This window comes from Xenorhabdus sp. SGI 60, assembly GCF_056632175.1.
Genome location: NZ_CP196860.1, coordinates 2,641,647 through 2,699,317 on the forward strand (window position 1 = coordinate 2,641,647; position 57,671 = coordinate 2,699,317).

54 protein-coding genes, 3 pseudogenes and 1 other annotated feature (2 of these 58 cut by a window edge) are annotated in these 57,671 nt (G+C 43.5%); of the genes and pseudogenes, 36 read left to right on the forward strand and 21 right to left on the reverse strand.

Going from position 1 to position 57,671, the window contains the following annotated elements:
* From ACSJJG_RS12150 to artM, 5 genes are all read left to right on the forward strand, one after another.
* Window positions 1–885 carry the 3' portion of a LysO family transporter gene (locus tag ACSJJG_RS12150; RefSeq protein ID WP_481089510.1) on the forward strand. Its footprint begins 18 nt before the window's first position, so the window shows 885 of its 903 coding nt (coding positions 19–903); the start codon falls outside the window, past its left edge; its stop codon occupies window positions 883–885.
* Window positions 886–1,124: 239 nt separating this feature from the next.
* Window positions 1,125–1,853 carry an arginine ABC transporter ATP-binding protein ArtP gene (gene artP / locus ACSJJG_RS12155; protein ID WP_481089511.1) on the forward strand — a complete coding sequence of 243 codons (729 nt, stop codon included), beginning with the start codon at window positions 1,125–1,127 and terminating at the stop codon, window positions 1,851–1,853.
* A gap of 157 nt (window positions 1,854–2,010) precedes the next feature.
* Window positions 2,011–2,748: an arginine ABC transporter substrate-binding protein gene (gene artJ / locus ACSJJG_RS12160; RefSeq protein ID WP_481089512.1), complete on the forward strand. Its 738-nt coding sequence runs from the start codon at window positions 2,011–2,013 to the stop codon at window positions 2,746–2,748.
* A gap of 11 nt (window positions 2,749–2,759) precedes the next feature.
* Entirely contained in the window at window positions 2,760–3,476 is a 717-nt protein-coding gene (gene artQ, locus ACSJJG_RS12165) for an arginine ABC transporter permease ArtQ (protein ID WP_481089513.1), read from the forward strand.
* On the forward strand, window positions 3,476–4,144 hold the full coding sequence (artM, locus tag ACSJJG_RS12170; RefSeq protein WP_481090431.1) for an arginine ABC transporter permease ArtM: 669 nt from the start codon (window positions 3,476–3,478) through the stop codon (window positions 4,142–4,144). Before artQ ends, artM begins: the two co-directional genes overlap by 1 nt.
* Window positions 4,145–4,230: 86 nt before the next feature.
* Here the strand turns inward: artM and rlmC are convergent, their stop codons facing one another.
* The 3 genes from rlmC to ACSJJG_RS12185 all read right to left on the reverse strand — a co-directional run bounded on the left by rlmC (window position 4,231) and on the right by ACSJJG_RS12185 (window position 6,305).
* Window positions 4,231–5,364 (reverse strand): 23S rRNA (uracil(747)-C(5))-methyltransferase RlmC, encoded by a 1,134-nt coding sequence (gene rlmC, locus ACSJJG_RS12175; protein ID WP_481089514.1) that lies wholly within the window; start codon window positions 5,362–5,364, stop codon window positions 4,231–4,233.
* Between the two features lie 26 nt (window positions 5,365–5,390).
* Window positions 5,391–5,909: a type III secretion system chaperone family protein gene (locus tag ACSJJG_RS12180; protein ID WP_481089515.1), complete on the reverse strand. Its 519-nt coding sequence runs from the start codon at window positions 5,907–5,909 to the stop codon at window positions 5,391–5,393.
* Window positions 5,910–5,987: 78 nt separating this feature from the next.
* Entirely contained in the window at window positions 5,988–6,305 is a 318-nt protein-coding gene (locus ACSJJG_RS12185) for a YbjC family protein (protein ID WP_481089516.1), read from the reverse strand.
* A 208-nt stretch (window positions 6,306–6,513) separates the two neighbouring features.
* Here ACSJJG_RS12185 and ACSJJG_RS12190 point away from each other — a divergent pair, with 208 nt between their 5' ends.
* The 3 genes from ACSJJG_RS12190 to ACSJJG_RS12200 all read left to right on the forward strand — a co-directional run bounded on the left by ACSJJG_RS12190 (window position 6,514) and on the right by ACSJJG_RS12200 (window position 9,994).
* Window positions 6,514–6,777, forward strand: a complete 264-nt coding sequence (locus ACSJJG_RS12190) for a GrxA family glutaredoxin (protein WP_047767481.1) — start codon at window positions 6,514–6,516, stop codon at window positions 6,775–6,777.
* A gap of 471 nt (window positions 6,778–7,248) precedes the next feature.
* Window positions 7,249–7,857, forward strand: a complete 609-nt coding sequence (gene ybjG, locus ACSJJG_RS12195; RefSeq protein WP_481089517.1) for an undecaprenyl-diphosphate phosphatase — start codon at window positions 7,249–7,251, stop codon at window positions 7,855–7,857.
* Between the two features lie 829 nt (window positions 7,858–8,686).
* The gene (locus ACSJJG_RS12200) at window positions 8,687–9,994 is read left to right on the forward strand and encodes an HAAAP family serine/threonine permease (RefSeq protein WP_481089518.1); all 1,308 of its coding nucleotides are present in this window, start codon (window positions 8,687–8,689) and stop codon (window positions 9,992–9,994) included.
* A gap of 75 nt (window positions 9,995–10,069) precedes the next feature.
* On the opposite strand, the gene ACSJJG_RS12205 is transcribed toward ACSJJG_RS12200, so the two are convergent.
* Window positions 10,070–11,275, reverse strand: coding sequence for a serine hydrolase (locus ACSJJG_RS12205; protein ID WP_481090432.1), 1,206 nt, complete (start codon window positions 11,273–11,275; stop codon window positions 10,070–10,072).
* Window positions 11,276–11,431: 156 nt separating this feature from the next.
* Between ACSJJG_RS12205 and ACSJJG_RS12210 the strand changes: the two genes are divergently transcribed.
* The gene (locus tag ACSJJG_RS12210; RefSeq protein WP_481090433.1) at window positions 11,432–12,052 is read left to right on the forward strand and encodes a glutathione S-transferase family protein; all 621 of its coding nucleotides are present in this window, start codon (window positions 11,432–11,434) and stop codon (window positions 12,050–12,052) included.
* A 19-nt stretch (window positions 12,053–12,071) separates the two neighbouring features.
* Here the strand turns inward: ACSJJG_RS12210 and ACSJJG_RS12215 are convergent, their stop codons facing one another.
* Window positions 12,072–12,911 carry an SDR family oxidoreductase gene (locus ACSJJG_RS12215; protein WP_481089519.1) on the reverse strand — a complete coding sequence of 280 codons (840 nt, stop codon included), beginning with the start codon at window positions 12,909–12,911 and terminating at the stop codon, window positions 12,072–12,074.
* Window positions 12,912–13,241: 330 nt separating this feature from the next.
* Window positions 13,242–13,362: a sequence feature (His leader region), on the forward strand.
* 50 nt (window positions 13,363–13,412) lie between these two features.
* Between ACSJJG_RS12215 and hisG the strand changes: the two genes are divergently transcribed.
* From hisG to hisIE, 8 genes and pseudogenes are all read left to right on the forward strand, one after another.
* Window positions 13,413–14,312, forward strand: a complete 900-nt coding sequence (gene hisG, locus ACSJJG_RS12220) for an ATP phosphoribosyltransferase (protein WP_481089520.1) — start codon at window positions 13,413–13,415, stop codon at window positions 14,310–14,312.
* Window positions 14,313–14,314: 2 nt separating this feature from the next.
* Window positions 14,315–15,625: pseudogene (gene hisD, locus ACSJJG_RS12225) on the forward strand (histidinol dehydrogenase); the annotation flags it as partial.
* Window positions 15,626–16,744, forward strand: a complete 1,119-nt coding sequence (gene hisC / locus ACSJJG_RS12230; RefSeq protein ID WP_481090434.1) for a histidinol-phosphate transaminase — start codon at window positions 15,626–15,628, stop codon at window positions 16,742–16,744. It begins immediately after the preceding pseudogene.
* Window positions 16,741–17,808 (forward strand): bifunctional histidinol-phosphatase/imidazoleglycerol-phosphate dehydratase HisB, encoded by a 1,068-nt coding sequence (hisB, locus tag ACSJJG_RS12235; protein WP_481089521.1) that lies wholly within the window; start codon window positions 16,741–16,743, stop codon window positions 17,806–17,808. Before hisC ends, hisB begins: the two co-directional genes overlap by 4 nt.
* 23 nt (window positions 17,809–17,831) lie before the next feature.
* Complete coding sequence (gene hisH / locus ACSJJG_RS12240) at window positions 17,832–18,422, forward strand: imidazole glycerol phosphate synthase subunit HisH (RefSeq protein WP_481090435.1); 591 nt, start codon at window positions 17,832–17,834, stop codon at window positions 18,420–18,422.
* A 4-nt stretch (window positions 18,423–18,426) separates the two neighbouring features.
* Window positions 18,427–19,164, forward strand: a complete 738-nt coding sequence (gene hisA, locus ACSJJG_RS12245; RefSeq protein WP_481089522.1) for a 1-(5-phosphoribosyl)-5-[(5-phosphoribosylamino)methylideneamino]imidazole-4-carboxamide isomerase — start codon at window positions 18,427–18,429, stop codon at window positions 19,162–19,164.
* Window positions 19,146–19,922 (forward strand): imidazole glycerol phosphate synthase subunit HisF, encoded by a 777-nt coding sequence (hisF, locus tag ACSJJG_RS12250; RefSeq protein ID WP_481089523.1) that lies wholly within the window; start codon window positions 19,146–19,148, stop codon window positions 19,920–19,922. Before hisA ends, hisF begins: the two co-directional genes overlap by 19 nt.
* Entirely contained in the window at window positions 19,916–20,551 is a 636-nt protein-coding gene (gene hisIE / locus ACSJJG_RS12255) for a bifunctional phosphoribosyl-AMP cyclohydrolase/phosphoribosyl-ATP diphosphatase HisIE (protein WP_481089524.1), read from the forward strand. The genes hisF and hisIE overlap by 7 nt, the downstream gene beginning before the upstream one ends.
* A 74-nt stretch (window positions 20,552–20,625) precedes the next feature.
* Here the strand turns inward: hisIE and yiaY are convergent, their stop codons facing one another.
* Window positions 20,626–21,777 (reverse strand): L-threonine dehydrogenase, encoded by a 1,152-nt coding sequence (yiaY, locus tag ACSJJG_RS12260; protein WP_481089525.1) that lies wholly within the window; start codon window positions 21,775–21,777, stop codon window positions 20,626–20,628.
* Between the two features lie 206 nt (window positions 21,778–21,983).
* On the opposite strand from yiaY, the gene ACSJJG_RS12265 reads away from it, so the two are divergent.
* Complete coding sequence (locus ACSJJG_RS12265) at window positions 21,984–22,124, forward strand: hypothetical protein (RefSeq protein ID WP_481089526.1); 141 nt, start codon at window positions 21,984–21,986, stop codon at window positions 22,122–22,124.
* 97 nt (window positions 22,125–22,221) lie between these two features.
* On the opposite strand, the gene gndA is transcribed toward ACSJJG_RS12265, so the two are convergent.
* Window positions 22,222–23,628 (reverse strand): NADP-dependent phosphogluconate dehydrogenase, encoded by a 1,407-nt coding sequence (gene gndA, locus ACSJJG_RS12270; protein WP_481089527.1) that lies wholly within the window; start codon window positions 23,626–23,628, stop codon window positions 22,222–22,224.
* Between the two features lie 289 nt (window positions 23,629–23,917).
* Between gndA and ACSJJG_RS12275 the strand changes: the two genes are divergently transcribed.
* The 3 genes from ACSJJG_RS12275 to ACSJJG_RS12285 all read left to right on the forward strand — a co-directional run bounded on the left by ACSJJG_RS12275 (window position 23,918) and on the right by ACSJJG_RS12285 (window position 28,658).
* Window positions 23,918–25,498, forward strand: a complete 1,581-nt coding sequence (locus ACSJJG_RS12275; protein ID WP_481089528.1) for a TerC family protein — start codon at window positions 23,918–23,920, stop codon at window positions 25,496–25,498.
* A 203-nt stretch (window positions 25,499–25,701) separates the two neighbouring features.
* On the forward strand, window positions 25,702–27,042 hold the full coding sequence (locus tag ACSJJG_RS12280) for a phage tail protein (RefSeq protein WP_481089529.1): 1,341 nt from the start codon (window positions 25,702–25,704) through the stop codon (window positions 27,040–27,042).
* Between the two features lie 32 nt (window positions 27,043–27,074).
* Window positions 27,075–28,658, forward strand: coding sequence for a hypothetical protein (locus tag ACSJJG_RS12285; RefSeq protein ID WP_481089530.1), 1,584 nt, complete (start codon window positions 27,075–27,077; stop codon window positions 28,656–28,658).
* Window positions 28,659–28,715: 57 nt separating this feature from the next.
* Here ACSJJG_RS12285 and asmA read toward each other — a convergent pair whose 3' ends face one another.
* The 4 genes from asmA to apbC all read right to left on the reverse strand — a co-directional run bounded on the left by asmA (window position 28,716) and on the right by apbC (window position 33,388).
* Window positions 28,716–30,569, reverse strand: coding sequence for an outer membrane assembly protein AsmA (asmA, locus tag ACSJJG_RS12290; protein WP_481089531.1), 1,854 nt, complete (start codon window positions 30,567–30,569; stop codon window positions 28,716–28,718).
* 77 nt (window positions 30,570–30,646) lie between these two features.
* A complete protein-coding gene (gene dcd / locus ACSJJG_RS12295) occupies window positions 30,647–31,228 on the reverse strand; it encodes a dCTP deaminase (RefSeq protein WP_047766961.1) in 582 nt (193 codons plus the stop codon).
* A gap of 47 nt (window positions 31,229–31,275) precedes the next feature.
* Entirely contained in the window at window positions 31,276–31,917 is a 642-nt protein-coding gene (udk, locus tag ACSJJG_RS12300; RefSeq protein ID WP_481089532.1) for a uridine kinase, read from the reverse strand.
* Between the two features lie 358 nt (window positions 31,918–32,275).
* Window positions 32,276–33,388, reverse strand: a complete 1,113-nt coding sequence (gene apbC, locus ACSJJG_RS12305; protein WP_481089533.1) for an iron-sulfur cluster carrier protein ApbC — start codon at window positions 33,386–33,388, stop codon at window positions 32,276–32,278.
* A gap of 183 nt (window positions 33,389–33,571) precedes the next feature.
* Between apbC and metG the strand changes: the two genes are divergently transcribed.
* The 6 genes from metG to sanA all read left to right on the forward strand — a co-directional run bounded on the left by metG (window position 33,572) and on the right by sanA (window position 40,805).
* Window positions 33,572–35,599 (forward strand): methionine--tRNA ligase, encoded by a 2,028-nt coding sequence (gene metG / locus ACSJJG_RS12310; protein WP_481089534.1) that lies wholly within the window; start codon window positions 33,572–33,574, stop codon window positions 35,597–35,599.
* Between the two features lie 148 nt (window positions 35,600–35,747).
* Window positions 35,748–36,245, forward strand: a complete 498-nt coding sequence (locus ACSJJG_RS12315; protein WP_481089535.1) for a CidA/LrgA family protein — start codon at window positions 35,748–35,750, stop codon at window positions 36,243–36,245.
* Complete coding sequence (locus ACSJJG_RS12320) at window positions 36,239–36,934, forward strand: CidB/LrgB family autolysis modulator (RefSeq protein WP_481089536.1); 696 nt, start codon at window positions 36,239–36,241, stop codon at window positions 36,932–36,934. Before ACSJJG_RS12315 ends, ACSJJG_RS12320 begins: the two co-directional genes overlap by 7 nt.
* 193 nt (window positions 36,935–37,127) lie before the next feature.
* Window positions 37,128–38,012 (forward strand): cytidine deaminase, encoded by an 885-nt coding sequence (gene cdd, locus ACSJJG_RS12325; protein WP_481089537.1) that lies wholly within the window; start codon window positions 37,128–37,130, stop codon window positions 38,010–38,012.
* A 162-nt stretch (window positions 38,013–38,174) separates the two neighbouring features.
* Window positions 38,175–39,872, forward strand: coding sequence for an NAD-dependent malic enzyme (locus tag ACSJJG_RS12330; protein ID WP_481089538.1), 1,698 nt, complete (start codon window positions 38,175–38,177; stop codon window positions 39,870–39,872).
* Window positions 39,873–40,082: 210 nt separating this feature from the next.
* On the forward strand, window positions 40,083–40,805 hold the full coding sequence (gene sanA, locus ACSJJG_RS12335; protein ID WP_481089539.1) for an outer membrane permeability protein SanA: 723 nt from the start codon (window positions 40,083–40,085) through the stop codon (window positions 40,803–40,805).
* Window positions 40,806–40,885: 80 nt separating this feature from the next.
* On the opposite strand, the gene yeiB is transcribed toward sanA, so the two are convergent.
* The 3 genes from yeiB to ACSJJG_RS12350 form a co-directional block, all read right to left on the reverse strand.
* On the reverse strand, window positions 40,886–42,019 hold the full coding sequence (yeiB, locus tag ACSJJG_RS12340) for a DUF418 domain-containing protein YeiB (protein ID WP_481089540.1): 1,134 nt from the start codon (window positions 42,017–42,019) through the stop codon (window positions 40,886–40,888).
* 39 nt (window positions 42,020–42,058) lie between these two features.
* Window positions 42,059–42,727, reverse strand: coding sequence for a GTP cyclohydrolase I FolE (folE, locus tag ACSJJG_RS12345; RefSeq protein WP_481089541.1), 669 nt, complete (start codon window positions 42,725–42,727; stop codon window positions 42,059–42,061).
* A gap of 172 nt (window positions 42,728–42,899) precedes the next feature.
* Window positions 42,900–44,084 carry a YbfB/YjiJ family MFS transporter gene (locus ACSJJG_RS12350; RefSeq protein WP_481089542.1) on the reverse strand — a complete coding sequence of 395 codons (1,185 nt, stop codon included), beginning with the start codon at window positions 44,082–44,084 and terminating at the stop codon, window positions 42,900–42,902.
* A 208-nt stretch (window positions 44,085–44,292) separates the two neighbouring features.
* On the opposite strand from ACSJJG_RS12350, the gene moeA reads away from it, so the two are divergent.
* Together moeA and moeB are read left to right on the forward strand one after the other, a co-directional pair.
* A complete protein-coding gene (gene moeA, locus ACSJJG_RS12355; protein WP_481089543.1) occupies window positions 44,293–45,549 on the forward strand; it encodes a molybdopterin molybdotransferase MoeA in 1,257 nt (418 codons plus the stop codon).
* A gap of 68 nt (window positions 45,550–45,617) precedes the next feature.
* Entirely contained in the window at window positions 45,618–46,373 is a 756-nt protein-coding gene (moeB, locus tag ACSJJG_RS12360; protein WP_481089544.1) for a molybdopterin-synthase adenylyltransferase MoeB, read from the forward strand.
* Window positions 46,374–46,452: 79 nt separating this feature from the next.
* Here the strand turns inward: moeB and ACSJJG_RS12365 are convergent, their stop codons facing one another.
* On the reverse strand, window positions 46,453–48,048 hold the full coding sequence (locus ACSJJG_RS12365; RefSeq protein WP_481089545.1) for an ABC-F family ATPase: 1,596 nt from the start codon (window positions 48,046–48,048) through the stop codon (window positions 46,453–46,455).
* A 264-nt stretch (window positions 48,049–48,312) separates the two neighbouring features.
* Between ACSJJG_RS12365 and ACSJJG_RS12370 the strand changes: the two genes are divergently transcribed.
* Window positions 48,313–49,314, forward strand: coding sequence for a Gfo/Idh/MocA family protein (locus ACSJJG_RS12370; protein WP_481089546.1), 1,002 nt, complete (start codon window positions 48,313–48,315; stop codon window positions 49,312–49,314).
* Window positions 49,315–49,412: 98 nt separating this feature from the next.
* On the opposite strand, the gene ACSJJG_RS12375 is transcribed toward ACSJJG_RS12370, so the two are convergent.
* The gene (locus tag ACSJJG_RS12375; protein WP_481089547.1) at window positions 49,413–49,877 is read right to left on the reverse strand and encodes an N-acetyltransferase family protein; all 465 of its coding nucleotides are present in this window, start codon (window positions 49,875–49,877) and stop codon (window positions 49,413–49,415) included.
* Window positions 49,878–50,158: 281 nt separating this feature from the next.
* Here ACSJJG_RS12375 and rhtA point away from each other — a divergent pair, with 281 nt between their 5' ends.
* Complete coding sequence (rhtA, locus tag ACSJJG_RS12380) at window positions 50,159–51,049, forward strand: threonine/homoserine exporter RhtA (protein WP_481089548.1); 891 nt, start codon at window positions 50,159–50,161, stop codon at window positions 51,047–51,049.
* Between the two features lie 248 nt (window positions 51,050–51,297).
* On the opposite strand, the pseudogene ACSJJG_RS12385 reads toward rhtA, so the two are convergent.
* The 3 genes and pseudogenes from ACSJJG_RS12385 to tnpA all read right to left on the reverse strand — a co-directional run.
* Window positions 51,298–51,492 (reverse strand): annotated as a pseudogene (locus ACSJJG_RS12385) (IS66 family transposase); the annotation flags it as partial.
* Between the two features lie 11 nt (window positions 51,493–51,503).
* The gene (gene tnpB, locus ACSJJG_RS12390) at window positions 51,504–52,013 is read right to left on the reverse strand and encodes an IS66 family insertion sequence element accessory protein TnpB (RefSeq protein ID WP_481089549.1); all 510 of its coding nucleotides are present in this window, start codon (window positions 52,011–52,013) and stop codon (window positions 51,504–51,506) included.
* Window positions 51,967–52,191, reverse strand: a complete 225-nt coding sequence (gene tnpA, locus ACSJJG_RS12395) for an IS66 family insertion sequence element accessory protein TnpA (protein ID WP_481089550.1) — start codon at window positions 52,189–52,191, stop codon at window positions 51,967–51,969. The genes tnpB and tnpA overlap by 47 nt, the downstream gene beginning before the upstream one ends.
* Window positions 52,192–52,277: 86 nt before the next feature.
* Here tnpA and dps point away from each other — a divergent pair.
* Window positions 52,278–52,646: pseudogene (gene dps / locus ACSJJG_RS12400) on the forward strand (DNA starvation/stationary phase protection protein Dps); the annotation flags it as partial.
* A gap of 189 nt (window positions 52,647–52,835) precedes the next feature.
* A complete protein-coding gene (locus tag ACSJJG_RS12405) occupies window positions 52,836–53,060 on the forward strand; it encodes an alkylphosphonate utilization protein (protein WP_047766925.1) in 225 nt (74 codons plus the stop codon).
* A gap of 436 nt (window positions 53,061–53,496) precedes the next feature.
* On the opposite strand, the gene dinG is transcribed toward ACSJJG_RS12405, so the two are convergent.
* On the reverse strand, window positions 53,497–55,608 hold the full coding sequence (gene dinG / locus ACSJJG_RS12410) for an ATP-dependent DNA helicase DinG (RefSeq protein ID WP_481089551.1): 2,112 nt from the start codon (window positions 55,606–55,608) through the stop codon (window positions 53,497–53,499).
* Between the two features lie 291 nt (window positions 55,609–55,899).
* Here dinG and ACSJJG_RS12415 point away from each other — a divergent pair, with 291 nt between their 5' ends.
* From ACSJJG_RS12415 to ACSJJG_RS12425, 3 genes are read left to right on the forward strand one after another with little or no spacing between them, the layout of a single operon-like run.
* Window positions 55,900–56,055 (forward strand): hypothetical protein, encoded by a 156-nt coding sequence (locus ACSJJG_RS12415; protein WP_481089552.1) that lies wholly within the window; start codon window positions 55,900–55,902, stop codon window positions 56,053–56,055.
* Window positions 56,056–56,094: 39 nt separating this feature from the next.
* Window positions 56,095–56,934, forward strand: coding sequence for a 3-mercaptopyruvate sulfurtransferase (gene sseA, locus ACSJJG_RS12420; RefSeq protein ID WP_481089553.1), 840 nt, complete (start codon window positions 56,095–56,097; stop codon window positions 56,932–56,934).
* Window positions 56,935–56,977: 43 nt separating this feature from the next.
* The gene (locus tag ACSJJG_RS12425) at window positions 56,978–57,124 is read left to right on the forward strand and encodes a hypothetical protein (RefSeq protein WP_481089554.1); all 147 of its coding nucleotides are present in this window, start codon (window positions 56,978–56,980) and stop codon (window positions 57,122–57,124) included.
* 65 nt (window positions 57,125–57,189) lie between these two features.
* On the opposite strand, the gene ACSJJG_RS12430 is transcribed toward ACSJJG_RS12425, so the two are convergent.
* On the reverse strand, window positions 57,190–57,671 hold the 3' end of the coding sequence (locus ACSJJG_RS12430) for an RHS repeat-associated core domain-containing protein (RefSeq protein WP_481089555.1). The gene runs 655 nt beyond the window's last position; 482 of the gene's 1,137 nt are visible here — the last part of the coding sequence; its start codon lies off the right edge, out of view; it ends in the stop codon at window positions 57,190–57,192.

The following is a 57,671-nucleotide window of genomic DNA, read 5'->3' on the forward strand; positions in this document are numbered from 1 at the left end:
ATTATTCTCCTGCCTTTGGCTATAGGCTACCTTATTCATCTGAATGATAAATCGATGCTAACCTTCGTGCATAAGCTACTCAATGTCATGGTCTATATCATTCTCATTCTGATGGGTATCAGCCTTGCTATGCAGGAAAATTTGGGCAGTCATTTACTTTCTATCTTGCTGTATGCAACAACATTTTTTCTGTGCACCTTTATAATTAATATGCTGGCCCTCTTCCTCTTGGATAAACGAGATCCGTGGATTATTAATGCACATAAACAGGAAAAACCCCCTTCCAGATTACATATGGCGCTGGATTCCGTCAAATTATGTAGTGCATTAGTATTGGGGTTTCTTATTGGATTAACAGGCTGGTTAGGGGTTCATTTTTCTAGACAAGCCAGCGAAATTGCCTTGATTTTTTTACTATTTCTAGTTGGGATTCAACTGCGCAATAACGGTATGAGCCTAAAGCAAACCCTGCTGAATCGCCGTGGTACAATTATTGCCATAGTGGTTGCCATAAGTTCTCTGCTGGGTGGCGTATTGGCTGCATTTTTGTTGGAATTACCGATCAAAACTGGTCTTGCCATTGCATCAGGATACGGTTGGTATTCTCTTTCCGGCATTTTAATTTCCGACGCTTACGGGCCTGTGCTTGGTAGCACCGCATTTTTCAATGATTTAGCTCGTGAATTGGCGTCCATCATGCTTATTCCCATGTTAATAAATCGCTATCGTTCAACTGCATTGGGTTTAACCGGAGCAGCTTCAATTGACTTTACCTTACCAATCTTACAACGCTGTGGTGGTGTAAATATCGTGCCCGCCGCTATCGTTCATGGTTTTATATTGAGCCTACTGACGCCTTTGTTCATCGCATTGTTTTCTCAATAAATGGTTTACCCAATAAAAAACAATCCTGGCTTAGTGCAAAAACTGAACAAAAAAATGTTGATATAAAAATCAGACTAATTAGCTAATAAAAAAAGCAAAAAAAGATCTAAAAAATGCAGGCAATTTGATTAGTTAACTTACTAATTCGATTAAAATAACAATTTTATGCAGATGTTATTGCATAGTTATGCTCGCGGGATTAATATCGCATCAATCAATTAACTATTCATATTTTTCGCATGAGCATTCAATTAAAAAACATCAATTGTTTCTATGGCTCACAGCAGGCTCTGTTCGATATCGATTTTGTATGTGCATCGGGAGAAACTGTCGTGTTACTAGGGCCAAGTGGAGCGGGAAAGAGTTCTTTGCTTCGTGTCTTAAATTTACTGGAGCTGCCTCGTTCCGGGTTACTCAATGTGGCAACACACCAATTTGATTTCAAACAGCAACCGAACCACAAAGAAATTCTCGCATTGCGCCAAAAAGTTGGCATGGTTTTCCAACAATACAATTTGTGGCCACACTTGACCGTGATAGATAATTTGCTTGAAGCACCTTGCAGAGTATTGAAGCAATCTAAACAACAAGCACGGGAAAAAGCGACCAAACTCCTTTCCCGACTTCGTTTGGGCGAATTCACCAACCGTTTTCCACTGCACCTTTCCGGTGGGCAACAACAACGGGTTGCCATTGCACGTGCATTAATGATGGAACCTCAGGTTCTATTGTTTGATGAACCCACTGCTGCACTCGATCCTGAAATCACTTCTCAAGTTATTGACATTATTAAAGAGCTGGCAGAAACCGGTATCACTCAAGTTATAGTGACTCATGAAGTGGAATTTGCTCGCAAAACAGCAAGCCAAGTTGTATATATGGAACAAGGACACATTCTCGAAAAAGGTGATGCAACTCATTTTATGCATCCTCAAACAGAAGCCTTTGCTCACTATTTATCACACTGAAATACCATACTGGATCTATAAACTTGATAGATTTCAAGCTACGACTTTCCTGTAAGGTAGCAGATTGAAAGATGAAGTAGATATATCGATAATCGATTATAAAACAAACATCAAAGCAGTTATCAACCATTAAGTTCATAACCAACAGGATATTGCTATGAAGAAATTATTGTTTGCAGCCTTATTGAGTGTAGTGACCTTGTCAGCAACCGCAACTGAGAAAGCAACACTTCGTTTTGCGACGGAAGCGACCTACCCTCCATTTGAATTTATTGATGCAAATAATCAGATTCAAGGATTCGACGTCGATTTGGCGAATGCCATATGTGCAAAGCTTAGCGCAGAATGTACATTCACCAACCAGGCTTTCGATAGCCTCATTCCCAGCTTGAAATTCCGCCGTGTTGATATTTTGATGGCGGGTATCGACATCACACCGGATCGGAAAAAACAAGTTGATTTCACCCAAACCTACTATGATAACTCTGCCATTTTCGTTGCTATCAAAGGGAAGTTTGCTCAAGTTGCCGATCTCAAAGGTAAACCAATCGGTATCCAGAATGGGACTACACACCAGAAGTATTTGATGGAACAACATAAGGAGCTGAAAACCGTACCTTATGACAGCTACCAAAATGCAATGCTTGATTTAAAAAATGGCCGTATCGATGCGTTATTTGGTGATACTGCTGTCGTCAATGAATGGCTAAAAAAGAATAAAGAATTAAGCACAGTTGGCGATAAGGTGACAGACAAAAACTACTTTGGTATCGGTTTAGGCATTGCAGTTCGCAAAGGTAATACTGAGTTGCTGGACAAACTGAACAAAGCATTAACGGAAGTTAAACAAGACGGTACTTACGATACCATCTACAAAAAATGGTTTAAACAATAAACTCAATCCTAATGAATGAACTTCTCTCTTTAATCCATGCCGCCGGTGTCACCGTCGGCCTCGCCATTTCCTCGCTTATCGTCGGTTTAGTTCTGGCAATGTTTTTTGCTGCATGGGAATCCATTCGCTGGAAATCTATTGCTTTTTTAGGCTCCTGCTGGGTTACCTTGATCAGAGGATTGCCTGAAGTTTTAGTTGTTCTCTTCATCTATTTTGGCAGTTCCCAGCTTCTCATTACGCTGTCGGACGGTTTTGATATCAATCTCATTGTTTGGCACTTTAGAATACAGATGGAAATTGACAACTTTGATGTCAGCCCTTTTCTGTGCGGTGTTATTGCCCTGTCCCTGCTCTATTCTGCTTATGCTTCACAAACGCTGCGCGGAGCATTAAAAGCAGTTCCAATAGGGCAATGGGAAGCGGGCCAAGCGCTGGGGTTAAGCCAAAGCCGCATCTTTTTTCGCCTGATTATGCCTCAAATGTGGCGTCATGCCCTGCCAGGACTTGGTAATCAATGGCTGGTTTTATTAAAAGATACTGCCCTGGTTTCATTAATCAGCGTTAATGATCTGATGTTACAAACAAAAAGCATCGCTACCCGAACTCAGGAGCCGTTCACATGGTATATGATTGTTGCTGTGATCTATCTGATAATCACCCTGATCAGCCAATTTATTCTCAAACAGCTTGAAATACGCGCCACCCATTTTGAACGGAGTGCTTCATGATGTTTGAATATATCAAGGAAATTTTACCCGGCTTGCAAACCAGCCTCAGCTTGACTTTCTCAGCATTACTAGCTGCATTCATGCTATCCATTGTCTTGACCATGATTCTGACAATGAAACTGCCTGTACTTTCTCAATTGGTAAGAAGCTATATCACACTATTTACCGGAACCCCACTCCTCGTTCAGTTCTTCTTAATTTACTATGGGCCGGGGCAATTTCCATCGCTCAAAGAATATCCGTGGTTCTGGCAACTTATGTCAGAGCCGTGGCTATGTGCAATGGTTACACTTACATTGAATAGTGCAGCTTACTCAACCCTGCTATTTTACGGGGCGGTTAAAGCAATTCCTGCCGGACAATGGCAATCTTGCCAAGCCCTCGGTATGTCCAAGGTGCATTCTATGCGCATCTTGTTACCTTATGCTTTTAAGCGAGCACTTTCTTCCTATTCCAATGAAGTCGTGCTGATTTTCAAGAGCACTTCACTAGCCAGTACCATCACCTTATTAGACATCATGGGATATAGCCAGCTTCAATTTGGGCGTAGTTATGATGCAACAATATTTATTGCAGCGGGTATTATTTACCTCTGCATAAATGGCTTTTTGACACTGCTGATGCGTATAATTGAACAGCGAGCCTTATCATTTGAACATCGCAATTAATCCGCATTCATCCTTAATTATCTGATTTTACCCTTCCTGCCCGTGATAACATATCGTTATCACGGAGTAATCAAGATATAAGGTTGTTAATCTACATTAAGAACTAACAGTGCCAATGTTTCATAATGTTCGGTATGAGGAAACATATCGAATAACTGTACTTTTTCTATTCGATATTGTTTAAGCAAAGTGATATCTTTTGCCATCGTCTGAGCATTACAACTCGAATAGAGAACAAATTTAGGTGCCATCCGGCTAAGGTATTCACATAGCTCTTTACCAATACCTCTTCTGGGAGGGTTTACCAGTACTAACTCAGGTAGTTGTGATTTATCAAGGGCAAAATGAGTGGAATCCAATGCCTGGAAATCCACCTGCTCCAATCCCAGGCTTTTGGCAGACCTTTTCGCACAACTAATGGCTTCAGCACTGATCTCAATCCCTGTCAATCGGGTCTTTTTATCTGCACAATGCAGACCAAAACCGCCAGCACCGCAAAACAGATCCCACATACTGTTGATGTTTAATTCCCTAACCCAACGCCCCGCTGTTGCATACAGCGCTGAAGCAATATCTGGGTTTGTCTGGAAAAAACTACGCGGGCGGATGTACAGCGGAATACCGTTAAAAGTTTCCTGTAACATCTTACGTTCGGTAAAAATGATTTCCTTCTCACCTTCCAGAATCGCCATATGGGTTGGCTGAATATTAGCGGAAATCACAGTTGCTTGTGGCAATTGTTCCTTCAGCCAAGGCAAAGCCAGCTCTAATTGGGCCAGCTTTGTTTCCGAACGCAAGACAAAGCGCAGCATTATTTCGCCATTAGCACGACTTTCCGTCAGAAGAATATATTTTAATTCCCCTTTCCGACGTTCAACGTTGTACGGAACCAAACCCGCTTTGGCGATAAATGTTTTTATGACTGCAAATACCGTCTGAAAATATTTTGGATACAGCGGACAGTCACAAAGATCCACCGTTCTGCCATCACGATGCAACATACCAAGCAATGGACGCTCAACACTGCCACTGACTACCATCTTGGCTTTATTACGGAACTCACTTGTTTTGCTGGTTACTGGTGACAACCAATGTATACCAGGTCCTTCCTGTAAAAGTTGCTTTAAATGTTGTTGTTTATCAGATAATTGTTGTAAATAGGACTTATCGAGCCACTGGCAAGAGTGACAATACCCCGCGGTATACTGCGCACATTGCATCGTAAAAAAACCATATCAAAAAAATATTAGTGCAAAGTAAATGTTGATGTTTTCGTTGAAGTTAAGGATTCGTCATCTTCAATTTCCTCAACTTCCATCTCACTTTCCATATCATTATTGACATAGAGAAGATTATTGCTGTGAATTTCAAAAATCACATTCGCAATTTGTTCTTCTCCCTGCTGCATAAAATTGGAGAATTGTCTGAAAGTCATTCCAGCAGCAATAGGGAAGGCCTGACAAACAATCAACTTAGGTAAGTTTTCATCCTGAACATCGATAAATGCCTTCACAGTAAGAGAGCAAGCATTAATCTGACTCAAATTAGCAACCAATGGAATTATCGCAGTTGGCCTGACTTCGGCCAAAGCGGAAAGCAATACTACATCACCCAACAGATCGATCTTGGCATCAAACAAGCCATCAATATTCTGCATATGAGGCAAATGCAAGACTGTACCTGAATCATTCTCAAAATAAGAGATTTTGAGCTGTTCAAGCCACGTGCGCAAAATTGACAAATCGGGAATAACCATAGAATCCATCGAATTAACCTCATATGACCGAGAAGTTACACATGCTACCTAAGGGAACTTCCCAGCAAGCAGCCGCATGTACAATAATTAATCTATTTTGTTTTTTTCATCATCAGTGACAATCTGATGGTTTTTATCTGCTTTCTTATGATCAATTCCCAAAAAGGAAAGATTATAGACTGCACGCCAGATAATATGGATAGCTGCTGGTATCAAGCAACCGATACCCAATAAAATCATAGCAATGTGTGCTTCGGTCGTCATTAGTAAAGGTGATAGAAATATACTATCAGTTATTGACAAGTAAGCCAGAACCAACAGCCCCACGCCCAATATTTCCAATAAAATGACTAACTTAGGCATATCAGCCAATGAGCGCATCTCTTTTGATGGGTTCACTTTCATTCTTTAACCTGTTCCAGCCTAAAAATAGAATTTCTGTTACTCAATAGATCTCTGTTACTTGGTAAGTCTATCATATCTGAAACCCGCTTATTGGCAGGACTAATTACAACAAAAGGCAATTCCTGCTTTTTTTTGTTAATACTTACAGGCATAGTAACTCCAGATGACATTCTATGAAGTTCATGATCATTACCACTAAGGAGTTTGTATGTACACTGTCATTTTTGGCCGCCCTGGTTGTCCTTACTGCGTTCGCGCCAAAGAACTCGCTGAAAAACTAAAAAAAGTGCGCGACGACTTTGATTATCGCTATGTCGATATCTGGGCTGAAAACATCACCAAAAACGACTTATCAAAAACGGTGGGCAAACCTGTTGAGACGGTTCCCCAGATCTTCATTGACGAGAAACATATCGGTGGATGTACAGATTTTGAAGCTTATGCTAAAGACAATCTGGAACTGTACCAATAATCGACCCAAAGTTAGTTATAAAATCAGCCGTCAAAAAAAACCGCTATCGCCAGAAACCGTCCCTCTACTGGATAGCGGGTGCCTTAACCATATTGTCCTTCGAAAAAACTCCACCTTCTTGAAAAGATTTTGCGATTTTTTTCTCAAGGATGAGAACTTTCACATCATAATGCAGTCTTAATTATTGCCACTGCTTTTCTTTGATGTCCCCATATTGAGGAGCCCGATAGTCATCCACTTTGGTTAAAGACTATCGGGTTTTTTGTTAGTCAGGAGTGACTTGCAAGATAGCGATTATCTTTCATTATTATTGCAATCCCTATATTATTTATTCATGCAACATCAACAAACATTAAATAAAATTACAAATCAATGTAATTCGCTTTTTTATGTGAAATTATTATTGTTAACAATGAGTTGATAAAATAAAATCACCCTGTTTACGTAAATATCTCGCTTGTGAGGCTGACTTTGCTAGAACAACTTAACCACAATTTGTTTATTTTTATCAATGCAACCCCAGATTCACCACCAGCAATGATCTCGCTTGCTATCTTTATAGCGAAATATTGCGTATTTATTTACCCTGTCACATTGGTCATTTGCTGGCTTTGGGGAAAAGAAAACGCCATCACATCTCAACGCATCGTTGTCAGTAAATCTTGCATTGCTTTTGCCTTTGGCATAGCGACCTCCTATATCACCGGGATAACCGTTCCACATGCCCGGCCATTTGTCGAAGGTTTTGGCTATCATTTTCTCTACCATGCTCCTACAGAATCTTTTCCCAGTAACCACGGCACAGCCGTCTTTACTTTTGCTCTGGCATTTATATTTTGGCACCGCGTTTGGTCAGGTTTATCTCTGATGGTCATCGCCTGTGCCATTGCCTGGTCTCGTGTCTATGTGGGCGTTCACTGGCCAATCGATATGATTGGGGCATTTTTAGTCAGCCTGTTGGGGTGTGCTTTTTCCCAAATATTTTGGAGCCAATACGGAACGCATTTACAAAGCAAACTTACCCGACTCTACCAATTTTGCTGCGCATTTTTTATCAAAAAAGGGTGGGTAAAAAATTAATCAAATGTAAATATGCACTGGTCATATATCCTTATATGGCTGGTGTAACTGATATCCATAAAAAAAGCGTGGCATTATTTTGTTCAAGAAATCTTTTAACATTTATTCTTCTTTCATAGTAGCTTTAAATATCAGAACAAAATCCTTCGTTATATTTAACAATATCTAACTATAAAATGATTATTATTGCTTCATAAACACAGAGTTAAAGAACAAATTTCACACACAACAATTGATTATCCTTAAAACGCTTATTAAGGCATAATCAATACTAAACACATTTTCATTCAAAAATGGACACTCTATGCAATGAGGATAATTTTTTATTATCTATCATATTGTTATGATAAATAAGATTACAAATGGAGATATATCAAGATAAGAATATTGGCATTTTAAATTCAATTTCAGGTTATTCAAACACCAGACAAGAAAATATTATTAACATATGAATATCATTACTTAATAAACCGGATAAATATTAGAATTTAAAATAAAAATAATGATACATTCTTTAACAAAATTTGCATTTCATTTTACTTAATATTTAATCAACATTTCGATGAATATTTTTAACAATTTTCCTTTTCTATATAAATCTTGCAATTGCGAGAGTGATCACGGTACATTTCACTGAAAATAACTATATTTCCCCTGCCAAAAGTCTGGGGTTAAGTTTTTTGGATGTAGTAATAAAAACGTTTAGATAAACACCAACGCAATATCTGACAACTTATTATTCATATAAAAATCCAACTCGCACATTTAATTAATGTGCGGGTTTAGTAGTTTTTAAATTTTACTTTACCGCGTTATTTCGGAGATACTTATGGACACATCTCAAGCAGGTTCGATAGCATCCTCTGCGTCCAGCAAAAGCAATCACACTACCTGGCGTAAATCAGACACAGTATGGATGCTAGGATTATATGGCACAGCGATTGGTGCCGGCGTTTTGTTTCTTCCCATCAATGCAGGTATTGGTGGTTTAATTCCACTCATTATCATGGCAATTCTTGCTCTTCCCATGACATTTTTTGCACACCGTGGAATGTGCCGTTTTGTTTTATCTGGTAAAAGCAGTGGTGATGATATCACCGGCGTGGTAGAAGAACATTTTGGTAAAGTTGCAGGCTTTCTGATCACCGTCCTCTATTTTTTTGCTATTTATCCTATTCTGCTCGTGTACAGTGTTGCATTGACCAATACGGTAGAGAGCTTTCTTGTGCATCAACTACAGATAGAGGCTCCACCACGTGCATTGCTGGCATTAGTATTGCTTCTGGGTGTGATGAGCATCATCCGTTTCGGTGAGAAAGCCATTGTTAAGGCCATGAGTATATTGGTATTCCCATTCGTCACCGTTTTGATGCTGTTGGCCTTATACTTAATCCCTCACTGGAACACCACCATTTTTGATAGCCTGTCGCAGAATAGTATCATGTCTGCGACAAGCAATAATGGTCTGCTATTTACCCTGTGGCTGGCAATCCCTGTTATGGTTTTCTCTTTTAACCATTCCCCAATTATCTCAGCATTCGCAGTTGCAAAACGTGAAGAATATGGTGAGCACGCAGAGAAAAAATGCTCACGCATTCTAGCCTATGCTCATATCATGATGGTGCTGACAGTCATGTTCTTTGTTTTCAGTTGCGTACTGAGTTTGTCACCAGAAAATTTGGCAGAAGCAAAAGCACAAAATATCACTATTCTGTCCTACCTGGCTAACCACTTCCGTGTACCAACTATTGAATATATAGCGCCATTTATCGCATTTATTGCTATAACCAAGTCTTTCCTCGGCCACTATCTGGGCGCCCGCGAAGGCTTTAACGGTATTATGAACAAAGCAATGATTAACACGCGTGGCAAGACGATTCAGCATAAAACGCTGAATCGTATCACTAGCCTCTTTATGCTGCTCAGTGCCTGGCTCGTCGCTACACTTAACCCAAGCATCCTGAACATCATTGAGTCATTGGGTGGACCAGTTATTGCGATGATCCTGTTTATCATGCCAATGTATGCAATCAAAAAAGTTCCAGCGATGCGCAAATATGCAGGTAAACCAAGCAATATTTTTGTTATTGTGACCGGCTCAATTGCTATTTCAGCGGCAATTTACTCAGTCATGTAACCAGGCTTTCTTCGTTGGTAGCACCTAAAAAATGCCAGTCGATCTTTTGATGACTGGCATTTTTTCATCTAGATGTTACCCGAAGATCGAATTAAACCAACCACTGACCGTTTTTACAACGAAATCCCACATACGTCCCAAAAAACCGCTTTCTTCCACCGCTTCTTTAACGACTAATGGGCGCTGGTCAATCATCTTATCATTCAGCAAAAAGTTCACCGTACCCACCACTTGGTTCTGAGTTAATGGTGCCTCAAGCGAGGTATTATCCAGAGTAAAGCTCGCTTTCAAATTCCCTACTTGCCCACGGGGAACTATCACGGAAGCATCTTTTTCTACTCCCAATGCGACTTCTGGACGAGTCCCGTACCATACTTTCTCCGTTACCAAAGTATCACTGGCCTTCAACGGTGTCGCTGATTCATAAAAACGAAATCCCCATGACAAAAGTTTTTCACTGTCAGAAAAACGTACGCGATCACTAGGCGCACCCAATACCACTGAAATCAAACGCATTGGCCCTTCAGTTGCCGATGCAACAAGATTATAGCCAGCGCCACTGGTGTGTCCGGTTTTGATACCATCCACATTTATTTTTTCATTCCACAACAGACGATTGCGATTAGGCTGGCGGATGTTGTTAAAAGTGAACACTTTTTCTTTATTCAGGGCGTATTCTTCCGGCACATCACGGATCATGGCCTGACTTAAAAGCGCCATATCATGGGCAGTACTATACTGCCCTGCTGCATCCAGACCATGCACTGTCTTGAAATGAGTGTTCGTCAATTTTAGTGTTTCTGAGTACTTATTCATCAAATCAACGAAAGCATCCTGACTGCCTGCAACATAATCTGCAAGTGCAATACTGGCGTCATTACCGGATTGGATAACAACACCGCGGTTCAGATCAATCACCTTAACCCTGTCACCCGGTTTCAAAAACATTAGCGATGAACCCTTAAGTATTGGATTCCCTGTAGCCCAGGCATCTTTACCAACCGTTACCATATCTTCGGTGGAAATTTTCCCTGACTTGATCGCCTGTCCTACAACATAGCTGGTCATTATCTTCGTCAAGCTGGCAGGATCTAACCGCTCATCCGCGTTATTTGAGGCCAGGATTTTTCCACTGGCATAATCTATCAACACATAGGCTTTTGCATCAATTTCAGGCGTAGCGGGCAGTTCCATTGCATATACACTGATATTCGCCAACCCAAAAATACCCAAGCCGAAAGTAAAAGATTTAACCATCGGTATCTGCTGTCTTTTTTTCATCATCGCTCGCCCTTTTTCTCTGCTAAAACTCTATTAATATAGGATGTTATGAAAGAAGACTCCAACCCAATAACGTAAAGATTTTTCTGTTACTCAACAGGTTTTATTGTCATATTATCAATCATCAAAAAATGTACTGATCTTAAGGAGAAAATGATGCTGACAATTTGGGGCCGTAAAAATTCATCAAATGTGAAAAAAGTGCTTTGGTGCCTGGAAGAGCTAAATGTGCCGTATCAGCAAATTGATGTTGGTGGCAAATTTGGCAAACTCAACGATCCTGAATACCTGCGTATGAACCCCAATGCAGTTATTCCTTGTTTACAAGAAGACGATTTTATTTTATGGGAATCCAATGCAATTGTTCGTTACATTGCAGCAAAATTTGGTAAAGATAGCCTTTACCCCGCCGATCTCCAAGAAAGAGCCAGCGTTGAAAAATGGATGGATTGGGTAGGCTGCAACCTCTTCGCGCCTATAAAACAATTTCTAATCAGCTTCATTAGAACACCGGCAGATCAACGAGACCCTAAAATTATCGTCCAATCTTTAGCTGAGATTGAAAAATGGCTAAAAATTGTCGATGACACCCTCAGCAATCAACAATACCTTTCCGGCGACAAATTTGGTATGGCTGATATCTCTCTGGCTCCGCTGGCTTACTTATGGTTAAACGTAGAAATAGAGCGCCCATCCCTGCCAAACTTAGAGCGCTGGTATCAATTGCTGACCGAAAGACCCGCTTTCAGAAAGATTGTTATGATAGAAATAAATTGAAGTTTTACTTGTTATTTCATTAACTCATTGGCATCCTGCCGGGATCTGGAAACTGATATTCAAACCCTAGTTCCCGACAGATGCGGCTACCATCAACGATTTTCTCTATCTTACTTTCAATTTCTGCCCTTTCTGACTGTAAAAATTCTGGCGGCATCAGATCGAGTTGGCGACTGGCTGATTGATAAAATTCAGCTCTTTTCGGGTGTATTGGTGCACACAAATTAAGAAGATGCCCGCCTTCCGATTGTTGAATAAGCAGCTTAATGGCAGAAATAGCATCATCTTGATGTACCAAATTGACCGCACTTTCTCCTCCGCTGAGTGCCTTCTTTCCCGCGAGAAAACGCCCTGCATGGCGTCCATTACCGACCAATCCGGCCAAACGTAAGATATCGACCGATGTATTGGGCAGTTGATGCAACCAGTTTTCCAACTCAACCAGTGCCTTGGCTGATTCAGTTTCGGGGGACACGGACTCATCTTCATTGAGACAACCAACAGATGAACCATAAACTGAAGTAGAACTGGTGAAAATAATTCGTGGAACCGAATACGAAAGCGCAGTATCAACAACCAGTTGTACTGCTTTTACATACCCCTTCCCACCACCAGCAACACCACTAACAGGCAACGTCAAAACCAGTACATCAACAGACATCAGTTGATCAAGATCATCCACATCGCAAACAATCTGAGGCTCTAAATTTAGCTGGTAACAATCTACGCCACACATACAAGCCGCTTCAACACCATCTGGTGTTGTTTTACTACCAACTACCTGCATTCCTTCGCTTTGTAGTGCTTGTGCCAATGGCATTCCTAGCCACCCTAATCCAATAATGGAAACTTTTCTCACCCCACCCTCCCAAAAGCAATGCCATTTTGATTCTTAGGCCATTATATAACCACGGCTAACATTACTCATATATTTGTTTAATAGCAACTCATCACATTTTACTTTAAAAACAATATGTTATTAAGAAACAAACATCTTCTTTAAAATAAAGTTTGCTTTTTATACACAAAATCGTATAGGTTAAACAACAAGCAACCAATCCTTAGTCACAAACATAACGTTACTTACAGCCATTATTCAGTGCAGCATATTTTTGTATAAAACTTTTTGTAAAAAACAACTTTGTAGAAAAAATAGAGAACGCGTATATATGAACCGTATTCAATTTAACCATCACCACCATCATCCTGACTAGTCTTTCAGGCTGCTGTGTGCTGGAAGACATTTGACCCGTCTTCCGGTGGTACGAATACGATAAAACCCTCGGAAGATTTTCCGGGGGTTTTTTGTTTCTGATTGTTAGGAATTAATTACTGACTGAATCTTGAGATAGGACAAAACATGCTAGATAAAACACGCTTACGTATAGCCATTCAAAAATCAGGCCGCCTGAGTGATGACTCCAGAACATTACTGGCAAGTTGCGGTATCAAAATTAATTTACAGCAACAACGCCTAATCGCATTCGCTGAAAATATGCCTATCGACATTCTGCGTGTCCGTGATGATGATATTCCGGGCCTTGTGATGGATGGGGTTGTCGATCTGGGCATTATTGGGGAAAACGTGCTTGAAGAAGAGCTACTGACTCGCCAGGCACAAGGGGAAGATCCTCGCTATCTCATATTGCGCCGCCTCGATTTTGGCAATTGTCGGCTTTCCCTGGCAATGCCTTTTGATTGCGATTATACCAACGTGGAATGCCTGCAAGATGCCCGTATCGCAACCTCTTACCCGCACTTATTGAAACGTTATTTAGACCAAAAAGGCATTCTCTTCAAATCTTGTCTTCTCAATGGGTCAGTCGAAGTTGCGCCCCGTGCCGGGCTTGCAGACGCTATCTGTGATTTAGTTTCCACAGGCGCCACGTTAGAAGCCAATGGGTTGCGGGAAGTTGAGGTTATTTATCGGTCAAAAGCCTGTTTAATTCAACGTGATGGAGAGATTGCAGAAGCCAAACAGCAGCTTATTGACAAATTGATGCTCCGCATCCAAGGCGTCATTCAGGCACGAGGATCCAAATACATCATGCTGCATGCTCCCAACGACAAATTGGAAGAGATTATCTCCCTGCTACCAGGCGCAGAACGTCCCACTATCTTGCCGCTGGCAGGCGCACAAAATCGCGTAGCCATGCATATGGTCAGTAGTGAAACCCTGTTCTGGGAAACGATGGAGAAACTCAAGGCATTAGGTGCCAGCTCTATTCTGGTTTTGCCAATTGAAAAAATGATGGAGTAACCTTGATGAACGCTAATTTTAACACCATCATTCGCTGGCAATCATGTACGCCAGAACAACAAAAAATATTGCTGACCCGTCCAGCTATTGCTGTGTCCGACGATATTGCCGGTACAGTAAAACAGATTCTGGCAACCGTAAAAACCCGCGGCGATCAAGCATTAAAAGAGTTCTGCCAACGTTTCGACAAAACCACTGTGGAAACCATCTCGATTTCTGCCAATGAAGTGAATGCAGCGGTCACTCGCCTGACGCCAGAAATCAAGCAGGCTATGCAACAGGCTATGAACAATATCCGTCAATTCCACGAAGCACAAAAACTGGCAGAAGTTGATGTCGAAACACTGCCAGGAGTTCGCTGCCAACAAGTTACGCGACCAATAGATTCAGTTGGACTCTATATTCCCGGCGGCTCTGCTCCCCTGCCCTCAACGGTATTGATGTTAGGTACACCCGCCAACATTGCCGGTTGCCGTAAAGTTATCTTGTGTTCTCCTCCCCCGATTGCCGATGAAATACTCTATGCTGCACAACTATGTGGGATCAGCGAAATATTTCAAATCGGTGGTGCCCAGGCGATTGCCGCAATGGCATTCGGCACAGAATCCGTTGCCAAAGTCGACAAAATTTTTGGTCCCGGAAATACATGGGTTACCGAAGCCAAACGTCAGGTCAGCCAACAGATTGACGGCGCAGCGATCGACATGCCCGCAGGCCCGTCCGAAGTATTGGTTATCGCTGACAGCGGAGCCAATCCCGTATTTACGGCAGCAGACCTGCTTTCACAAGCAGAACACGGCCCCGATTCGCAAGTGATACTGCTAACCCCCGATGAAAGTTTAGCTAAAAAAGTTATCCATGAAATTGAAACCCAACTCATAACTTTGCCACGTCAGCAGATCGCAATCCAGGCCTTGCAAGCCAGCCGGATAATTATTACGAAAGATCTCGACCAGTGCGTGGCAATCAGCAACCAATATGGTCCAGAACACTTGATCATGCAAACTCGTCAGCCTGAACAACTACTTGAGCAGATTACCAACGCCGGTTCTATTTTTCTTGGTGACTGGTCACCTGAATCCGCCGGAGATTACGCTTCCGGCACCAATCACGTTCTGCCTACCTACGGCTATACTTCAACTTATTCCAGCCTTGGCCTGGCTGATTTTCTGAAAAGAATGACCGTCCAGCGACTCACGCCGCAAGGATTAAAAAAACTCGCCCCCACTATCGAAACACTGGCACAGGCAGAACAGCTTATCGCGCACAAAAATGCCGTTACATTACGTATGGCTGCTTTGAATGGAACAATCATGAATACGATTTTTGATATCAATTCATTGGCAAGAGAAAATGTTCGCAAATTAGTCCCTTATATGTCTGCCCGCCGTCTGGGGGGTCGTGGTGATATTTGGTTAAATGCGAATGAATACCCCATCGCACCCGATTTCCAACTCACCGAAAATACGCTCAACCGCTATCCTGAATGCCAACCCGCCACGGTTATTCAACGCTATGCCGATTACGCTGGCCTGCAACCGGAGCAAGTCCTTGTCAGCCGCGGAGCCGATGAATCTATCGAACTGCTGATCCGCGTTTTTTGCGAGCCAGGACGAGATGCTGTCCTGTTTTGCCCCCCAACTTATGGTATGTACAGCGTTAGCGCCGAAACCTTCGGCGTAGAACAGAAAAAAATTCCTGCCAGCGCCGACTGGCAACCTGATATTGCCGCTATCAAAAATAATCTGGATCGCGTCAAGCTGATCTATATCTGTAGCCCCAACAATCCGACAGGCAACCTGATTGATCCTGCGGCATTACGCCAGATCCTTGAATTAGCCCGTAACCGTGCCATTGTTGCTATTGATGAAGCCTACATCGAATTTTGCCCACAACACACAACGACCCATGCTACCACCCGGTGGCTACAAGACTATCCTCATTTAGTTATTTTGCGAACCCTCTCGAAAGCTTTTGCTTTGGCTGGATTACGTTGTGGATTTACGTTGGCCTCTGCCGATATCATCGCATTTATGCTAAAAGTGATTGCCCCTTACCCACTGGCGACGCCTGTTGCTGATATCGCGGCACAAGCACTAACCGAAGCAGGTATTGCAACAATGAGAAATCGTGTGGCAGAGATCAGCAACAATCGGGCTTATCTCCAGCAAGCTCTCAGTAAATTGGCATTGGTTGAAAACGTGTTTCCAAGCGAAACCAACTATATTTTGGTGAAATTTACCCATGCAGAACTTGTATTCAAAACGCTATGGGAACAAGGGATCATCTTGCGTGACCAGCGTAAACAACCAGGATTAACGAATTGTCTGCGCATTACCGTCGGCAACCGGAATGAATGTGAACAGTTGGTTCGTGCCATCAGTGCGCTTTCCGACCAACCTCAACAAATCAAGGAAACTGAAAATCCATGAGTCAGAAAATGCTTTTTATTGACCGTGATGGAACACTGATCACCGAACCACTCAGTGATTATCAAGTTGATCGCCTTGATAAATTGGCTTTTGAAGCAGGTGTGATCCCTGCCTTACTCGCCCTGCAAAAAGCTGATTATAAGTTAGTGATGATCACTAATCAGGACGGCTTAGGTACGGCTAGCTTTCCACAAGCGGATTTTGAGCCACCCCATGCCTTGATGATGCAGGTTTTCACTTCACAAGGTATCCATTTTAAAGAGGTGCTGATTTGCCCACACAAACCAGAAGATAACTGCTACTGCCGTAAACCCAAACTTGGGTTGGTACAAAAATATCTGGCAGACAATGTCATTGATAATGACAACAGTTATGTCATCGGTGATCGGGAAACCGATCTGCAATTAGCCCAAAATATGGGGATCAAGGGCATTCGCTACCAGCCTACATCATTGGGATGGTCAACCATTTGTGAGCAACTGACCCGTCAAGATCGCCATGCACATGTCGAACGAAAAACCAAAGAGACCGCTATCGATATTGAAATTTGGCTGGATCGTGAAGGAGAAAGCCGCATCAATACAGGCGTTGGTTTTTTCGACCATATGCTGGATCAGATTGCAACTCACGGCGGCTTCCGCATGCATATTCAGGTTAATGGCGATCTCTATACTGACGATCATCATACGGTTGAAGATACCGGCCTCGCACTGGGAGACGCTTTAAAGCAAGCATTGGGGGATAAACGCGGCATTGCCAGATTTGGCTTTATGCTGCCAATGGATGAATGCCTTGCTCGCTGTGCTCTGGATATTTCCGGTCGCCCACATCTTGAATATAAAGCTGAATTTAAACATCAGCGGGTTGGAGATTTGAGTACAGAAATGATCGAACATTTTTTCCGTTCTCTCTCTTACACAATGGGATGCACCTTACACCTGAAAACCAAAGGCAAGAACGATCACCATCGGGCAGAAAGCCTGTTTAAAGTGTTTGGCCGAACTTTACGTCAAGCTATTCGCGTAGAGGGCGATATTTTACCGAGTTCCAAAGGTGTTTTATAGGAAAGGTGATAAAGGAAGCCATGATGAACGTTGTTATTCTGGATACAGGCTGCGCTAACCTCGCTTCTGTTACCTATGCCATCCGTCGGTTAGGTTATGAGCCGACGGTGAGTTTAGACGCAGATATTATTCAAACCGCCGATAAACTATTTCTACCGGGAGTGGGTACAGCGACTGCCGCAATGAAACAACTTGAACAGCGACAATTAATTCCCTTGATTAATTCTCTTATCCAACCCGTATTAGGTATCTGTCTCGGCATGCAATTGCTGGCTCGTATCAGTGAAGAAGGAGATAACATCCCTCTATTGCAGCTCATTGACGCGCCTGTCAAAAAAATGATGACCACAGATTTGCCATTACCACATATGGGCTGGAATCAGGTGAAAGCGCAGACAGGCAATCCGCTGTTTCACTCTATTGCAAATAATTCCCGTTTCTATTTTGTTCACAGTTATGCCCTGCCTGTCGATGAATATACGATTGCCCAAACTGAATATGGCAATACATTTAGTAGCGCTATTGCAAAAAACAATTTCTTTGGTGTGCAATTCCATCCTGAACGTTCAGGCGCAGCAGGCGCACAATTATTAAAAAACTTTTTGGAGATGTAACCGCATGATTATACCTGCATTAGATTTAATCGATGGCAATGTGGTGCGTTTGCATCAGGGAAATTATAACCAACGCCGGGATTATGGCAGTTCTCCGCTCTCTCGCTTACAACAATATGCACAGGAAGGCGCTAACTTACTGCATTTAGTGGACTTGACTGGTGCCAAAGATCCTGCCAAACGCCAAATTGCACTTTTAAAAGAGCTACTGACAGGTGTTACTGTTCCCGTTCAAGTTGGTGGGGGCATCCGCTCCGAAGCAGATATAAAAGCATTGCTTGAAGCAGGTGCAAGCCGAGTTGTCATTGGTTCCACGGCAATTACACAGCCTGAATTAGTCAAGCAATGGTTTCAACGTTACGGAGCAGAGGCTATTGTGCTGGCACTGGACATCCGCATCAATGCAGATGGGGGGAAACAAGTCGCCATTAGCGGTTGGCAAGAAAACAGCAACGCTACCCTTGAGTATGTTATTGAGCAGTATCTCCCTGTCGGACTCAAACATGTTTTATGCACCGATATTTCCCGCGACGGCACATTAAGCGGTTCCAATATTGCGCTCTATCAGGAAATCAGCCAGCAATATCCGCAAATCCAATTTCAGGCTTCTGGCGGCATTGGCAGTCTCACCGATATCTCTCCCCTGCCTGCATCTGGTGTGACAGGAGTCATTGTCGGACGCGCACTACTGGAAGGAAAATTTACTCTAACGGAGGCTATCCAATGTTGGCAAAACGCATAATTCCATGTCTGGATGTCCGTGATGGACAAGTCGTTAAAGGCGTACAATTCCGCAACCATGAGATTATTGGCGATATTGTTCCGCTCGCGCAACGCTATGCCCAGGAAGGGGCGGATGAGTTGGTATTTTACGATATTACCGCCTCTTCCGATGGCCGCGTGGTAGATAAAAGCTGGGTGGCGAAAGTCGCTGAAGTTATCGATATTCCTTTCTGCGTAGCGGGTGGTATTAAAACCGTGGAAGAAGCAGGGCAAATTTTAGCATTCGGTGCAGATAAAATTTCCATTAACTCCCCAGCTTTGGCTGATCCAGACCTGATTAACCGTCTGGCTGATCGCTACGGTGTCCAATGTGTCGTCGTGGGCATTGATACGTGGTTTGATGAGGATACTAATAACTATCAGGTTTACCAATTTACCGGAGATGAGAGACGTACAACTGCAACCCGTTGGCAGACATTGGATTGGATCAAAGAAGTGCAACAACGCGGCGCGGGTGAAATCGTCCTGAATATGATGAATCAGGATGGTGTCCGTAATGGCTATGATCTCACGCAACTGAAATTAGTGCGTGGTGTCTGTTCTGTACCATTAATTGCTTCTGGAGGGGCCGGAGCACCAGAACATTTCCTTGATGCTTTCCGGCTTGCAAATGTTGATGGGGCTTTGGCTGCCTCCGTTTTTCACAAACAGATCATTAACATCAGTGAACTCAAACAATATCTTGCTACACAGGGCATCGAGGTTAGGACATGTTGACAACGCAGCAATTAACAACTCAAGAAATTGAGAAACTGGATTGGAAAAAAGTAGATAATCTGATGCCCGTCATCGTCCAACATGCCATCTCTGGAACCGTGTTAATGATGGGCTATATGGATCAGGAAGCGCTGAATGTCACGCTCAATTCTGGCAAAGTGACCTTTTTTTCCCGCACTAAACAACGATTGTGGACAAAAGGCGAAAGCTCCGGCCACTTCCTGAATCTGGTCGGTATCTATCCCGACTGTGATAACGATACTCTGCTAGCCCTGGTCGATCCTACTGGTCCTACCTGCCATAAAGGTAATGAGAGCTGTTTTGCTCCCGCACAAACCGAATGGGGCTTTCTCTATGAATTGGAGCAATTACTGGCAAGTCGAAAAAATGCCTCAGCGGACAGCTCCTATACCGCTCGCTTATATGCCAGTGGCACAAAGCGCATCGCCCAAAAAGTTGGCGAAGAAGGCGTCGAAACCGCATTAGCCGCTACAGTCAATGATCGGGAAGAATTAACCAACGAAGCCGCAGATTTGCTCTATCATCTGCTGGTTCTACTCCAGGATCAAAAACTCGATCTCAGTAGTATCATCCGTCAATTGCGGAAACGACATTCAGCCAAAAAGTAATTTCCGATGCAAGAATTGAGATTGACCGCCACTTCGTCAACAAACACATAAACGAAGTGGCTTACTCACTGGAGCTACATTGCTGCCTTAAAGATAGTAATGATTTCTTCATGTGACGCTTGAATTGGGTTAGTAAATCCGCAGGCATCTTTCAATGCATTGGCTGCCAGTATTGGTAAATCTTCTTCTTTTACGTTCAACGCTGACAAACCTGACGGAATATTCACATCTTTTGCCAATTCACTGATTGCCTGAATACAAGCCTTAGCCCCTTGTGCATCATTTAAAGCATCAATTTCAACGCCCATAGCCGCTGCAATCTCTTTCAGGCGTGTAGCAGAAACTTTGGCATTGAAGCGCTGCACATGTGGCAGTAAGACCGCATTGCAGACACCATGGGGCAAATCATAAAATCCTCCTAACTGGTGTGCCATAGCATGGACATAGCCCAAGGACGCATTATTGAATGCCATACCTGCCAAAAACTGGGCATAAGCCATATTCTCACGCGCTTCCATGTCATTGCCATCTTCAACAGCACGACGCAAATAATGGCTGATCATGGTCACCGCTTTCAACGCGCAAGCATCAGTAATAGGGTTTGCCGCCGTAGAGACATAAGCCTCAATAGCATGAGTCAATGCATCCATCCCTGTTGCGGCAGTCAATCCTTTTGGCATCCCTGCCATCAATGCAGAATCGTTGACGGATAAAATAGGTGTTACATTTTTATCCACAATTGCCATTTTGATATGACGTTCAACATCCGTAATAATACAGAAGCGTGTCATTTCAGAAGCCGTACCCGCAGTCGTATTGATGGCAATCAAAGGTAACTGTGGTTTAGCTGAACGATCGACGCCTTCATAATCACGAATGTCTCCGCCATTAGCTGCCACCAACGCAATACCTTTTGCACAGTCATGCGGTGAACCGCCACCTAAAGAGATCACACAATCACAGTTATGCTGGCGCAGAACTTGCAAACCTTCCCCAACATTAATCGTGGTTGGGTTTGGATTTGTTCCATCATAAATTGCACTTTTTATCCCAACATCCGCCAATAACGTTTGAACTTTTCCAACAACACCAATCTCGTTTAGCACGCGGTCAGTGACAATCAAAGCTTGTCCGTAGCCATAATTTTTTATTAATTCAACGGCTTCAGCCATACATCCCATACCGATTTTATTCACTGGCGGGATAAAGAAAGTTGATGCTGCCATTTGAAACTCCTTAGATTTTACGGAAGTATTCCAAATATCAAGGTGAGAGAATTGATTTACAATGTGACACTGATCTACCTCAGTAATTTTGATCAAAATCAATATTTGCCTATGCAGGAGGGAAAAAACAGGTATCAGTTTACCTTAAGTTTATACAGGAGAATATTTTGCTATAATTCAACCAGACGAAAATAGGTGACTATTATATGAATAATATTTTTGTTCTGGTAATAATCAGCCTTGCTATCCTCGTTATCGCTGCATTTCTTTATCTCCATGATGCAGAGATAGCACATTGGTTGGAGAGATTTGCCCAACGATTGCTTAAGTGGCAACCTCCAGATTGATACTTTACTTTTACTTCACGTCATTTCACCAAAAAGGTGCTGAAAACCCAGCACCTTAACTTTGGCAATATTTATATCGTATAAAGATATTTAATGATTAGTCCAACCATTCAGTATGGAAAACACCTTCTTTATCAGTACGCTTGTAAGTGTGCGCGCCAAAGTAATCGCGCTGTGCCTGAATCAGGTTAGCCGGCAATACAGCAGAACGATAGCTGTCGTAATAAGAGATGGCAGCGGAGAATGTTGGTGTTGGGATACCATTCTGCACACCGTAAGAAACAACCTCACGCAGAGCTTGCTGATATTCATCTGCGATTTGTTTGAAGTAAGGTGCTAAAAGCAGGTTAGCGATAGCTGGGTTTTCATTGTATGCATCGGTGATTTTTTGCAGGAATTGCGCGCGAATAATACAGCCCGCACGGAAGATCTTGGCAATCTCGCCGTAATTCAGATCCCAGTGGTACTCATCTGACGCCGCTTTCAACTGCTGGAAACCTTGCGCATAAGAAACAATCTTACCCAGGTACAGGGCGCGACGGACTTTCTCAATAAACTCCGCCTTATCTCCGTTAACTGGCTGAACTTCCGGGCCTGACAGTACCTTAGATGCGGCTACGCGCTGATCTTTCAGGGAAGAGATGTAGCGAGCAAAGACAGATTCGGTAATAAGTGTTACCGGAATACCCAGATCCAACGAGCTTTGGCTGGTCCATTTACCCGTGCCTTTGTTGGCCGCCTCATCCAGAATCACATCAACCAGATATTTTCCGTTTTCATCTTGCTTACGGAAAATATCAGCAGTAATTTCGATCAAATAGCTGCTTAGTTCACCTTGGTTCCAGTCACTGAACACTTCAGCCAGCGCCTGATTGTTCAGGTCCAATGAATTTTTCAACAGAGAATAAGCTTCTGCAATCAATTGCATATCACCATATTCAATACCATTGTGAACCATCTTCACATAATGGCCTGCACCATCAGCCCCGATATAAGTCACACAAGGCTCACCATCAACCTGAGCAGCGATCTCTTTCAGAATGGGCGCCACCAACTCATAAGCTTCTTTCTGACCGCCCGGCATAATTGAAGGGCCTTTCAATGCACCTTCTTCACCACCAGAAACACCCGTACCGATAAAATTAATGCCCTGAGCAGACAATTCACGGTTACGGCGAATAGTATCCTGAAAATAGGTGTTGCCACCATCGATCAGAATGTCACCCTTATCCAAATGTGGCATCAGTGAAGCAATGGTTTTATCCGTAGCTTCACCCGCCTTAACCATCAACAGAATACGACGTGGCTTTTCCAGCGAATCGACAAACTCTTCAATGGAATAACTTGGAACTAATTTTTTCCCTGGATTTTCAGCAATAACTTCATCTGTTTTATCGCTGGAGCGGTTAAAAATAGATACAGAGTAACCACGGCTTTCAATATTCAACGCCAGGTTGCGCCCCATTACCGCCATACCGACAACACCGATCTGCTGTTTGGACATGAATAACTCCCGTCTAATAATGACTGTCGCCCACCCAAGATGTCATACGTCATACCCTTGTAATACATACCGTATGCAACAAAACAGAGTGGGCAATTTGTTAATGAGGTCACATGTTAACTCAGGAATGGACATCGGCGGTAGTTATTGATGCAATCGATATCGTCATGACGTTTTTTTGCCGAAAAAATTTCCAACTGAGATAAATCAGCTATTGATATTTCGCATCTCAGTACGCATTATTTAATAGTCGGCAAATGCCGTCCCACTAAAAGGCAAAACGAATTATATGGAATGGATCGCTGATCCGACGATATGGGCAGGTCTGGCCACACTTATCGTTTTAGAAATTGTTCTCGGAATAGACAACTTAATATTCATTGCCATTCTGGCAGATAAACTACCTGAAAAAGAGAGAGATAAAGCTCGCCTGACAGGGCTTTCCTGTGCCCTTCTCATGAGGATATTGCTGCTATTCAGCCTATCCTGGCTCATTTCCCTGACTAATCCACTGGTTACTTTATGGGAACACCGTTTCAGTGCCCGTGATTTAATTATGCTGACAGGAGGGATCTTCTTGCTGTTCAAAGCGACAATGGAATTGAATGAACGGTTAGAAGGAAAAACTTTGCATACTAATCAACAACGCAAAGGAGCCAGCTTCTGGGCGGTTGTTGTGCAAATTATCGTCTTAGATGCAGTATTCTCTCTGGATTCTGTTATCACCGCCGTCGGAATGGTTAATCACATTGGTATCATGATTGCGGCTGTCACCATTGCCATGATCCTGATGATATGGGCCAGCAAACCGCTGACAAAATTTGTCAATGCGCATCCCACCATCGTTATCCTGTGTCTTAGTTTTTTGCTAATGATCGGCTTTAGCCTGGTTGCAGAAGGCTTTGGCTACCATATTCCGAAAGGCTATCTCTATGCTGCCATCGGCTTCTCCATCATGATTGAAGCACTGAACCTGTTCGCTCAGTTCAATCGCCGCAAGTTCCTGAGCGCTTCCCGCTCCTTGCGCGAAAGAACCGCAGAAGCTGTTCTTCACATTTTAAATGGCAAACGTGAAAACGCGGCGTTGGATAACCATACTTCTGACCTGATTGCAGATCATGCAGATAACAAAGAACTCTTTGAGCCTCAGGAACGCCAGATGATTGCCCGCGTTCTCAGCATGGCACAACGTACCGTCAGTAGCATCATGACTTCACGCCATGATGTGATTTATCTTGATGTCCATTCCCCTGCTGAAAAGTTAACCGCGCTACTGGAGCAAAAACCACACACGCGAATTGTGGTCACCGATGAACAGAGTGGTGACGAACCGCTTGGCGTTGTACATGTGATTGATATCCTTAATCAACAACTGATTCATAATACTTTCGATTTAAGGAAGTTAGTTCAGCAACCGTTAATTTTCCCGGAATCGCTTTCTTTACTACAGGCGTTAGAACAATTCCGTAAGGCACAAACCCATTTTGCCTTTGTCGTCGATGAATTCGGCTCTGTCGAAGGGGTGGTTACAGTCACCGATGTGATGGAAACGATTACAGGTAATCTCCCTGTAGGTAGCGGAGAGATCGATGCTCGCCATGATATTCAGGTTATGGAAGAGGGATATTGGATTGCCAATGGATTTATGCCACTGGAAGATTTGGTGCTTTATGTACCGCTGCCATTGGATGAAAAACGGGAATACCAGACACTGGCAGGCTTGTTGATGGAGCATTTGCAACACATTCCACAACAAGGTGAGCAATTGAAGATTAGTGACTATCTGTTTGAAGCGCTGGAAATCACCAGTCATCGCATCAATAAAGTGAAAATTACTCCACTGACCGTTGAAGAAACGGCAGAAATATAACCCACAATATTAAAACGATATCACCTACTGAGAAAAAACCGGTATAAAACCGGTTTTTTTATTCCTATAAGTTTTATCAGTTTGATTTAATTTTTAAAGTATTTGTTTATGCCTCCCCTAAGTACAATAAGCCCGTTAAATGGTAATTAGCGGAGATGTCATACCGCCTTCATAGGGTCCAAGAGTCCTACAAAATATCTCTTGTGGCTGAGTTAGCAATACATCTATTGATTGTTGATAAATTGAGGGTTTATATGAGTACAAAATATTTTGCATTATTGACACAGGCTGGCACAGAAAAACTGGAAAAAGCGGCCTCATCAGGTATCAAACTTGAAATTACCCATATGGCTGTAGGTGATGGTGGTGGTAATTTCCCCACTCCCAATGCCAACCAATTCAGATTGATTAATGAAAAGCATCGCGCAGAACTTGATGCCTTAATTGTCAACCCCCAAACACCCGATCAAATTATCGCCGAACAAATACTTCCTGAAGGTGAAGGTAATTGGTGGGTTCGTGAAATGGGTCTATTCGATAAAGACGGCACATTGATTGCGGTAGGAAATTGTGCCGAACTCTACAAACCAGAATCTCAGGAACAAGCTATCCGTATGGCTCTGACGGTTAGCAACAGTGGCCTGACAGGATGGATAAAAGAACTGCTTTCCGGTTTTGCATCTCGTAAATATGTGAGAGAAAAAATTAAAGAACACGCCGAAAGCCGTAATCACCCAAGCGCAACCTTAGGAAAAAGAGGGTTTGTTGCGTTAAGTAATGAAGTAGGCAGTGACAGCGAAGTTCATGCTGCAACGCCCAAGGCAGTAAAAACAGCATATGAGTTAGCCAATCAAGCCAATGAATCAGTTAATTTAGTACTCTCGACAAATAAATATGTACCATCAACGCGCAAAATTAATGGTAAAGAACTATCCAAAGATATTGAACTGACAGCAGCAGATGTCGGCACCTATGACAAAATTCAAACAGACTCTCTTGTCGATGGAGCCAATCAATCGGCCCAAAAAGCCCTTGATCAGGTAAACACTAAGGTTCCATTATCCCGTAAGATCAACGGAAAAGAGCTGTTAACCGATATCGAAATTACCGCACATGATGTGAATGCCTACACCAGACAGGAGGTCGATGGACTTATCACAAACGTTGATAAATCGGCTAACACTGCTAATGATAATGCCTACGACGCTCTTAAACAGTTGGACAAGAAAGTCCCAACGAGTCGCAAGGTCAACAACAAGGAGTTGATAACAGACATCCAATTAACAGCAAATGATGTTGGCACTTACGATAAGAAAGAAATTGATGATCGAATCAACCCAGTTCAGCAAGCAACTGACACTGCCACTAACAACGCCAATACTGCTATTCAAGAGCTTAGCAAAAAAGTTCCAGAATCCCGCAAAATCAATAACAAAGAGTTGACAACCGATATTGAATTAAATGCGGCTGATGTTGGCACTTACAATAAAGTGGAAATCGATGATCGTATTCAAGGTACTGGCAGAAAGATACGGCAAGGTTGACAGACTGGCAGAAACTGCCAATCAGCGCGCAAATGACGCCCTTCAAGGCGTTGGTAACAGCGTCCCGTCAAATCGCAAAGTCAATGGCACATGCCACTAACAACGCCAATACTGCTATTCAAGAGCTTAGCAAAAAAGTTCCAGAATCCCGCAAAATCAATAACAAAGAGTTGACAACCGATATTGAATTAAATGCGGCTGATGTTGGCACTTACAATAAAGTGGAAATCGATGATCGGATCAAGGTTGTTAAGGAACTGGCAGAAACTGCCAATCAGCGCGCAAATGACGCCCTTCAAGGCGTTGGTAACAGCGTCCCGTCAAATCGCAAAGTCAATGGCAAAGAACTGCTGACGGATATTGAGCTGATTGCGTCTGATGTCGGTACTTATAACAAAGTGGAAATCGATGACCGTGTCGGCAAGGTCAATAAGCTGGCAGAATCTGCCTATAACAGGGCCGAGACGGCTAGTAAAGATGCCAATAATAAAGTGCCATCAACTCGTAAGGTAAACGGCAAAGAACTGTTAACTGATATTGAGCTGAATTCCGCTGATGTTGGTACTTACAATAAAGCGGAACTCGATGATAATATCGGCAAAGTTGAAAAACTGGCTGATGCCGCCAACCAGACAGCGAATTCTGCTGTTCAACTGGCTGACAGCAAAGTGCCATTAACCCGTAAGATCAACGGCAAAGAACTGTCAACAGATATTGAACTCACCGCAGCCAATGTCGATACCTATAACAAGGCGGAGATCAACATCCTTATCGATGAAGTTAAGGAGATAGCCAATAATGCCCATAACACTGCGGAGCACAAAGTCCCCTTGACTCGCACTGTGAATGGTAAAGCTCTGTTATCCGATATTGATCTGACGGCCTCTGATGTGAATGCCTATACGAAAGTAGAGGTAGAAAGTCGCCTTGAAGATATTAAGGGTCTGGCAAATAAAGCCAGTAACAATGCAGATAGCCGAGTACCACTCACACGCACCGTCAATGGCAAGGCCCTATTATCCGATATTAAACTTACCGCTTCTGATGTAGGTGCTTATAGCAAAGTAGAGGTTGATACTCACATCAGCAAAATTGAGGTATTAGCGAGTGATGCCAATACCAATGCGATAGCAGCCAAAGCTGATGCTGACAGCCGACTGGCGAAGAGCAAAAACGGGGCAGATATTCCTGATAAACAGGCCTTTGTACGAAATTTAGGCTTGGGTAATCTGATTGGATTAGATATTGAGTCACGTCGAATCACGGACGAACACACCATCATCAAGCTGGGTGAAATACTCATGATAAATGGGGTTGCGGTAGGTAGTGAACCCATTGGGGATTCTCATGCAGCCGAGATCGGCGGAGTGACTTACTATACCCATTTCTACAAAATCAAACTGCCCACAACTTTGCCAAATGGCATCATCTCATGCCAGGCTAGTGTTGTCGGAGATAATTTTGATAATCAACGCCCCGGTTATCTGGCAGATGTCAAAACACAACGCGGCAATGCAAACGAGGATGGTTTGTCGAAGGATACCTTAACAATATCCGTCACGACACCTCAATCAGGTTGGGTTCCGAACTTCTATTATCAGGTTGTAGGGTATTAATAAAAACAGTAAGTTCAGTAAATCAGGTGATCGCCGAAGCGATCACCTATTTTTTATTCAGCAGATCTTCCAGCGCCTTAAGGTTTTCATTGTCGCTGTTATTTTCGAGCCAATCTTTGATTTTTTGGCCTTCTGCTGTAATTCATTACGCAACATGGGTTCTACATTCAACGCATATTGCAGGTTGTTCCAGTCACCATAAACCCGCAGTGGGATTTGTAACTGCGCCAAACGACGCACCAATTCGTTCTGCTTACCCCATCCATTGGTTAATTGCACCCATAATGAAACATCGGTGTTCTGCTTCAATAAATTGGCTTTCCCCTGCCCTTGAATATTGAACATGCCTGAAGTTGCTGCAAGTTCACTGATTTTAACCTCACCACGCTCCAATTGGGCTTTCACTGACATATTTTTAGCTTCAGTGAAATCATTTGTATTTGTAGGTTGGCTGACTTGATCTGTTGCCCGTGCAAAAGATTGTTGAATAAGTTGAGGGATATTCAATCCTTCCAGACGTGCATTTTTTAGATCGATACTCAAATCACCTTGCCAATAATGAGAAATAGCGTACTCATCGTAACCTTCTCCCAAAAGATCACCGTCAACATTAAGCTGGCCGCGGAATATCGATGGCAATGCCAATGCAGTTAACAAAGGTTGTATCTCAATCCCCTGTAAGAGTGGCTTTGTGTGTAATTTTGCAGGAACAACCGTAGCATCAATTGAAGTCGGCAGCGCAAAATGTCCACCAAACACGTTGCCACTTAATTTTGTGATTTCCGTCAGGCCACTGTTATTGATAGCTTGCAAGTCAACATGGTCAATATCCATACCCTGATAAACGAATTTATCTGCCGTCAATGAGATATCAGCATCAAACCCTTGCAAAAAGGTAAGGTCATAGTTAGACAATGCCGAAACCGATGTTGCAATCACCGGTTTTAAGGAGTTATTTTCAACCCGATAATCATGTTTTGCCTGCGGCGTATTTTTCGGTAAAGCATCCCACCCCAACAAGTTATCCAAATTGAATTTTGGCGAACTCAATTTAATAGCGTATTGCGGTTTATCTTGCAAAACGGCTGTAATATTCCCTTTCAGCTCATTCCCATCATTCATCGTCAATGCCATTTTTTGCAATGCAATTGATTCAGGTGCAGTCTGATATTTCACTATGGCACTGCCCGTTCCCTGGATACCCGCAGATGGTAACCCAATTCCCTGTAATTGGTATTCAAAGGAATTAATGTCGGCCGATAGCTGCTGTGGATAATCAGAGATATCTACCGACGAATTGAGTTTAAGTGACAGCTCTTGCTGATTTTTATTGATTTTACTGCGCAGACCAAGTCTAACGTGATTTTGATCACTTCGTTCCAGCAATAAATTGAGATCACGGACATTTAATTGGGAATTTTCATTGGCTTGCCAGATCAGTAAGCCATCCACTAACCTGATTCTGGCAATATCCAGTTTCCAAGCCTGGCTGCCCGTGATGGCTGGATAATGAATATCACTTTCCGGCGCAATCGGGGCTTTTGGCTGCTTTTTCGGCTGACTATCCGGTGTGAATCGCAAAACAGCCCCTTTCAACATCACCTCTTTGACTGAGAGTTGATGAGACAGTAGTGGCAGCAACTCCACATCCAGACGCATATTTTCGGCCACAATGGTCGGTATCTTGGCATTCTCAGCAGTCAAAGAGATCTCACCGGTCAGAATGCTTAATTTGGGCCAAACATGCCAGCGCAAGTCATCCCGCAACACGAGCTGGTAGCCACTCTTCTTTTGTACTTGTTTGACTATATAGCCACGAAAATCATTTGGATTAACCAGCATAACCAATACCGTCAGGCCGGCCACAATGACTACCAACAAAATAATGAGTGTCGTCAACAACCTTTTCATGACTTCCCCAGTCTCATGTTCACAAGAAGACTATTTTCACCAGAAGGCTTTTACCAGAAGGCTTTTACCAGAAAAAATTAATCCTCACTGATTCGGCTACCTACGGCTCCCTGCTGATTTTTATATTTAGCATCCTGACGTCGGTTATAAGGTCGTTCAGCAGAGCCAGAAAGCGGTTCAAAACTCAATGCACCTATTACCATACCAGGACGCAAGGCTAAAGGCAGTTTGCCTGAATTGTAGAATTCCAGGACAATTTGCCCCTGCCAGCCTGGATCAATACGATGCGCAGTAACATGAACCATCAAACCAAGGCGAGCCAAAGATGAGCGACCATCCAACCAACCGACTAAATTATCAGGCAGTGTGACAGATTCCAGCGTTACTGCCAAAGCCAATTCGCCAGGATGGAGGAAAAATGCTTCTCCAGCCGGCAACGTAATTTCATCGCTCATGACACGGTCAAGTGCCGCATTGACTTCTGCCTTAGGCCCACTCAAATCAATATAAGCGGCAGTATGACCACGAAAAACACGAAACTGATTCCCAAGGCGCACATCAGCAGTTGCCCCATTAATACGTTCTACAGGGGGACGAGGGGTAATTACCAGCTTACCTTCATCTAGCCATTTAATAATGTCACGGTCACAGAGTCGCATTATTTCCTCTCAAATACGATGATACTGATGAATACCTGAATAACAGATTATTCGCAAAATTGGCCAATCTTGGCTTTTAAGATATCAATGGCCACGCGGTTTTTTCCACCACGAGGCACAATAATATCGGCATATTGTTTCGATGGCTCGATAAATTGCAGGAACATTGGGCGCACGGTTTTTTTGTATTGCTCCATCACGGAATCCAATGAACGTCCACGCTCATTCACATCACGTTTAATCCGGCGCATCAAACAAATATCCAGTGGCGTATCGACAAAAATAGAGAAATCCAGTTCTTGGCGTAGACGCTTATCTGTTAATAGTAGAATACCTTCGAGGATAATAACTCTTTTCGGTTCAAAATGAATGGATTCAGGTTTGCGTGTGTGCTCAACGTAGTCATATTGTGGCAATTCAATAGGTTTTCCGGCTTTCAATGCCTGAAGATGTTCGAATAGTAAATCGTGATCCATTGAATTTGGGTGATCATAATTAACTTTATAACGTTCTTCTATCGGAGTGTTAGTTTGGTCTTTATAATAGCAATCTTCTGGAATAACGCCGATATTGTGATCACCAACCTGAGCCCGTAATTCTCGATAAAGTGTGCTGGCAATAAGGCTTTTGCCTGAGGCGGAGGCACCTGAAATACCTACGATTGTACACTTATGTGCTTCATCAGCCATACTAAAAATAACCTGGTTAAAAAAGAAAAAATAAAGTAGAAATATGGTATTCGCTAACACCATGTTGGGCGGATTATAGGGAGTTAATGGCTTCTATTCCAGAGTAAACAGGATAAGTCTCGTTTTTTTCGATACGCTTCGCATAAAAATTCCGCAATTTTATGCTCCAGATGGAAAATATTCTGCAAATAATTTTCACAAAAATGTGCAACCGGATCTCGGATGATGAGGTGCCATATTGTGGTAGAAAATAGAGAAAACATTGAGCACTGATCAATGACTCTGTACCAATTGAGCCATTGACCAACTTTTTCTACTCAACCGCTCAACCGCTGTTACACACAGTTAAACTCATTAATCAAACTGCACGAAAAGAAATTTCAGTCGGGATTTTTTCGCCCTGCCAATACATCTTCGCAGAAATATTGGCAGCAATTTCACGATAAATATCGGCAAATTCACTGTCAGGCTGGCTGCTTACTGTTGGTTCACCACGATCGAGATCTTCACGCAGTGAAATATGCAGCGGGATCTGCCCCAGTAATTGGCAATGATATTTTTCTGCCAGTTTTGCCGCCCCACCCGTACCGAAAATTGGCTCATTATGACCGCAGTTACTGCAAATATGGGTGCTCATGTTCTCAACAATACCCAATACTGGCACATTGACTTTCTGGAACATGACGATGCCTTTCATCGCATCGATCAGGGCAATATCTTGTGGTGTTGTGATAACCAACGCGCCTGTCACCGGAATATTCTGGGACAAGGTTAGCTGGATATCGCCGGTTCCCGGCGGCATGTCAATCACCAGATAATCCAGATCCGGCCACAGCGTATCTTGCAGCATCTGCATCAAAGCTTTACTTGCCATCGGGCCACGCCATACCATCGCGTTATCATCGGTAACAAGGTAGCCGATGGAGTTGGTTGCCATGCCGTGAACCATAATTGGTGCCATATGCTGTCCATCAGGGGAAGTCGGGCGCTCTTTGGCTGTACCAAGCATATTGGGGATGGATGGCCCATAAATATCCGCATCCAAAATGCCCACTTTTGCGCCTTCCTGCGCCAGCGCCAGCGCCAGATTCACCGCTGTGCTGGATTTCCCTACGCCGCCTTTCCCTGAACTGACTGCCACGATATTGCGCACGCCATTAACACCAGGCTGATTATTGGCACGACGCAATGTGCTGATATTGTGGGTTAATCGCCATTCAACGGATTTTGCTCCCGTCGCGGATTGCAAGAGTTGGGTGGTTTCTTTCTTTAATATTTCGAAGGCGCGTTTCCAGACAAACGGCATGGTTAATTCAATATGCAGTATCCCATCCAGCATAGTGCAATGATGTAATGCTTTCAGGGCAATCAAATCTTGTTCTAAGGTCACATGTTTGAATGTTGCTAATATCTTTGCAACATGTTTTTTCAGCAGGTCAGGATTGGTCTGCTCCGGGGATTGTGAGTTCATCCCAGCTCCTTTTGATTTATCTTTCTCAAACCTAAAACTGTTCAGCCATCATAACAGAAGCTAACCACTTCGGATAAAGGCAACCAGTAAAAGTGACGAAGATCTCGCGTTACCCTAGCAGCAACGCGCCTTATCAGGTAACATCAAAAACCCTTTTCACTTTACGGAAGTCAGATCCTAACTATGTCTCAAGTCGCGAACAAATTATTGGTGACCTGTGCGTTACCTTATGCTAACGGTCCAATTCATCTCGGTCATATTCTGGAACACATTCAGGCTGATATTTGGGTTCGTTATCATCGAATGCGCGGCAAAGAGGTTCACTTTGTCTGTGCCGACGATGCCCACGGTACACCAATTATGCTGAAAGCCCAGCAAAGTGGCATTTCTCCAGAAGAGATGATTGCCAAGGTGAGCCTAGAGCATCAGCAGGATTTTGCCGGTTTTGCCATCAGCTATGATAATTACCACTCTACGCACAGCGAAGAGAACAAAGCTCTTGCCTCCAAAATTTATCTGGAACTGAAAAAGAACGGTTACATTAAAAACCGGACAATTTCTCAATTATATGATCCAGAAAAAAGTATGTTCCTGCCAGACCGTTTCGTCAAAGGTGCCTGCCCGAAATGTAAGGCAGAAGATCAGTACGGCGATAACTGTGAAGTCTGCGGAACCACCTATTCCCCAACGGAATTACTTAATCCTCGTTCCGTTGTCTCTGGAGCAACGCCAGAAATGCGTAACACAGAGCATTTCTTCTTCGATCTGCCTGCTTTCAGCGATATGCTGCAAAAATGGACGCGTTCCGGCACCTTACAGGAACAAGTGGCTAATAAAATGCAGGAGTGGTTCGAAGCTGGGCTGCAACAATGGGATATTACCCGTGATGCACCTTATTTTGGTTTTGAGATCCCCGATCAGCCAGGTAAATATTTCTATGTCTGGCTGGATGCCCCAATTGGCTATATGGGTTCGTTCCAAAATCTGTGTGATAAACGTAATGACCTGAATTTCGATGAGTTCTGGGCGAAAGATTCCAAAGCCGATCTCTACCATTTTATTGGCAAAGACATCGTTTATTTTCACAGTCTATTCTGGCCGGCCATGTTGGAAGGCTGTAACTACCGTAAGCCAACCAACCTGTTTGTCCACGGTTATATCACGGTTAACGGCACTAAGATGTCCAAATCCCGTGGCACCTTCATCAAGGCGAGTACTTATCTGAAACACCTTGATGCAGACTGCCTGCGTTATTACTACGCGGCGAAACTCTCTTCCCGCATTGACGATATTGATCTGAATCTGGAAGATTTTGTTCAGCGTGTAAATAGCGATATCGTTAACAAAGTGGTTAACCTTGCTTCACGCAATGCGGGCTTTATCAACAAGCGATTTGGCGGCAAACTGGCAGAGCAACTCGCTGATCCTGCGCTATACCAAAGGTTTGTCGATGCTGCACAGGGTATTGCAGAAGATTTTACCCACCGTGAATTCGGCAAGGCAATCCGTGAAATGATGGCACTGGCCGATCTGGCTAACCGCTATGTTGATGAGCAAGCACCGTGGATTGTGGCGAAACAAGAAGGCCGTGATGCTGATCTGCAAGCAATCTGTTCAATGGGGATTAACCTGTTCCGCGTGCTGATGACTTACCTGAAACCTGTACTTCCGGCTTTGGCCACACGAGCAGAAACCTTCCTGAATACTGAATTGACTTGGGATGGCATCCAGCAACCTTTGTTGAACCATGATGTTTCACCATTCAAGGCGCTGTTCAACCGCATCGAAATGGCGAAAATTGAAGCAATAGTTGCTGATTCGAAAGAGAGCATCAAGCCACAACAAACCGTAACAGGCCCGCTGGCAGATGATCCCATTCAGGACACCATTGTATTTGATGATTTTGCCAAGGTTGACCTGCGAATCGCCCTGATCAAACAGGCTGATTTTGTCGAAGGTTCAGATAAGTTACTGAAATTAACTCTTGATCTCGGTGGTGAAACTCGCGAGGTCTTCTCTGGTATTCGTTCAGCCTATCCTGATCCCAAGGCGCTGGAAAACCGTCTGACGGTGATGGTTGCTAACCTTGCTCCACGCAAGATGCGCTTCGGTATTTCAGAAGGTATGGTGATGGCAGCAGGTCCTGGTGGAAAAGATATTTTCCTGTTAAGCCCAGACAGTGGCGCTCAACCCGGTATGCGGGTTAAATGACAGTTGCCTATTTTTGACAGATATCATTAATGATCAATTAGATAACCAAGCGGGTTCCAAAAAAGACCCGCTTTTTAATGTGATGTATGGCACATTTATAATGTTAGTCGTATGATAAAAACCTCGTTATATTGAGGAATCATTGATTATGTCTTTCCAAAATGTGCTGATAACAGGTTGGCAATACCTGCGCGCCTTCGTGCTGCTTTATTTGTGCCTGATCGCGGGGAATATCATTTCGGCACAACTTCCTTTCTCTCTCCCCGGCAGTATTATTGGCTTACTTCTCTTGTTTGGCTTACTCGCCTCCCAAATTATTCCCTCACATTGGGTAAAACCAGGCTGTAGCCTGTTGATGAAACACATGACACTGCTCTTTTTGCCCATCGGGGTGGGGATCATGGATTATTACCCACAACTTAGCCAACAAATGCTCCCTATTCTCCTTTCTTGTATCGTTAGCACAGTGATTGTTATGATCGTTGTTGCTTATAGTTCCCACTATATTCATCGTGAACGTGTCATTATTAGTGCTCGGCAAATGGAGACTAGCCAGACAAGTACTAAGCAGCAAGAACCCACCTCAACACCTACAAATCCATCACAACAGTCATCACAAGAACCGGAAGAGAAAGAAAAATGTTAAGCCATATTTGGTGGTCACTACCGTTAACTCTGATTGTATTTTACTGCGCTAAAAAGCTGTCAGTGCGACTCAAACTGCCTATATTTAATCCGTTACTGATATCAATGGCCGTTATCATCCCTCTGCTGTTGCTGACGCATACTCCTTACAAACACTATTTTGCTGGCAGCCAGATACTGAACGATTTGCTGCAACCTGCCGTTGTTGCACTGGCTTTTCCGCTGTATGAACAGCTACATCAAATCCGTGCCCAGTGGAAATCCATTATTAGCATCTGTTTTGTCGGCAGCATTGTCGCCATGGTTACAGGGACTGCCATCGCATTATGGGCAGGGGCTACGCCGCAAATTGCGGCCTCTGTTCTCCCCAAATCCGTGACAACCCCAATCGCTATGGCTGTGGCCGATTCCATTGGCGGTATTCCTGCCATTAGTGCAGCTTGTGTCATTATGGTAGGAATTTTGGGGGCTATCTTTGGTCACAATCTATTTAACGCCCTGAAAATAAGAACCCAGGCGGCACGAGGGTTGGCAATGGGTACAGCATCTCATGCGGTGGGAACGGCTCGCTGTGCAGAAATGGATCATATTGAAGGGGCATACAGCTCACTGGCCTTAATGACCTGCGGCATTATTACCTCACTGATTGCACCTTTTCTATTTCCAGTATTGCTGCATCTGTTTGGCTAATCATTTTATGGTCTTACTGGTTACAAAATCGTAGCAAGAAAGTAAACAAATCCAACAAAATCGCAAGAATTTGATATAGGTTAATAAAATGATATTTTGTTTACACGAATTTCATTAATTATATGCTACTTATCACATTGCAAACCTGAACAGACGTCCTAGAATGACCTTCAATTAATTTGGAGATCATTCTATGCAAGTTCGTTTTCACGCTATTTGGTCAGAAATCACACCTGAACTGCAAACAGCCCTATTACCTTATATTGGCAATGACGATTTTCCCGCCATGCTGACCGCAGAACAAGCGGAGTCAATTAAACAGCTCTGCGGATTGGATGATCAGGCGCTGGCGTTGGCCTTATTGCCACTTGCTGCGGCTTATTCTCTTGCTCCTGTTTCCCATTTTTATGTTGGCGCAATTGCGTGGGGAGAAAGTGGTAATCTCTATTTCGGTGCCAATATGGAATTCGCTGGGGTTCCATTACAGCAAACTATCCATGCAGAACAATCCGCCATCACGCACGCCTGGTTACGTGGTGAGAAGAAGTTGATTGCCATCACCGTCAACTATTCACCTTGTGGCCATTGCCGACAATTTATGAATGAACTGAATAGTGGAACACAATTGGAAGTTTGCCTCCCCAGCCACCCACCATTAACTCTGGCCGATTACCTGCCAGAAGCCTTTGGCCCGCGCGATTTAGCCGACACGCCATTGTTGCTGGATGAGGTTAATCACGGCCATCAGTTAGCTACCAATGACGAATTGGTGCAAGCAGCATTGGATGCAGCGAACCGTAGCCATGCGCCTTATAGCCAATCCCATGCAGGCATTGCCCTACAAGATGAACAAGGGAAAATTTATACCGGCCGTTATGCAGAAAATGCTGCATTCAACCCAAGCTTACCACCATTACAGGCAGCACTGATTCTCATGAATATGGCAGGTGGCCATTGTCAATCCATCAAGCGAGCTGTCTTGGTGGAAGGCAAAAATAGCCATTTATCACAATGGAATGCGACAGAATGCACATTAACGGCTCTCGGCTGTACAAAAGCAGAACGGTATACATTTTGAAATGTATATCATCCAATAACATTTTATTAGCGAATTCTGTATGTTATCTCTCATTTTTGCTCATGATAATCATATCTAAGTAACATTTACTGTACTTATTGTTTTTATCTTCTTAGGATCTATAGCCGATTTTGTTATTGATAAGTTCAAAGAGTAAGCATCATGGAACTGGAACACGAAAGTAAACGTCCTCTCTATATTCCCTACGCTGGTCCTATCTTGTTGGAATTTCCTCTGCTGAATAAAGGCAGTGCCTTTACAGAAGAAGAACGTAGTAATTTCAATTTACACGGCTTATTGCCGCAGGCCGTTGAAACAATAGAAGAGCAGGCCGAACGCGCCTACCGCCAATATTGCGATTTCAAATACGATATCGATAGACACATTTATTTAAGGAATATTCAGGACACCAACGAAACGCTGTTCTATCGCCTCCTTGATGCCCACTTAAGCGAAATGATGCCTATTATCTACACGCCAACCGTTGGTGAAGCGTGTGAACACTTTTCTGATATTTACCGCCGTGCCCGTGGCTTGTTTATCTCCTACCCAAATCGGGCTTACATCGATGATATGCTGCAAAATGCCACCAAGCAGAATGTAAAAGTTATCGTTGTTACCGATGGTGAGCGCATTCTTGGTCTGGGTGATCAGGGAATCGGCGGCATGGGTATTCCTATCGGTAAACTGTCGCTGTATACCTCTTGTGGCGGGATCAGCCCTGCTTATACCCTGCCTGTGGTTCTGGATGTAGGAACCAATAACCCACAGCGCCTCAATGACCCTCTGTATATGGGCTGGCGTCATCCACGCATTACTGGCAAAGAGTACGATGAATTTGTCGATGAGTTTATTCAGGCCGTAAAACGTCGCTGGCCTAACGTACTGCTGCAATTTGAAGATTTTGCCCAGAACAACGCCATGCCGCTGTTGAACCGCTATCGCGATGAGCTTTGCTGCTTCAATGATGACATCCAGGGCACCGCAGCTGTTGCTTTAGGTAGCCTGATTGCCGCCAGCCGTGCCGCCGGCCGCCAATTGAAAGACCAAACCGTGGCATTCCTCGGTGCCGGCTCTGCTGGCTGTGGTATTGCAGAGCAGATCATTGCCCAAATGAAATCTGAAGGATTGAGTGATGAACAAGCTCGTGCCCGCGTGTTTATGGTTGACCGCTTTGGCCTCCTCACTGACAAGCTGCCAAACTTACTGGATTTCCAAAGTGCATTGGTACAGAAAAGCACCGCCTTGCAATCGTGGGATATCACCAGCGATTCTCTCTCATTGATGGACGTGGTTCGCAATGCCAAACCTACGGTCCTGATTGGTGTTTCTGGTCAATCTGGTCTATTTACCGAAGGGATCATCCGTGAAATGCACAAACATTGTGAACGTCCTATCGTGATGCCTCTGTCCAACCCAACATCACGTGTGGAAGCTCGCCCGGAAGACATCATCAACTGGACGGAAGGCAAAGCATTGGTCGCTACAGGAAGCCCGTTTGCACCAGTAAAATATGACGGTCAGGAATATCCAATCGCACAATGCAACAACTCCTATATCTTCCCAGGGATCGGCTTAGGTGTTATCGCTGCCGGCGCCAAACGTGTTACCGATGATATGTTGATGGCTGCCAGCCGCGCATTAGCGGATTGTTCACCGCTGGCGCAAACAGGCTCTGGCCCATTGTTGCCACTGATTGATGACATCCAGGATGTTTCCCGCAAAATAGCCAAAGAAGTAGCGAAAAAAGCCCAAATTCAAGGCGTAGCGATTGTTACATCGGAAGATGCGTTGGATGAAGCGATTGAACGCAATTTCTGGAAACCAGAATATCGCGTCTATAAACGCACTTCATTCTGATATTGGTAATAAGCCTGCCAATAATATTGGCAGGCTTGATAAAGTAATCAAATAATAATCTGGTCGGATAAATCATAAGTAATTGCTTTATATTTTTTAAATTGAATCAGTGTAGTCCCGATATGATCCCCCCAAAACTTGCTTCGATATTTCAAGTCAAGTAGCCTTTACGGCATTGGCTCATCAACACATATAAGGCAAACAAAAATCATGTGGAAGCGCTTGATTACGGGTTTCATTTTTATCATTGCTGTTCTTATACTAGCAGCCATTATGCTTGACCGTTGGGTTAGCTGGAAAACCGCTCCTTACATTTTTGATGATGTCAGGCAACTGCCTGAGCGAGAAGTCGGTATGGTACTCGGTACATCCAAATATTATAAAACCGGTACATATAACCAATATTATTTCTATCGGATCCAGGGCGCGGTTAACGCTTACAACAGCGGTAAAGTCAAATACCTGCTATTGAGCGGAGATAACGCCCAGCATAGTTATAATGAGCCAATTACCATGCGGAAGGATTTGATCAAGGCAGGAATTCCGGTCAGTAATATTGTGATGGATTTTGCCGGTTTCAGAACATTGGACTCAGTTGTCAGAACCCGTAAGGTCTTTGATACCAACGATTTTACTATCATCACTCAGCGCTTCCACTGCGAACGAGCCTTGTTTATCGCTATGCATTTTGGTATAGAAGCACAATGTTATGTGGTTCCCTCTCCCAAGAATATGATGACGATCCGTCTCAGGGAAGTATTGGCTCGTCTCGGTGCCTTGACTGATCTCTATATTTTAAAACGTGAACCGCGCTTTTTAGGCCCATTAATGCCTATCCCTGCGCCACATACCGTACCAACAGGAATTCAAGGTTACCCTGCGGTATCGCCAGCGGAGTTACAGGAATTAGACAGGAAGCCACAAAAGAAATAAGAATAGATAAAAGTTGCAGTTTACCGACAATAAACTGCACCTATACTCCCCGCCCGCACTGGGCGAGGGTTTACGGCTCTCTAAACCTTACCTGCCAACTTTGCTGTTAAGCTGCGCCAGAGCTTTTCCATCGGTCCCTGAGAATAACGTTTCAACCACCAGCAAGCAAACCCAATATTCAATGCCCAGATAAAGGGAATAAATGCCATTAACTCCAAACGGCCAAACTGCCCAAATAACTCAACGCGATAAAAAAGTGTGGTACAAATCAGTGTTTGTAACAAGTAGCTGCTCAGTGCCATTTTACCGACCTGCCGGAGCCAAAACGTGATTTTCCAACGCGAAATGGCAGGCCAAAACCCATAGACCAATGCGATATAAGCCAATGCCAGCAACGGTGTTGCCAATTCAGTAATGGTGTAACGGACAGTCCAGGATGCAAAATAACTGTAGGGATATAAGTATTGTATCGACAAAGCAATACCCTGAATTGCCATACCAGCAGGGATCAGACATAGCGCCAAACGGCGGTAATGCTTATGGCTAAACTCCCCTTTCAACCAACCATTACGCAGTAACATCGCGCCACAAAGCATGACTCCGATTAATTGCCAGCCATATTGCACAATCACCACAATCATCGCCCCGCTTATCTGACGAATACGGTATTCTATAGCCAATAATCCACCATACATTTTCCAGTAACTTTCATAAGAAATATCTTCCGGTGTAGGCTGCCAGAATGAATTATTTTCCCCTAAGGGAAACAGCCCCAGAAGGTAAAACATCATTATGCCGAATAAATAGAAAGTCGCCGCTGTACCAAACAACTTTTGACGGGTATTGATAAAACGCCATGCCAATAAGCCAACAACGCTATATGACAACAAAATGTCACCATCCCATAGCAAAACACCATGCAACAAACCAATAACAGCCAAAACCAGTAGCCTGGAAATATTCCAATCTCGTCCCCGCTGCCGAAGCAATTCGAGTGATGCTCCGAACAACAGCGTCAAGATGAACAGGAATTTTCCCTGAGTAAAGGTATTCAAGACAGACCATGTCATCACATCAGAGAACGAGACTGAATCTTTATAAAACAAATTCATGGAAGCTGCATATGGCAAAGCAAAACTGGAAATGTTCAGCAACAATATTCCCAAAATGGCAAAACCACGCACACTATCAAGTACCTCAATTCTCTGACACATTACCCCATTACAACTCTGTTTCATGATAATAGAAATTCATCATGACAAATGCAGATGACGCACGGCACGCAGGAATTCCTGCCGTGTATTCTGGCTGGTTTTAAATAACCCTCCCAGAGAAGTCGTCGTCGTCGTACTGGTCGCATCACGAATGCCGCGCGCTTTCACGCAATAATGGACAGCATCAATGGAAACGGCGACGTTATTTGTGCCAAGCAGGGTTTGTAATGCAATCAGGATCTGCTGTGTTAAGCGTTCCTGCACTTGTGGGCGCTGCGCAAAAAACTGGACAATACGGTTAATCTTTGACAAACCAATGACCTTATCCTTTGGAATATAAGCAACCGTAGCTTTGCCATCAATAGTGACAAAATGGTGTTCACAAGTGCTGGTCATCGTAATATCACGCACTGTCACCATTTCATCCACTTTCATTTTATTTTCTATCAGCGTAATTTTCGGGAAATTGTTATAGTCCAACCCTGAGAATATCTCATCCACATACATTTTGGCGATACGACCGGGCGTATCTGCCAGACTGTCATCACTCAAATCGAGATTTAACAGCTTCATAATTTCTGTCATGTGTTCCTTAATGCGTACCTTACGCACCTCTGGCTCCAAAGTTTGTTCACGCAATGGGGTTTCAAGACCACGGTCAATCAGTGCCGAATGCACCAGCGCAGCTTCTGTACTTAGGGATGACATCAGTTTCTCCAAGGTAAATATTTCCGTTACTTGACGGGAAATCAGGGCGCTTATTTTACGCAGATATCAGCGATATGTAATACCACACAATATCGACTTTATTTATCTTGTTCTACGCATATATCGTATACGCGAGCGCATAACTATACCTGTACATCATCAATGCACCAAATCAGGATGGTTCACGATAGGTATTGGTGCGATAAAATACCAGTAAACCGGCAATGAGCAACCCAATAAATGCGATATACAAAGCAGGTTCTAATTTGCCTGTCAGCCATGTCGAAGTCGCGGATAACATTGGCCCTACCAATTGCCCCAGCGCATAGCCCGTGGTCAGCAATCCCGCCATATAGCGGGCATGATTGGGAGCCAATTCACGGCCATACTGTAAAGCAAGCTGTACCACACACATAAAGCCACCGCCAATCAGTAATGCCCCAACCATCAAGCCGCCAATGCCTGATAACATTTCCGCAATCAAGATACCGAGTGCCTGGAGCCATAACGTAACCGCCAGACGGATTTGGGATGTTGATACATTACGCAACAAAATTCCCAACATGATGCCAACGACCGAAGCACCGCCAAATATTGGCCAGACAAATTGGGCAAACAAGCTATCAGGAAAACGCGCTGTCGCTATTTGGGAAAGAAACGTCGCAGGCAAAATATAGCCAAATCCAGCCAGACTATAGCACCACACCAATCGCTTGATTTCCGGTGTCAGGCTCAGTGTTTCGTTCGCGGTTTGCGGACGGTGCAATTCACCGCTGCGGGGCAGATAGCGACTGACGTAAACACTGAATAACAGCGCCAAAATACCATATAACATCCATGCACTGGCTGCGCTCATCTGCCAGGATTGGATACCAATTGCCAGCATACCACTAATAAAGATCCCCAGCCCTGTCCCTGAGAAAACAGCCGCACTCAGCCCCGGACGATTTAATTTTGCCAATTCATCATTCGCCCATGCAGCTACCAATACCAACGTCCAACCACTGGCCCAACCGATAAAAAAGCGGGCAATACTGTGCAATATCGGTCCATCCAACAATGCGGAAAGCAGGGTGATAATGACGGCTCCCCACAAACCGCTCCACAAACGGTATTCCACAAAACGTTGCGCTCGCATGGCATCATAAGAACCCGCCAGATAACCGAGGTAATTGAATGCTGCGACTATCCCCGCACTCGTTAATGTGAGTTGTGATTCAGCAATCATCAATGGAACTTGTGGGGTAAAAGTGAAGCGTCCTATTCCCATGGCAACAACCAAAGCGAGAAAACCGCTTAATGCAATCTGAAAAGCTTGATAATTACGACGACCAGATGTAACAGACTGATTTTTCATAGTGATTAAATAGTAATGAAGTTAATTGTTTTGGAGGGCATCATTCAGTTATAACAAATCATGAATATAATATACATCTTTTCTTAACAACCTCTCTCTGTGGCAGTCACCATTGCCGGTCATTCCCCATCAATGCAATCTTTGCCATAATGCATCCAATACAAGAATAAACACTTGTCCGCCATTTGCGGCATATAGGGAGTTTCTTATGGATCACTGTCATACCTCAGACTTAATCTCTCTTGAGCAAGCACTAGAAACATTACTGACACACACCGTTCCCCTCACTGCGACTCCTCTGATCACGACAGAAACCATTAATCTGACCGAATCTGTGGGCAGAATTACCGCCACTGATATCATTTCCCCGATCAACGTACCCTCGTTTGATAACTCAGCAATGGATGGTTATGCCATTCGCCTTGCAGATCTTAACGAAAACCCCACCTTACCAGTGGCAGGCAAGGCGCTGGCAGGTATGCCGTTTCAGCAGGAATGGCCGAACGGCAGTTGCATCCGCATTATGACCGGTGCTCCCATTCCTTCTGGCGCTGATGCCGTTGTGATGCAAGAACAAACGGAGGCTACCGAAATGGGAATTCGCTTCACCCATCCGGTAAAACCGGGGCAGAACATTCGCACCATTGGGGAAGATATCAGCCAGAATGCGGTGGTCTTGCCAAAAGGGATTAAGCTCTCCACAGCACAATTACCGCTGATTGCTTCGCTAGGCATTGCTACGATTGATGTTGTCCGCAAGCTGAAAGTGGCCATTTTTTCTACCGGTGACGAGTTACAAGCTATCGGTGAACCCTTACAGGCAGGCCAAATTTACGATACCAACCGATTTGCTATTCGCCTGATGCTGGAAAAACTGGATTGTGAAATCATCGATCTTGGCGTAATCCGCGATGATCCTGATGCATTGCGCCAGACTTTTATTGAAGCAGATAAACAAGCTGATTTAGTGATCAGCAGTGGTGGCGTTTCGGTTGGTGAAGCGGATTACACCAAACAGATTTTAGACGAAGCAGGAAAAATTAGTTTTTGGAAACTCGCCATCAAGCCGGGTAAACCTTTCGCCTTTGGTAAATTGGAAAATGCCTGGTTCTGCGGCTTGCCAGGCAACCCTGTATCAGCCGTGCTCACGTTCTACCAATTGGTACAACCGTTGATTGCCCACCTATCGGGTTTTACTGCATGGCAATCACCTATGCGTCTCACAGCCAAGACGACAACACCTTTGAAAAAATCCCCCGGCAGGTTGGATTTCCAACGTGGTATTGCTTCACTTAATGAACAGGGTGAATTAGAAGTGCAAACTACGGGGCATCAAGGCTCCCATATTTTTAGTTCATATAGCCTCGGCAACTGTTTTATTGTGTTGGAATGGGAACGTGGGCATGTTGCTGCGGGTGAAACCGTGCAAATCGAGTTTTTTAACTATTTATTAAAAGACCAATAATTAAAAGACCAATAAAAAACATTGAAAAACCAATAACCGAAAAACCAATCATAAGAAGATAGTGAAAAATGGCGGTCGAACTTACTGATGAAGAAACCTTGCGTTATAACAGACAAATTGTCTTACGTGGTTTTGATTTCGACGGGCAGGAAACATTAAAATCAGCCAACGTGTTGATAGTGGGGGCTGGAGGGCTTGGTTGCGCCGCTTCCCAATATCTTGCGGCAGCGGGTATTGGGACAATGACCCTGCTGGATTTTGACACGGTTTCCCTTTCCAATCTGCAACGGCAAATCCTCCACCGTGATGAGCGCATTGGTATGGCAAAAGTGCATTCCGCGGCGCTGACCCTGCGGGAGATCAATCCACACATCACTATCAATCCCATTGAAGGGCTGTTGGATGATCCGGCGTTAGATGAATTAATCGGCCAACATGAAATTGTGCTCGACTGTACAGATAATGTTGCCATTCGTGAACAACTCAATCGCCTGTGTTATGGACGTAAGATAACATTGGTTTCAGGTGCGGCTATCCGCATGGAAGGCCAGCTTTCTGTCTTTACTTACCAACCGGAAACGCCCTGTTACCGTTGCCTGAGCCGCTTGTTTGGTGAAAACAGCCTGACTTGTGTTGAAGCAGGTGTCATGGCGCCATTGGTCGGAACTATCGGTTCATTGCAGGCGATGGAAACCATTAAGCTATTGACCCAATACGGGCAAACCTGTCATAGCAAGGTATTATTTTTCGATGCAATGACAATGCAATTTCGCCAAATAACGTTGCTGCAAGATCCCTTATGTGAAGTTTGCCAGTCACAATGAATATGTCGTTGGAGACTTATTCTGATAAAGAAACATCCAGCCCAATTAAGCCGGATGTTTTTCTGCTAATATCAAAGGATTACTCGACAATACCCTGACTTCTCAGATACTCATCATAAGTACCTTTAAAATCAATAACCTTGTCGGATTTAATTTCCAAAATACGGCTAGCCAGTGAACTCACAAAGGCGCGGTCATGGGAGACGAAAATCAGCGTTCCCTGATAAAGTTCCAGCGCCAGGTTCAAAGATTCGATAGATTCCATATCCAGGTGGTTAGTGGGTTCATCCATCACCAGAATGTTAGGCTTGTGCATCATCAGTTTGCCAAACAGCATCCGGCCTTGTTCACCACCGGAAAGCACACCCACTTTCTTCTTGATATCATCCTGCCCAAACAACAAGCGACCCAGAATACTGCGTACTGCCTGCTCATCATCGCCTTCGCGCTTCCATTGGCTCATCCACTCAAACACCGTCATATCACAGTTAAAATCACTGGCATGATCCTGTGCATAATAACCAATCGTGCTATTTTCAGACCATTTAATGGCGCCGCTATTTGGCGTTTCCTCACCCACCAGCGTCTTCAGGAGGGTCGTTTTACCGATACCGTTTTCACCGATAACCGCCATCTTTTCGCCGACTTCCATCAGCAGATTTAGATTTTTAAACAGTGGTTCGTTATCATATCCCTTGGTCAATCCCTCCAATTCCAGCGCATTGCGGAACAGTTTTTTCTCTTGTTCAAAGCGGATATAAGGATTCTGGCGGCTGGAAGCCTTCACCTCTTCCAACTGGATCTTATCAATCTGACGGGCACGGGAAGTCGCCTGTTTAGACTTAGAAGCATTAGCGCTGAAACGGCTAACGAATGCCTGCAAGTCAGCAATTTGCGCCTTTTTCTTGGCATTATCGGCAAGCAAACGTTCACGAGCTTGCGTGGCGGCAATCATATACTCATCATAGTTGCCAGGGAACAAGCGCAGCGAGCCATAGTCCAAATCAGCCATATGAGTACATACGGTATTCAGGAAATGACGGTCATGGGAAATGATAATCATGGTGCTGTTACGTTCGTTCAACACCTGTTCCAACCAGCGGATGGTATCGATATCCAGGTTATTGGTTGGCTCATCGAGCAGCAGAACATCAGGATCGGAAAACAGGGCTTGTGCCAACAATACTCGCAATTTCCAGCCCGGCGCTACTGCACTCATCAAGCCATAATGCTGCTCCACGGGAATGCCGACTCCCAGCAACAATTCGCCGGCACGCGCTTCTGCACTGTAACCATCCATCTCACCATAAGCGACTTCCAGATCTGCGACACGATAGCCATCTTCTTCGCTCATTTCTGCCATCGCATAAATACGGTCACGCTCCTGTTTGACCTCCCACAGCTCCTTATGCCCCATGATGACGGTATCCAGCACGGTATATTCTTCGAAAGCAAACTGATCCTGACGCAACTTACCCAAACGTTCATTAGGATCAAGGCTGACATTACCGGAGGTTGGGGTTAAATCTCGGCCCAAAATTTTCATGAAAGTAGATTTACCTGCCCCATTCGCACCAATCAAACCATAGCGGTTACCGTTGCCGAATTTGACAGAAATATTTTCAAACAGTGGCTTACTGCCAAACTGCATAGTGATGTTGTTTGTACTTAACACAACTGTTGCTCTTAAAGTGAATAAAAAAGGAGTTTATAAAATCGATAGCCGCGCATTATGCCACAACAGAAGAAAAGTATCGCCAGAATGCGTTACCCACTTTTAAAATCAGGGCAACACCTCAAATAACACACTGAATATTAATCATTTTTTTATAAAAGAAACTAATCTTTTGAACAGAGAAATATAGAATAGAAACCGGTACTACTATAGACTTTCCTCTATATTTTACAAATCAACCAGTTGATATATCGGAAAAACACAATGCAAAAAGTAAGATGGGGTATTATAGGTTGTGGTGATGTAACAGAAGTAAAAAGTGGACCTGCTTTTTATAAACTGGAGAATTCAGAATTAGTCGCTGTCATGCGCCGCAATGCAGATTTAGCCAAAGATTTTGCCAAGCGTCACAATATCCGAAAATGGTATTCGGATGCCGAATCTTTAATTAATGATCCAGAAGTTGATGCTGTTTATATTGCGACCCCACCTTCTACCCATAAGAAATATACTATTTTGGCAGCACAAGCTGGAAAAAGTGTTTATGTCGAAAAACCAATGGCATTAACATTTGAAGAATGCAACGAAATGATTGCCATCTGCCGATTTCAAAAAGTTCCCCTGTTCGTCGCTTATTACCGCAGGGCATTACCGAGGTTTATTAAAATAAAAGAATTAATTGATTCTGGAGTAATTGGTATACCACGGATAGTCAATTGCATGCAATTCAGGGAAATGGCACCTGTCTATCAAGATCCTGATAATTTACCCTGGTTTGTAAAACCAGAAATATCAGGTGGTGGCCTATTTGTTGATTTAGCTTGTCATACACTCGATATATTGGATTTTCTGCTGGGAAAAATCACCTCCGTCAAAGGACATGCCAATTCACAGGCAAAAGCCTATCCCGCCGAAGACTGCGTTTCCATGTCATTTATGTTCGAGAATCATGTTCAGGGAGTTGGTATTTGGAATTTTGTCGCCAGTTATCGTGAGGATAAAGTCGAAATTATCGGTACAAAAGGCAAAATCGTTTTTGCCACATTTGGTGATTCCCCCATTTCATACTATGACGAAAATAACCAACTACACCAATATCATTTCGAAAATCCCCAACATATCCAGATGCCATTAATTCAGAAAGTGATTAATAACATACAAGGCAATGGCAATTGTCCATCCACGTGTGAATCTGCCGCCCGCACCAGTTGGGTTATTGATGAAGTATTAAAAGAGTATCGTGCTGCTGCAAATATTATTTCCTAAATAGCTTAGTGTTACTGTTTAAAAACACGAAGAGTAAACCAACTAATAAAATAACCATCAAAGTATAACCTTTGATGGTTTTAATATATTATTTTTGCTCACAAAGTAATTGCCATCGTTCTGCTGGCCTCTTGATACCCTTCCCTAATATAAAAGCGTATCGCATCAACATTCTGGGATAATACACTCAGTTCGAGGTGTGAATAATGGTTTTCTTGCGCCCACTTTTTCATACCAGCCAATAACTTCTGGCCAACTCCAAGGTTTCTGGCATCCTGACTTACCATCAAGTCAAAAACATAACCGTAAGTTCTCGGCACCAGGCAATTAAAAGGGGGGGTCTTTTGCTCCTGGGCAATAGCAAAACCTTTAATACTGCCATTCCCATCTTCCGCAACCAGTAAATGAAACTTATCGTTATTGATATTGGAAGCAATAAAACCTCTGTCTTGTTCAGCCAATTGTATTCTATCCGGCTGTAACGCAGCCATTTCACTAAACAATATACTATAAAGAGATAAAATAGCCTCAATATCCTGCATAGTAGCCGTTCTTATTATCATTAGACTCTCTCCATTATTTTCAATTAGTTAATATAAATTTTCACTGAAGAAACAATATAACTTTTAAACGATCAGGTAGTATAGCCAGATTTTGTTCAACAATTGCCATATAACGAGGTTTTTCTTGCAGGAAATATCCATTCGCTTTTTTATTAAACATGACAATCAGGAGATCATGGCCCTACTAATAAGCATACAACTGATAATACTGTTGAGTTATATCTGTTTCACTGCGAAGATGGCACCCTTAAATAACACGTTGTAACTGAGGTTTCTTTAAAATGTCTCTTTCCAAGCATCGGGCAGCTTCTTTTTCACTGCTTCCTGTGATTTTATTGTTACTGTCAATGACATCAATTCAAGCCGGGGCTTCACTGGCTAAAACAATATTTCCTGTCATTGGTGCTCCCGGTGTCACAGCCCTGAGACTTGCATTAGGCACGATTATCCTATTTCTGATTTTTAAACCGTGGCGGTTGAAGTTTCAGCGTTCTTCATTGCTCCCGCTTTTTGCCTACGGCATTTCTTTGGGGGCAATGAACTACCTGTTCTATATGTCCTTATCCCGAATCCCGCTCGGCGTTGCCGTTGCACTTGAGTTTACCGGACCTTTAGCAGTAGCCATGTTTTCTTCCCGCCGCCCTCTGGACTTTCTCTGGATTGCCTTAGTCATTGCCGGATTAAGCTTCCTGCTGCCAATCGGGAATAGCGTCAATACACTCGATCCTATCGGTATTTTGTACGCATTGGGAGCCGGTGTTTTTTGGGCGCTTTATATTATTTTTGGGCAACGTGCCGGGGCGGGCTATGGTGCCGCGACAGTCTCTATCGGTTCACTCATTGCTGCCTTTATCTTCTTCCCAATTGGATTAATACAAACTGGCCCTGAACTCCTGTTCGATGCGTCTCTATTGCCAATTGCCCTGGGGATCGCCATTTTATCCACCGCGTTTCCTTACACTCTGGAGATGATTGCCCTTACTCGCCTGCCAGCCAAAACATTCGGGACATTAATGAGCCTTGAACCTGCGTTGGGAGCATTATCGGGTATCATCTTCCTTAATGAGCATTTGGCAAAGACTCAGTGGATTGCCCTTTTCTGCATTATTTGTGCTTCCATAGGCTCTACCTCGACCATTAAGCGAAAAACTAAAATAGAAAAAATAGAATAATATAACTATTAATTCGATAGAGATAAGCAATATGACTTCCGGCAGATAATCAACTAAATTTATTCTATCTAATGAGATAACTCATTACTCAGAATTAAGGGGATATTATTATGAATACCGCAAATTTAATCAAAACCCAACCTTCTGGCCTGATTTATACCCGAAACAATCTTGATGAAGGTATTAAACAGAGAACGATTACTGCCTTAAATCATATGGTGACCCAATTTATCGATCTATCCATGTTAATCCTGCTGTTCCGCCTCGTTGAACGTGCCTTTGTCGGTTTTTTCACTTTGTTTGCCAAAGCGTTTCGATTTGCTCAGGTTGAGCTGTTCGAGCAGTTGTTTGATTTGAACGGTGGATGCCTGCGCCTGATTCGCGGCCTGAAGCTGGCAGACGAGGGCTTTCAGTTGGTCAATATCATCCGGCAGGTCAGTCATTATTCAGGCTCTCAGGGGAAAGCCGGAGTGTGACAGCCAACCGGCGGTAAAAAGGTCACGGATACACTTTTAATCCCCGTAAGGGCTGATGAGCGCGGGGAGGCGAGAGGGTCAGCCCCGATAACAGCCAGTTCAGTTGCGGTCGCGTAATGTGCACCGTCCCGTCGGTTTTCGGTGCAGGCCACTGAAAAGCGGCCCCTTTCCAGCCGGCGATAGTAAAGCCAGAAGCCGTTGGTATCCCAGAATAAAATCTTGAGTTTATCGCGATGGCGGTTGCAGAAAATAAATCCGGCGTCACTGAGCGGATCGAGGCCGAGGGCATCAACGATCCCCGCCAGCCCGTCGATAGATTTTCGCATGTCGGTGTGACCGGACACTATATAGATCGTGCACACGGTATCATCGCAGCGCCTCAATCCAGTGGCGGATCTGTGCGGAGTGGATAACGCCGCGGGTAACTCAACCCGGATCCCGTTAGGCAGGCAGAGTATGACGGGATGTCCGGTATCCGGGATATTCATCAAGCACAACGGGATGCAGGCGCTGCGGCTCAGACTGTTGCCGAAGTTTTTTGGACCAATAGTAAAAGGTGGCGAGATTAATCTCATGGTGCTGGCAAAACGCGGTCACCGTCAGTCCGCTCTGTTTCCGGGTCTCGATAACCGCTGCCCAGTGCTGTTGTTTTTCAGTCAATGTCATGGTGGTTCCCCTTCTCAAAAAGAAAACACACTATGACAAAAGATTAACCAGTCAGGTATGTGGGGTTAATTAGGCGCTTACATCCAACTAAACAGGCTCACTGGAACATGCGTGGCCGTAATTTCATTGCCATTCATGAAATGCTGGATGATTTTCGTCATTCCATTATGGAACATCTTGATACATTTGCAGAGCGAGCAGTCCAATTAGGTGGAACGGCGCTGGGCACTGTCCAGGAAGTGTATAAACGTACCCCCCTGAAAAGCTACCCAACAGATATTCACGATGTACAGGATCATCTAAAGGTGCTGGCTGATCGCTATGCTGTTGTTGCTAATGATATCCGTCAGGCGATCATTGATGCGGAAGATGAAGACACTGCGGATATGTTTACTGCGGCATCCCGTGATCTCGACAAATTTTTATGGTTTATCGAAGCCAATATTGAGCAATAAAATAAAAATATTATTCTTCATTGAGTTAAGGCCACATTCGTGGCCTTTTTAACATCAATGTCCATTATTGATGGAAAAAACATTAAAAAAAGAAGTTATACCCTTAAAAATCCCACAAACCTTTAAAAAAATCATTTTTCTCTCTATAATCCCTGTTTGATTCAAAAATAAACATGAGGATTCTATAAGATGGATAACGAAGTCAAAGATTCTAACGGCGCATTACTGGATGACGGCGACTCAGTGCAGGTTATCAAGGACTTGAAAGTTAAAGGCACTTCCAAGACACTGAAACGCGGCACACTGATCAAAAACATCCGCCTGACCCACCGTGAAGACGAGATTGAGTGCAATGCCGATAAAATTAAGGGGTTAGTCTTGAAAACCTGCTTCCTGAAAAAAGTAGATAAATAACGATTACAAACTCATTTTTGCTTAAAGGATAAATAATATTAATTCTTATATTATTTATCCTTTTTTCTTAATAGCGTTCAAAATCGAATGGCATTGATTATATTGAATCAGACAACTGACTGTTATCCTTTCCAATTTAAGTTTTTCCGCCAAAAAATATCAATTTTGCCTTAAAGAGATATATAGCATATGTATGCACCAATAGGTACGGCGTTTCAACCCTATTGAAAAGTTGAAACTTCACAGGTCTGTAAGTTTAACCTTATTTTTTTAATTTAGAGCATATACCCGTCATTGTTAAGGTACTCAATAATTTTAATGATGGCAGGCATATATGCATTCTGTTTTAGGATAAAAAATAAATTTATCAGATAAAAATAAATTTATCAGAATATTGATGCAGCATAATGGGATAAATAACCCATCTGTGAGTTATTTATTCCTTTTCCGCTGGCGCGACTGGCCGTTCGATGGGAAATACCGGCAAAGCATTCAATAAACGTGAACCATAACGTTTGGTGAATAACCGATTGTCATAAATCACTACATCACCATAACACTCATGGCTGCGAATTAGCCTCCCCACTTGTTGGATCAAGTTAAAAGAGGCACTAGGTAAACTCTGTACTTCAAATGGATAACGTTTTAAAGATTTCAGCCATGCGCTTTCAGTAATAATCACCGGATTGGTTACGGGAGGGAATGCAATTTTATGGATATGGACTTGTGAAAGATAATCACCTTTTAGATCCAATCCTTCTGCAAATGACTGCAATCCAACCAGAACGCTGGTTTGTCCCTCATCAATTCGCTTGCAATGCGTTTCTACCAATCGATAACGAGGTTGATCACCTTGTACCAATAACACCAACCGCAAGTCTGTAACGAAAGTCAGGAACCCTTCCATTGCTCGTTGGCTGCTAAAAAGTACCAACATTCCCCGATGTTTCCCTGCCATCACCTGAGAGCAAAAATAGCGCGACATTTCCTCGAGATGCTGCATTTCATTTTGAATGGTCGGTTCCTGCGTCATTTGAGGAATAACCAAACGCCCTTGTCGTACATGTTCAAAAGGCGATGACAGGCTGATAAAACGATCACCATAATTTTCGTGTAATCCGGTAAGTTCCTGAATGCGGGAAAAGCTATTCAGTGAACACAACGTGGCCGATGTCACTATAATATGGGGGATAGTACGCCATAGTATCTGAGTTAATTGTTCGCTGACCCGAATGCCCGCACAATGAAGATAGAGATGTGATTGATTTTTCTCATAGCGTCGCGTTAACCATTTGGATATCGGCGCATGGGAAGATTCTTCTTGTGAAGCCAAACGCCACAGTTTTGTCATATTCTCAAAATAGCCTAATGTTCGGCTGGCTTGCAAAATAGCACGATGCAAACGGACAATATCTTGTTTGGCGGTCTGATCGCTCAAATCATTTAAAATTGCTTCTGCCAAACTACGCAATCTATCAGTGAGTTTAAATAATTGCTGGCAGCATAGCAGTAAACTCTCCGGTAACTTTCCCAGTTCGAACAGGTATTCTTCCGCTTCGCCACGTTCAGGCAATAGCGCCTGTGTTATCTCCGCCAATTCCTTAAAGTATTCACGGATTGTTGCACAATGGGTCTGTAATCGAGGAATATTTGCCAAAGCAGGCGGTTTTGTCGGCCGAAATTGAACCAGGTATTGTTCTACATGACGGACAAATGTATCTAGCTGCCCATTAAACTGGAATAAGGTTATTTCCCCTTCAACTTCCAGTGCATCCCTTGCCACTTCGGGAATATGGTGCCCTTCATCCAGAACCAACAGCAGATTTTTTGCCTCCGGTAAAACCGATTCACTTTCCAGCGCCGCCATAACCAAAGAGTGATTGGCAACGATGACATCTGCATCTTCAATTTCCCTGCGGGCAAGGAAAAATGGGCAACGATGGTAAAACTGGCAATTGCGGGCCAGGCAGTTCACCTTATCCGTACTGATTTTTGCCCATAGTGAATCCGCCAGTGCCAGTTTATGGTGATCACGTAAGCCATCCCAGGCAAACGTCGTATAATCACTGCGCAATCGGCGACATAATTCCCGCTCTTCACTATTAGCAATTTCAGTCTGGTCTTCGACCAGAAACATCAAATCAATCTGCTCCCCTTCTGCGGCACAAATGGCCTCCAAGTTGCGCGGGCAGACATAACGCGCCCGACCAAAAGCGCCCGTGAATTTCAGATCAGGAATAATTTTACGCAGCAACGGCAAATCCTTGCTGTAAATTTGATCTTGCAGGGCAACGTTGGCTGTACTAACCACCAATGGTTTTTGCTCTGCCCGACCGACAGCAATTCCTGGGATTAAATAAGACAACGTTTTTCCTACCCCCGTTGGGGCTTCTATCACTAAATGCCGCCCCTCTTCATCCGCCAATGTTTTGGCAACCTCTGCAATCATTTGGCGTTGAGGAGCGCGTGGAATGAAACCATCAATATGGGTAGATAACGATTTATACCATTGACTAACCTGATTTTTTATTGAACTAGAAAGTGCCATAAGTTTTGCTGCTTAAAAATTGGAGGGCTATTTTTTTCATCATATTTTTGTCTTTACTATCCAAACGCATGCCCACAATTTGGCAAGGAAATAATCTTCCCATAGAACTGATCTAAAATCAGCTTTATATGGTTATTCCTGCGAAACAGTTTCCAGCTTTTTTATTGTTAATATCAGAAAATCGGTTACCGCTTGTCTGGCGTGTAGAAGCCGATATACTTTTGGCTTTCTATCTTTTAGCCTTTTATAACTGTATAACTCTTTTTTCTTAAAACCTTATTGGATACAGAGATGAAAAAAATCCTGCTCATTATCATCATATTATTTTCCATCGGCTCAATTGGTGGGATCTTTCTGGCAGGGATGAATATATATACCCGCTCAACCACACCAGCAGAGGAGCCACAACAGACGCAGCAGGAAAATACGCCAACAGGGCAGCAATAAATACATTGGCCTGTATCATAACACCCGATGAGAAAGCGCATGAAAAATGAATATTTTGTCAGTCCACAATGGTTGAACGAGCATCTCTATGATAAGAATGTCGTCGTCGTTGATGCCAGTGCCCCAATGCCTACCCAATCCATCGATTATCATCAACTTTGGTCAGAAAAACACATTCCAGGTGCACAATTTTTTGATCTTGATAAGGTTGCTAATCTACAAACCAATCTGCCACACATGCTGCCGGAGCCAGAAACTTTCCGTCAGGCTGTTAGCAAAATGGGCATCAGTGAAAATCATCTGGTGGTAATTTACGATCAAGGCAATATGTTTTCCGCTCCACGGGCATGGTGGACATTCAGAATCTTTGGTGCCCGTCACATCCGTATTCTCGAAGGGGGTTTACAAGGCTGGCAGCAGGCCGGTTATCCAACCGAATCAGGAAAAGTGACTCGCCCCGCCGAACTTTTCAATGTTCAGTTTACCCCTGAAAAAGTCTGTTTCCAGGCACAAATCCTTGATGCTATCCGTAACAATGTCGCGGTACAATTTGTGGATGCCAGGGCAGAAGACCGTTTTCAGGCAAAAGTGCCAGAACCCCGTCCAGGTTTGAGAATGGGACACCTTCCCGGCGCTAAAAATGTTCCGTGGACAGCCCTGATTGATAATGGGAGCTATAAGCCAAGAGAAGAAATTGCAGCAATATTCCGCAAACAGGGCATTGATTTAAGCCAACCCATAATTACCAGTTGTGGTTCTGGTATGACAGCCGCGGTTTTAGTTCTGGGGCTTGATATGATTGGTCATAAAGAAGCGGGATTATACGATGGCTCCTGGGCTGAATGGGGAGCCGATGCTTCACTTCCATTAGAAAAATAGGCTATTGGCAATAATAAAGAGCAAGAAAGGGCATCAAAATAATATGCCCTTTCTTGTACTATTGAGTAACTGGCGCAGGACATCACGTAACCACGCCCCAGGGTTCATGACCGTTCGCGTTGGCCGTTTCCAGCAAACTCATCACCAAGCACAGCCCGCACAACACCTTGATGCTATCCTCCAGCATTAACCAATACCATGACGATCCCAGCACAACACTTGCGGCGGGAACGGGCCTTAATCCAAATTGCCTTTTTATTCCCTAATATTTGGGATAACAGAATGATTAAAAAACTGAAATGCATTGTCTCCTTCCGCTATATCTCTTGGAAAATTTAGATTCGGAGATAAATGCCGCAAGTTATAATATAGCCACTGATTTACACTAGAATGAGAAAATCCGGATACTCTCCACATAAGTTTCATCATATTTATAGTGTCATCATTAAATACAGATATGGTTGAGCTCGAGAGATGAGATTTAGTGACATAACGGAGACGATTAACAGAGTCAATAACAGCATTAGATATATTACTAACATCTAATATGCTGGCATCTACAAAGCTCAAATATAATGCTTCAAAATCTTCATTTCCGATATTTAATGACCGGTAAATTTCATTTTCTATTCGTATGATATTATCAACAATTTCTATCGTAGAGCTGTCCCCTCTTGGCGTAAATAATCTCCTTCTCAGGTATTGACACCTGACTATTTTCAGGTAATCCATTATTT

What these genes read in the sequence shown, in the direction of transcription:
- sseA (WP_481089553.1), top strand. Translation starts at nt 56,095, where the DNA reads ATGAAAAATGAATATTTTGTCAGTCCACAATGGTTGAACGAGCATCTC.
- dcd (WP_047766961.1), bottom strand. Translation starts at nt 31,228, where the DNA reads ATGCGACTCTGTGACCGTGACATTATTAAATGGCTAGATGAAGGTAAG.
- hisH (WP_481090435.1), top strand. Translation starts at nt 17,832, where the DNA reads ATGAACGTTGTTATTCTGGATACAGGCTGCGCTAACCTCGCTTCTGTT.
- ACSJJG_RS12205 (WP_481090432.1), bottom strand. Translation starts at nt 11,275, where the DNA reads ATGAAAAAAAGACAGCAGATACCGATGGTTAAATCTTTTACTTTCGGC.
- hisIE (WP_481089524.1), top strand. Translation starts at nt 19,916, where the DNA reads ATGTTGACAACGCAGCAATTAACAACTCAAGAAATTGAGAAACTGGAT.
- folE (WP_481089541.1), bottom strand. Translation starts at nt 42,727, where the DNA reads ATGTCATCCCTAAGTACAGAAGCTGCGCTGGTGCATTCGGCACTGATT.
- ACSJJG_RS12200 (WP_481089518.1), top strand. Translation starts at nt 8,687, where the DNA reads ATGGACACATCTCAAGCAGGTTCGATAGCATCCTCTGCGTCCAGCAAA.
- rhtA (WP_481089548.1), top strand. Translation starts at nt 50,159, where the DNA reads ATGTCTCTTTCCAAGCATCGGGCAGCTTCTTTTTCACTGCTTCCTGTG.
- ACSJJG_RS12320 (WP_481089536.1), top strand. Translation starts at nt 36,239, where the DNA reads ATGTTAAGCCATATTTGGTGGTCACTACCGTTAACTCTGATTGTATTT.
- cdd (WP_481089537.1), top strand. Translation starts at nt 37,128, where the DNA reads ATGCAAGTTCGTTTTCACGCTATTTGGTCAGAAATCACACCTGAACTG.
- asmA (WP_481089531.1), bottom strand. Translation starts at nt 30,569, where the DNA reads ATGAAAAGGTTGTTGACGACACTCATTATTTTGTTGGTAGTCATTGTG.
- apbC (WP_481089533.1), bottom strand. Translation starts at nt 33,388, where the DNA reads ATGAACTCACAATCCCCGGAGCAGACCAATCCTGACCTGCTGAAAAAA.
- gndA (WP_481089527.1), bottom strand. Translation starts at nt 23,628, where the DNA reads ATGTCCAAACAGCAGATCGGTGTTGTCGGTATGGCGGTAATGGGGCGC.
- artQ (WP_481089513.1), top strand. Translation starts at nt 2,760, where the DNA reads ATGAATGAACTTCTCTCTTTAATCCATGCCGCCGGTGTCACCGTCGGC.
- dinG (WP_481089551.1), bottom strand. Translation starts at nt 55,608, where the DNA reads ATGGCACTTTCTAGTTCAATAAAAAATCAGGTTAGTCAATGGTATAAA.
- yiaY (WP_481089525.1), bottom strand. Translation starts at nt 21,777, where the DNA reads ATGGCAGCATCAACTTTCTTTATCCCGCCAGTGAATAAAATCGGTATG.
- ACSJJG_RS12180 (WP_481089515.1), bottom strand. Translation starts at nt 5,909, where the DNA reads ATGGATTCTATGGTTATTCCCGATTTGTCAATTTTGCGCACGTGGCTT.
- hisB (WP_481089521.1), top strand. Translation starts at nt 16,741, where the DNA reads ATGAGTCAGAAAATGCTTTTTATTGACCGTGATGGAACACTGATCACC.
- hisF (WP_481089523.1), top strand. Translation starts at nt 19,146, where the DNA reads ATGTTGGCAAAACGCATAATTCCATGTCTGGATGTCCGTGATGGACAA.
- moeB (WP_481089544.1), top strand. Translation starts at nt 45,618, where the DNA reads ATGGCGGTCGAACTTACTGATGAAGAAACCTTGCGTTATAACAGACAA.
- ACSJJG_RS12210 (WP_481090433.1), top strand. Translation starts at nt 11,432, where the DNA reads ATGCTGACAATTTGGGGCCGTAAAAATTCATCAAATGTGAAAAAAGTG.
- ACSJJG_RS12265 (WP_481089526.1), top strand. Translation starts at nt 21,984, where the DNA reads ATGAATAATATTTTTGTTCTGGTAATAATCAGCCTTGCTATCCTCGTT.
- ACSJJG_RS12425 (WP_481089554.1), top strand. Translation starts at nt 56,978, where the DNA reads ATGCCCTTTCTTGTACTATTGAGTAACTGGCGCAGGACATCACGTAAC.
- ACSJJG_RS12185 (WP_481089516.1), bottom strand. Translation starts at nt 6,305, where the DNA reads ATGAAAGTGAACCCATCAAAAGAGATGCGCTCATTGGCTGATATGCCT.
- ACSJJG_RS12275 (WP_481089528.1), top strand. Translation starts at nt 23,918, where the DNA reads ATGGAATGGATCGCTGATCCGACGATATGGGCAGGTCTGGCCACACTT.
- ACSJJG_RS12370 (WP_481089546.1), top strand. Translation starts at nt 48,313, where the DNA reads ATGCAAAAAGTAAGATGGGGTATTATAGGTTGTGGTGATGTAACAGAA.
- ACSJJG_RS12415 (WP_481089552.1), top strand. Translation starts at nt 55,900, where the DNA reads ATGAAAAAAATCCTGCTCATTATCATCATATTATTTTCCATCGGCTCA.
- rlmC (WP_481089514.1), bottom strand. Translation starts at nt 5,364, where the DNA reads ATGCAATGTGCGCAGTATACCGCGGGGTATTGTCACTCTTGCCAGTGG.
- yeiB (WP_481089540.1), bottom strand. Translation starts at nt 42,019, where the DNA reads ATGTGTCAGAGAATTGAGGTACTTGATAGTGTGCGTGGTTTTGCCATT.
- hisA (WP_481089522.1), top strand. Translation starts at nt 18,427, where the DNA reads ATGATTATACCTGCATTAGATTTAATCGATGGCAATGTGGTGCGTTTG.
- hisG (WP_481089520.1), top strand. Translation starts at nt 13,413, where the DNA reads ATGCTAGATAAAACACGCTTACGTATAGCCATTCAAAAATCAGGCCGC.
- udk (WP_481089532.1), bottom strand. Translation starts at nt 31,917, where the DNA reads ATGGCTGATGAAGCACATAAGTGTACAATCGTAGGTATTTCAGGTGCC.
- ACSJJG_RS12350 (WP_481089542.1), bottom strand. Translation starts at nt 44,084, where the DNA reads ATGAAAAATCAGTCTGTTACATCTGGTCGTCGTAATTATCAAGCTTTT.
- tnpA (WP_481089550.1), bottom strand. Translation starts at nt 52,191, where the DNA reads ATGACATTGACTGAAAAACAACAGCACTGGGCAGCGGTTATCGAGACC.
- ACSJJG_RS12315 (WP_481089535.1), top strand. Translation starts at nt 35,748, where the DNA reads ATGTCTTTCCAAAATGTGCTGATAACAGGTTGGCAATACCTGCGCGCC.
- artM (WP_481090431.1), top strand. Translation starts at nt 3,476, where the DNA reads ATGTTTGAATATATCAAGGAAATTTTACCCGGCTTGCAAACCAGCCTC.
- metG (WP_481089534.1), top strand. Translation starts at nt 33,572, where the DNA reads ATGTCTCAAGTCGCGAACAAATTATTGGTGACCTGTGCGTTACCTTAT.
- tnpB (WP_481089549.1), bottom strand. Translation starts at nt 52,013, where the DNA reads ATGAATATCCCGGATACCGGACATCCCGTCATACTCTGCCTGCCTAAC.
- artJ (WP_481089512.1), top strand. Translation starts at nt 2,011, where the DNA reads ATGAAGAAATTATTGTTTGCAGCCTTATTGAGTGTAGTGACCTTGTCA.
- sanA (WP_481089539.1), top strand. Translation starts at nt 40,083, where the DNA reads ATGTGGAAGCGCTTGATTACGGGTTTCATTTTTATCATTGCTGTTCTT.
- ACSJJG_RS12285 (WP_481089530.1), top strand. Translation starts at nt 27,075, where the DNA reads ATGACGCCCTTCAAGGCGTTGGTAACAGCGTCCCGTCAAATCGCAAAG.
- ACSJJG_RS12405 (WP_047766925.1), top strand. Translation starts at nt 52,836, where the DNA reads ATGGATAACGAAGTCAAAGATTCTAACGGCGCATTACTGGATGACGGC.
- ACSJJG_RS12375 (WP_481089547.1), bottom strand. Translation starts at nt 49,877, where the DNA reads ATGATAATAAGAACGGCTACTATGCAGGATATTGAGGCTATTTTATCT.
- artP (WP_481089511.1), top strand. Translation starts at nt 1,125, where the DNA reads ATGAGCATTCAATTAAAAAACATCAATTGTTTCTATGGCTCACAGCAG.
- ACSJJG_RS12190 (WP_047767481.1), top strand. Translation starts at nt 6,514, where the DNA reads ATGTACACTGTCATTTTTGGCCGCCCTGGTTGTCCTTACTGCGTTCGC.
- moeA (WP_481089543.1), top strand. Translation starts at nt 44,293, where the DNA reads ATGGATCACTGTCATACCTCAGACTTAATCTCTCTTGAGCAAGCACTA.
- ACSJJG_RS12330 (WP_481089538.1), top strand. Translation starts at nt 38,175, where the DNA reads ATGGAACTGGAACACGAAAGTAAACGTCCTCTCTATATTCCCTACGCT.
- hisC (WP_481090434.1), top strand. Translation starts at nt 15,626, where the DNA reads ATGAATACGATTTTTGATATCAATTCATTGGCAAGAGAAAATGTTCGC.